This window comes from Bacillus sp. BS98, assembly GCF_008432245.1.
Classification (GTDB): domain Bacteria; phylum Bacillota; class Bacilli; order Bacillales; family Bacillaceae_G; genus Bacillus_A; species Bacillus_A toyonensis.
The window spans coordinates 5,033,542-5,091,212 of the sequence record NZ_CP043830.1 but is presented as its reverse complement, the minus strand read 5'-3'; the positions used below and the strand labels follow the sequence as shown (position 1 = coordinate 5,091,212).

The window sequence follows — 57,671 nt, the reverse complement described above, 5'->3', positions numbered from 1 at the left end:
CCTTTTTAGCAGTATCAGGAGCAATTATGCAAGGTATGACGCGAAATCCACTTGCATCACCATCGTTAATGGGGATTACAGATGGCGCTGTATTCGGGATTGCAATTATGTATGCATTCTTCCCTAATTCACCTTATTTAATGTTTGTTATCGCATCTTTTATTGGAGCTGCGTTTGGCGCAAGTATTGTATATGGAATTGGGTCTTCTTCACCAGGTGGATTAACACCTGTGAAATTAGCTTTAGCAGGTGCAGCAATTAGTGCTTTATTAGGGGCAATTTCATCTGGAATTGCGCTGTATTTCAATCTTGCCCAAGAGGTGAGTATGTGGAATGCAGGCGGAGTTGCTGGAGTGAAATGGCAAAGTATTAATATGTTAGTGCCAATTGGTCTAGTTTGTCTCTTTATTGCAATTATGATGTCGAGGTATATTACAATCTTGAGCTTCGGTGAAGAAATTGCGATTGGACTTGGTCAAAATACGACATTAATTAAATTTATCGGAACAGTACTTGTTCTTGTGTTAACAGGTTCTGCAGTTTCTATGGCAGGGTCAGTTGGGTTTGTTGGTCTTGTAATTCCACATATGACTCGTTTCCTAGTAGGCTCAGACTATAGATGGGTTATTCCATGTTCTGCAGTCTTAGGTGGATTGTTAATTGAGTGTGCAGATATGTTATCTCGCGTTATTAATCCACCATTTGAAACGCCAATTGGAGCAATTACAGCGCTAATTGGGGTTCCATTCTTCCTCTACTTAGCACGTAACGAAGGGAGAGGAAAAATGTGAGGACGAGCATTTTAACAAAAAAGAACGTTTCTGTTTTAACAATTTTAGTAGGATTAATCATTTCTATATTTCTTATTAGTTTAAATACAGGAACTTTTAAAATACCACCAATGGATGTATTAAAGTCATTGGTTGGACTCGGGGCTGAAGATCAGTCAGTTATTTTATTTGAATTTCGTATGCCGCGTATGGTTATCGCTATATTAGTAGGATCTGCGTTAGCCATGTCAGGTGCAATTCTGCAAGGACTATCAAGAAATCCACTTGCTGATCCAGGTATTATAGGTATTAACGCTGGAGCGGGATTAACGGTTGTTATATTCGTCTACTTTTTCTTTGGAAAAGTTGGGACAGGTACATTTTTATCTGTATTTATCCTTCCATTTTTCGCCCTAGTTGGTGCGATATTAGCGGCAGTTATTATTTACTTATTAGCATGGAAAGACGGCGTTTCATCGACTCGATTAATACTTGTTGGTATTGCCGTTGCGGCTGGATTTGGTGCCGTTAGTTTAATTTTCTCTATGAAGATGACATCTAACGATTTTCGTTTTGCTACGATTTGGTTAGCAGGAAGTCTCTGGGGTACAGATTGGAAATTCGTATTAAGTGTACTTCCATGGATGATTATTTTCTTACCGCTTGCTATTAGTAAAGCACACATATTAAATGTAATGAATTTAGGCGACTCTACAGCTGTTGGCCTTGGTGTAAACGTAGAAAAAGAAAGACGTAAATTATTATTTATTGCAGTTTGTTTAGCTGGTGCATCTGTTGCGGTGGCGGGCGGAATAGGTTTTATCGGTTTAATGGCTCCTCATTTAGCGAGACGCCTTGTTGGTGGTAAACATCAAATCATGTTACCAACTGCAGCATTAATAGGAACGTTCTTGCTTTTATTTGCAGATGTAATTTCAAGAAGTGTGTTGCCAACTTCAGAAATACCGGTCGGTCTTGTTATTTCTGTAATTGGTGCACCATATTTCATATATTTACTTATGAGGACAAAATAAAGGGAGGCTTTTTGTATGGCAACTTTAGCAGTTGATTCGGTATCTGTTGGCTATAATGAAGGATTAATTATTGATGGATTAACAGTTGAAATTCCGGAAGGAAAAATTACAACGATTATTGGACCAAATGGTTGTGGGAAATCCACATTATTAAAAACGGCTTCTCGTATTTTGAAGGCGAAAAAAGGTACTGTTTATCTTGATGGAAAAGCAATTGAGAAGCAGCCAACGAAAGAAATCGCAAAGAAAATGGCGATCTTACCACAAACTGCAGAAGTGCCAACAGGCCTTACTGTGTTTGAACTTGTTTCATATGGACGTTTTCCTCATCAAAAAGGATTTGGAACATTGAAAGAAGAAGACTATCGCTACATTCATTGGGCACTTGAAGTGACGGGAATGACAGAGTTCGCAAATCGTTCAGCAGAAGCTTTATCAGGTGGTCAACGTCAAAGGGTATGGATTGCGATGGCTCTTGCACAAGGAACAGATTTACTTGTATTAGATGAACCAACGACATATTTAGATATGGCACATCAACTTGAAGTATTAAACTTACTGAAGAAATTGAACCAAGAAGAAGGTAGGACAATTGTGATGGTTATTCACGATTTAAATCATGCTTCTCGTTTCTCTGATCATATGATTGCATTAAAAGCAGGTAAGTTAATGAAACAAGGAACGCCAGATGAGGTTATGACAAGTGAAACACTTCGTAACGTGTTTGAGATTGAAGCGCAAATCGTTCCATGTCCAGTAAACTGTAAACCGATTTGTTTAACATATGATTTAGCGATGATTAGTAATCAATTGCGTAAAAAAGCATAAAGTAGAACCCCCTCGTAAAGAGGGGGACTTCTAATGGACGTTGAGCTTCTTACTTATAAATGGGAAGTTGAACGCCCGTTAGAATGGGTCATTAACAACGGTTAATAAATATATATTGATTAATTGTTATTTTTGTTTCTTATAGTTCATCCTAAATTATAAGATAAATACAGCCAGAAGGAGTGGGAACATGAAGAATTTTAAAATGGCACTATTAGCAATGGTACTAGTGGTTACTTCTGTACTATTTGCAGCTTGTTCTAACAAAGAAGAAGAAAAGAAAGCAGATGCGAAGACTGAAGAGCGCACTGTAAAACATGCAAAAGGGGAAATTAAAATCCCTGCAAATCCAAAGAAAATTGCTGACCTTAGTGGTTCAACAGAAGAATTATTAATCTTTGGTATGAAACCAATTATTACAGCTAATACATCTCAAGAAAAAATTGATGCACATATTGCAAATAAATTAAAAGACGTTAAACCAGTTGGTTCTGCTTGGGGCGATAAAATTAACATCGAAGCAGTAGCTGCTGCAAAACCAGACTTAATTCTTGTAAATAATCGTCAAGAAAAGATTTACGATCAATTATCTAAAATTGCACCAACAGTTATGTTAAACACTCCATTAGATCAATGGCGTCCAAAATTTGAAGAAGTAGGCCAAATTCTTGGTAAAGAGAAAGAAACAAAAGAATGGTTTAAAAAGTATGATGAAAAAGCAAGCAAATTACATGATAAAATTATCGCTAAAACTGGTGATGCAACATTCATGAAAATGGCTGCATATCCAAATGCATTCCGTGTATATGGTGACTACGGTTACGGTAGCGTAATCTTTAATGATTTAAAATTACCAGCAGTTAAAGGTACACCAACTGATAAACCATTAGTACAAGTACAAAAAGAAGCTTTAATCGATTACAACCCAGATTACTTATTTGTATTTACAACGGGTGACGGTTCTCAGCGTCTAAAAGAATTCCAAGAAGAATCAATTTGGAAAAACATGAATGCTGTTAAAAATAACCACGTATTTACAATTAAAAATGAAGATCTAAACAAAGGTTACTTCCCACTAGGAAAAGAAATGATCTTAGATGAAGTTGCTGAGTTCGTTTTAGGAAAATAATGCATAAAAAGAAATCACTTTTACTTCGGTAAAGGTGATTTTTTCTTTATATAAGGGCAATTAATACAGTCTTTCATTTCTTTCTGTTTCCTATTTCGTTTATAATATATAGTAAGAATGCAGTAAAGAAAGGGGGATGTCGAAAAGTGGTATATTTAAACGACAAACTCAGCGAAACAAAAGTGTTTAAAGACCCAGTACATAAATATGTGCACGTGCGTGATCGTGTTATTTGGGATTTAATCGGAACGAAAGAATTTCAACGCTTGCGCCGTATTAAGCAGCTTGGAACGACATTTTTTACATTTCACGGTGCAGAGCATAGTCGCTTTACTCATTCGTTAGGTGTATACGAAATTATTCGTCGTATGATTGATGATGTGTTTGATGGCAGACCAAATTGGAATGCTGAAGATAGATTGTTATGTTTATGTGCGGCACTACTTCATGATGTCGGCCACGGCCCATTTTCTCACTCGTTTGAAAAAGTATTTTCATTAGATCATGAGAAATTTACGCAAAAGATTATCGTTGGCGATACGGAGATTAATGATATATTAAGTCGTGTTGATAAGGAGTTTCCACAAAAGGTAGCAGATGTCATTGCAAAAACGTCTACTAATAAATTAGCAATTAGTATGATTTCGAGCCAAATTGATGCGGATCGTATGGATTATTTATTAAGAGATGCTTATTTTACAGGCGTAAAGTACGGAAACTTCGATATGGAACGTATATTGCGTGTCATGCGTCCGTATGGGAATCAAGTAGTTATTAAAAATAGTGGTATGCATGCTGTTGAGCATTATATTATGAGCCGTTATCAAATGTATTGGCAAGTATATTTCCATCCGGTAACGCGCAGTGCAGAAGTAATTTTAACGAAGATTTTACACCGTGCTAAATCATTGCATGAGAAGTATTATGCGTTTAAAAATCATCCTGTTCATTTCTATTCTTTGTTTGAAGAAGAAGTGACAGTAGAGGATTATTTAAAGCTAGACGAGAACGTAATGTATTATTACTTCCAAGTATGGCAAGACGAAGAAGATCCAATTTTAAGTGACTTATGCCGTCGTTTTATGAATCGAAATCTATTTAAATATGTAGAGTTTACAGATAAGCACGGTTTAGATAATTGGATGGAGCTAAGCAGCTTATTTAAAAAGATTGGACTAGATCCAGAGTATTATTTAGTAGTTGATTCAACATCGGATTTACCATATGACTTTTATCGCGCAGGAGAAGAGGAAGAGCGTCTGCCAATCTTACTCCTTATGCCGAACGGGGAACTTAGAGAGCTTTCACGTGAATCGGATATTGTTGAGGCGATTACGGGGAAGAAGAGAACGGACCAAAAGTTATTCTATCCGCATGATTTAATCTATGAAGATGGAAGAAAAGGAAAATATAAAGAGAGAATTATCGAGTTGTTAGAAGGCAAGAAATAAGAAGCAGCTAATGGCTGCTTCTTATGAAAGAACTTGAAATTATTTGTCGCTTAAGCGTTTTCCGCCAACTGCATAATGGTTTTTAGACATTTCTTCGATGAAAACAACGATGTTTTCTTCAGGAGCACCAGTTGTTTCGCTTACTGCTGCTGTTACTTTCTCAGCAAGAGCTTTCTTTTGTTCCTCTGTGCGTCCTTCTAGCATTTTCACTGTTACGTATGGCATGTACAATCGCTCCTTTTATGTAAGTTACACTCTTATTATAGCGGATTATGGGGAAGAACAATCGGAAAAAAATAATTTCTTTTTTGACATATTGAAGAGGAGATGAAGTATGGATCAGTTATTTAGATATCCATTGCACGAAATTCCGTTAGTAGCAATGGCGATTATTATTGCACTATCCGTTCATGAATTTGCACATGCATATGTGGCATATAAATTTGGGGACGATACAGCGAAAAAACAAGGGCGTTTAACGTTATCACCGATGGCCCATTTAGATCCTATCGGGATGATTGCAGTATTAATTCTTGGATTCGGTTGGGCAAGACCGGTGCCTGTTAACCCGTATAACTTTAAAAGACCACGTCTTGCAGGGATATTAGTTTCTATTGCAGGACCGATTAGTAACTTAATTTTAAGTGCGATTGGTTTAATTATTTGGTATAGCTTATTAACATTTGGCGTACTAGACTCAATTCCATTTGCAGTAGCAGATACATTAGGTCGATTCTTCCAAATTTTTATTATGCTTAATATCGTTTTACTTGTATTTAACTTATTACCGATTCCGCCACTTGATGGATATCGCGTTGTGGAAGATTTAGCACCAGCAAATATTCGTGCGAAAATGACACAGTATGAAAAATATGGAGCAATTGCGTTATTAATTCTTGTTATTACACCGCTTAGCAATTACACAATTCAACCTATTTTCAATGTTGTCATTCCGTATGTATTTGTATTTTTACAAAGTATCATTGCGCCTATTTTTGGGCTTTTATAATTTTTAAGTGAGGAGGAAGTTACATATGACAGAGAAAAAGAAGAAAATCGGTTTTAATATCGTGAAAAATGATTCAACAGATGGACATGGTGGATTTGGTGTTGGGGCATTAAGCTTAGAAAACATTTCACCTGTATTTGTTGATGTACTAGAGAAAACTGCATTCGTTGATATCGGTGCGATGCATGCGCGTAGTACAGTAGAAAAAGGAATTAAGTTTTTAACAAATAAAGATGACGTTCCAAACGGAAAACCATTTTGGCTTGTTTGGGTAACAATTGAAAGAACACCGAACGGTGCTTATTACGCAGGGGTAACAGCTTGTGAAATGACAGTAGACCGTGAAATTCGCCGCGGATATAAATCACTTCCAGAGCATGTAAACAAAATGGATAAATCATTGAAGCGTCACATTATGGTTGAACATATGGATGAATCTTCTAAAAAAGTACTTGGTACGTTCTTGAAAGAACATAATGAAGCGATTTGGAACGAGTCTAGTGAAGAATTGCGTCATGCATTATTAAGTGAATAAAAAAATAGCTGACGGATGTCCGTCAGCTATTTTTTTTACCAAGGAAGATATTTTTTCCACCAACTTGTTTTTTTCTTTTCTTCACTTGTTTTTTCAAATTCCTCTTTATCATCGACATGATCCATACAATATTCAGTAGGCTCGGTGCCTTTGGCGAAATACATTTTAACTGAAATTGGACAGTTCTTTGTAGCGATCTTGCCGTTTTCTGGGTTAATATTAACGGCTACGACATCACTCGGTTGTTTAAAATCCTTTTTAGGCTGTCCATCTAAGCCTTTCTCCATCGTATCGGTCCATATTTTTTTCGCATATCCTTGTTCTGCTACGTTTGAAATAGATTTAGGTTGATCGTATCCAACCCATACACCAGTTACAATTTGCGGAGTGAATCCAATCATCCAACTATCGGTTTCAGTAGAACCAGACTTTCCGGCATATGTTCTTGATAGTTTTGATAACATAGATTGACCAGTTACAGCGGCATAACTGCTTAGTTTTTTATTAAACATACCAGTCATCATTTCTTCCATCACAAACGCTTTGCTCTTATCGAGAACTTGTTTGCTCTCCAAATGAGCATCGTATAACATGTTCCCTTCATGATCCATAATACGGCGAATAAAGATAGGTTTTACTTCTTTTCCACCGTTTGCGAACATACTATAAGCATTCACCATTTCAATTGGTTTTACAGGAGACGTACCGAGAGCTAGGGAAGGCACATCTTTTAATGCACTCTTAATTCCGAATTGCTTCGCTGTTTTTGCGAGCGTGTCATCACCTAAAAATAAATTTGTTTTCACAGCGTATATGTTATCAGAGACTGCGAGAGCTTGTGCCATCGTTACGAAATCATCTGCGTAATAATCTTTATAGTTTTTCGGTTTATACTTTGAAACACCGTCACCTAAAGTGAATACAGTGTATTCGCTTTTTAAGCGCGTAGCAGGGGTGAATCCTCGTTCCAAAGCTGCGTAATATAGAAAGGGTTTAAATGTAGATCCAGGCTGACGGACGGCTTGTGTAGCCCTGTTAAATTGACTCGTATTATAATCAGTTCCTCCAACAAGAGCAGCCACTTCACCTGTTTTTGGATTCATAGAGACGAGGGCAGTTTGTATGTTTGCTGTTTCAGGTATATGATCTTTGACAGCTTGTTCTGCTACAGATTGTAACTTAGGATCTAACGTTGTATAAATACGTAAGCCACCTCGTTGTAAGGCTTGCTCATCCAGTCCGATATCTCGAAGAAGAGAAGCTTGTACAGCATCTTGGAAATAAGGCGCAACCTCTGCTACTTTTTTCGTATCAAGTGAGGCAAAAGTTAGCGGTTCCTTTTTTGCAGAAGCTGCTTGCTGCTTCGTAATATAACCTTGTTCTACCATTTCATCTAATATGAGAGATTGACGTCCTTTAGCACGTTCTTCTTTTAAAAAGGGAGAGTAGACACTAGGTCCTTTCGGGATTCCTGCAAGCATACTGGCTTCTGCTAATGTTAATTCTTTTGCTGTTTTATCGAAATATAGACGAGACGCAGCTTCGATGCCATAAGCACCATGTCCGTAATAAATTGTATTTAAATAACCTTCTAAAATATGATTTTTATTATAATTCACTTCAAGGCGGACAGTATACATTGCCTCTAATAGTTTCCGTTTCCACGTTTTATCATGATCTAAATATAGATTACGTGCGTATTGTTGTGTAATCGTACTAGCACCTTGCACTTTTGCCATCGCTTTTAAATCAGCAACAATTGCACCTGCAATACGTTTCATATCGAAGCCATGATGCTTATAAAATCTTTGGTCTTCAATAGAAAGTGTCGCTTCTTTTACATAGGGGGAAATTTCATTAAGAGAGACATTGTAACGCTTTTGTATTTCGTTACTTTGTCCAATAACTGTATCATCATTCGCGTAAAAGACGCTTGTTTGCGGGACTGCGACAGGAGGTGGTCCCATAATTTTCGCAACTATAATAATAACAAAAAAGGAAAAAACGAAAAAAAGAACACAAGAAAACATTACGGTGAAGAAAAGACGTTTATATTTTTTAAGTTTTGGATTCATAGTTTGATTCATCTTTTTCAGCCCCTCATTAATACAAACATTATTGTATTAGTATTGAGGATTTTCATTTATTTTAAACAATGAAATTTTGAAAACAAAAAAGCCCCTTCAATTAAGAAAGGAGCTCAAAGGCACGTGCTGGCCAATCGGTGATGATGACATCTACACCATAATCAATTATCGTTTGTAAATCTTTGTATTCGTTAATTGTATAAGGGCGGAAAACGTACCCTTGTTTTTGTGCTAACTGTACGAATTCTTTAGTTAGTAGCTGAAAGTTTGGATGTAAACCAGTTGCTTCTCTAATTTTTGCTTCAGCAATAGGATCAGCAAGTGGCGTATCATATAAAATTGCCCTTGGGATTTCAGGAGCTATTTCTGCTAATAATGAAACAGAGTCATGGTTAAATGATGAGAATACAATTTGATTAGAAAGATGATATTCACGAACAAGTGCAACAACTTTCTCTTCAATATTTGGGTAGTGAATCACATCTGTTTTTAATTCGATATTTAGTTGTAAGTTCGTTGTGGAAAGCCAGATGAAAACTTCGCGTAACGTTGGGATTTTTGCTTCATGGAAAGAAGGATCTTTATGGCTACCAGCGTCCAATGATTGTAGTTCCTCTACCGTTTTTTCAGAAACAATCCCTGCGCCATTTGTTGTGCGATCCACTGTTTCATCGTGGATTACGACAAGTTCGCCATCTTTTGATAGATGAACATCAAGTTCAATCCCATGAGCGCCAATGCGTTCAGCTTCTTGGAAGGCGATCATCGTATTTTCTGGATGTGTTCCTTTTACCCCGCGGTGAGCGAAAATAAGTGGTTTATTCATGTGAAAATCTCCTTATCATCTCTTTTCCTTCATTATGAAACCGCTATGAGAAAAATACAATTTATATGAAAAAATTTACAAAAGTCTAACAGTTGCACAAAAGTTAACGTTAACGTAAAATGTAATAATTGAGTGAAGGGAGGAATAAACATGTATAAAATTGATGAAGTAACAAAGCAAGTTGGTTTAACAAAGCGTACACTTCGTTATTATGAGGAAATTGGTTTAATTCATCCCCCGGAGCGTAGTGAGGGGAACATTCGGCTTTATACGGATGAGGATATTGCAAGAATTAAAAGGATCGTGGAAGCGAAAGAAGTATTAGGAATCACGCTTCAAGAAATGCAACATTTCTTATCGTTAAAAGAAAGAATGGAACAAAGAAGAAATAGCGAGAATCCTCGCGACCGCGAAGTGATTCAAGAAATTAAAGATATGCTTGAGAAACAAGTGCAAACGTTGGATGAAAAAATGGAGCAAATGCAGCGTGTAAAGGCAGAACTTGAAGATAGTTTACATCGTGCAGTGACATTTTTAGAGAGCATAAAAGGAGAATGATTGAAATGGAGAGCAAACAAAAACTAGGGAGATTGATTACAGTGGTGGCTACTTTCCTTGCCTTTTCTGGTATAGGGGTAGTCGATCCAATCTTGCCAATTATTGCTGAGAAAATTGGTGCAACGCATTGGCAAGTTGAAATGTTATTTACCGCATATATTTTAACGATGGCAATTATGATGTTACCAGCTGGTATATTCGCATCAAGATTTGGTGATAAGCGCATGATGACAATCGGTCTTGCAATTGTAACTGTATTTGCGTTTATATGCGGTATATCGCAAACGATTGCTCAATTATCTCTTTTCCGTGCTGGATGGGGATTAGGAAATGCGATGTTTTTTGCTACAGCAATGACACTTTTAATAGCATTAAGTAAGGAGGTTCATGAAGCAGTAGGATTATATGAAGCAGCTATCGGTTTAGGAATGGCAGGTGGCCCATTGTTAGGTGGTATATTAGGTGGACATTCTTGGCGTTACCCATTTTTCGCAACGAGTATTTTAATTTTCTTAGCATTTATTTTAGTATTCTTTTTTGTAAAAGAACCGGAGCGAAAAGTGAAGCGTAAAGCAGCGGGCGTAGGTGAATTACTTAACTTGGTGAAATATAAACCGTTTATGCAAGGTGCGATTTCAGGGATGTTATACTACTACGGATTTTTCGTCGTGCTAGCATATTCACCACTTATTATGCATTTATCAGCTATTCAATTAGGTTTTGTATTTTGTGGATGGGGATTAGCGTTAGCTTACGGTTCCGCAATTTTAGCACATAGGCTAGAAGGAAAATATGAACCGAAAACATTGTTAAAAGGTAGTTTACTCGTATTTGCGATTTTCTTAATTGCATTATTCTTTGTGAAAATTATGTGGTTACAAATCGTATTAATTGTCCTATCAGGATTAGCATCTGGTTTAAATAATGCATTATATACAAGCTATGTAATGGATATTTCACCTTATGAAAGATCTGTTACTTCAGGTGTTTATAACTTCGTTCGTTGGTTAGGAGGAGCGATTGCTCCCATTTTATCAGGAGTTATCGGACACACTGTTTCACCACAAAGTCCATTTTTAGTCGGTGGAGTTGTTGTATTAGTTGGTTGCGTTATGATCTTAATTCCGATTCGTAAACCGGTAGAAATAGAGACAAAAGCCCTTTCTTAAGAAAGGGTTTTCTTTCCTATTACAAGGCAAACCCTTTCCACATATATGTTAGAACCCTCTGACTAAAATATATTTTCGGTATTTTTGTACTTTTAACTATACATTTTGGATGTTTTGTTTTATTTTTGTTAGGGGACATTAATGATGTCCCTATTATAAATTTGCATTGAAAGGCGTGATTGTACGATGGAACTATGGTTCACTGAAAAACAAACAAAACATTTTGGGATTACGGCACGTATTAACCGCACATTACATACGGAGCAAACAGAATTCCAAAAACTTGATATGGTTGAAACGGAAGAGTTCGGAAACATGCTTATTTTAGATGGCATGGTCATGACAACAGAAAAAGATGAGTTCGTTTATCATGAAATGGTAGCGCACGTACCTTTATTTACACATCCAAACCCTGAAAACGTATTAGTTGTCGGTGGTGGTGATGGCGGTGTTATTCGTGAAGTGTTAAAACACCCAAGCGTAAAAAAAGCAACTCTTGTTGAAATTGATGGAAAAGTAATTGAGTACTCTAAACAGTACTTACCATCAATTGCAGGCGCATTAGATGATGAGCGTGTAGAGGTGAAAGTAGGAGACGGTTTCCTACACATCGCAGAAAGCGAAAATGAATATGACGTAATTATGGTAGATTCTACTGAGCCGGTAGGACCAGCAGTAAACTTATTTACGAAAGGTTTCTACGCTGGAATCTCTAAAGCGTTAAAAGAAGATGGTATTTTCGTTGCACAAACGGACAACCCTTGGTTCACACCAGAACTAATTACAACTGTGTTCAAAGACGTAAAAGAGATCTTCCCAATTACTCGTTTATACACAGCAAACATTCCAACGTATCCAAGTGGACTTTGGACATTCACAATCGGATCTAAAAAACATGATCCACTAGAAGTAAGTGAAGAGCGTTTCCACGAAATCGAAACGAAATACTACACAAAAGAATTACACAATGCAGCATTCGCATTACCGAAATTTGTTGGCGATTTAATTAAGTAAGAGCGTTAAATTGAAATAAATAAAGTGTAAGTAACTCATTTAAGGTGTTTGTCTAGAAGGCTTGAACATGCTAGTTACTTACACTGCTACAAATGAAGTAGTCTTCTTGTGATAACAAGAAGGCCCAGGTAAATCGAGAAAGAGGAGCAGTACGCTCCAAATTTGAGAAATAATGAAAGGTTGGGATACCTTAAGTTCCACATAAGGAGGAAAAGAATATGCGTTTTGATGAAGCTTATTCAGGTAAAGTATTTATTAAAAGTCATCCAAGTTTTGAAGAGTCAAAGGCGGTTATTTATGGGATGCCTATGGATTGGACAGTAAGTTTCCGTCCAGGATCTCGCTTTGGCCCTGCACGTATTCGTGAAGTATCAATCGGTCTTGAAGAATATAGTCCGTATTTAGATCGTGAACTAGAAGAGGTAAAATATTTTGATGCGGGTGATATCCCATTACCATTCGGAAATGCACAACGCAGCTTAGACATGATTGAAGAGTATGTATCAAAACTTTTAGATGCCGGTAAGTTTCCACTAGGTCTCGGCGGTGAGCACTTAGTGTCTTGGCCAATTTTTAAGGCAATGGCAAAAAAATATCCGGATTTAGCAATCATCCACATGGATGCTCATACTGATTTACGTGAATCGTATGAAGGGGAGCCTTTATCCCACTCTACACCAATTCGTAAAGTGTGTGATTTAATTGGTCCGGAAAACGTATATTCTTTCGGAATTCGTTCTGGAATGAAGGAAGAATTTGAATGGGCGAAAGAAGTAGGTATGAACTTATACAAATTTGACGTATTAGAGCCGTTAAAAGAAGTATTACCGAAACTTGCAGGACGTCCAGTCTATGTCACAATCGACATTGATGTATTAGACCCAGCTCATGCTCCTGGAACAGGAACGTTAGAGGCTGGAGGTATCACATCTAAAGAACTATTAGATTCCATCATGGCAATTGCAAATTCAAATATAAATGTAGTTGGAGCAGACTTAGTAGAAGTAGCTCCTGTCTACGACCATAGTGATCAAACACCAGTCGCAGCAAGCAAATTCGTGCGGGAAATGCTGCTCGGTTGGGTAAAGTAAAAGTGAAGCCGACTGTTTAGACCCGGTGACTAAGGTTCTTTCCTGCAAAAGGTGCTTTTTATCTTTTGGCAGGGAAGGTTCTTAGACGCAAGGGGCTAGGAGGCGTAACTGGATAGAAATAAAAGCGGAAGCGGCTCGCTCAGAATGTGAGGAGGATGGAGCTTCAGACGTAGAGGCGCTTTTTGCCTCGAAGGAAGAAGCGAAGTCACCGACCATTCTAGCCGCTGTAGCTGGATAAAGTAAGAGTCCCCTATGAATAGGCGCTTTTATTTTATCCGTTATGTGTCGGTAAGTCGATATATTAAAAAAATCGTCGATATAATCCCATTTACCATAGCAAGACATGAAAAAAAGAGTTATTCTCAAAAGGTGAGAATAACTCTTTTTCTTATGCAACCTTTTCTTCTGAAGCAATGCCGCGAATTTCATCAGCAGAGCGGATCGGATATTTGCGGAACACAATAGATCCGATGTATCCGACAATAGTGGTAACGATTCCACATAGTACAGCAGCGATCGTTACTTTTATAACGTCATTAAATCCAAACAAGACGAGAAGCCCTGGAATTGGTGATGCTGTTCCTGGCGCATTATTAACGAGCTGGAATAGCGATGTAATAATACCGGCAAGCGCGCCGCCAACGAAGTTTGTCATATAGATAGGAATTGGATTTGCTGAGACAACATCGGCTTGTGTTAAAGGCTCGATTGCTACAGCAATTGTATCTTTCTTTGAACAAATTTTTAGTCGTTTAAAGAAAATAAAGTTCATCGGGGCTGAGGCCGCAACGGCAAGACTGCCAATTGCCATTGGTAAACCTGTTAATCCAAGCATTGCAGTTAATGCCATAGAACTTAATGGAGAGGTAGAAATAACTGTTATTAATCCACCAAGCATAATACCCATAATGATAGGACTTTCTGTAGTTGCAACTGAAATCATAGAACCGATTTTACCAAGTGTTGCGTTAACGAGTGGATCCATAAGCATGGCCATTCCACGTGAGATTGGTGCAGCAATAAATAGGATTGCTAAAAACTCTACACCAGCTGGTAATTTCTTTTCGAGAAATTTCACGACGAAGGCACAAACGTATCCAGCAAAAAATCCTGGTAAAATACCGAATCCACTAGTAGCGATACCGATTAAAACAGCGTATACGGGTGAAACGCCGATTGCTAATGCTACTAAAATTGCTGCTGCAACACCGCTCATACTACCAGAAGCTTCTCCTACTGATTGTAAAAAGTCATTATGAAACATTTCTCCACCTATATAACGGTGAAATGCTTCAATAAGAAAACTTGCGATTGCTGCATTAGCTAAAGCACCCATCGCCTTCATTCCGTAAGGCGCACGGTAACTGAAAAGTGTAAATAGACAAAGTACAACAAGTAATAGTGCTAAACCTTGCAAGATAGCCATTTGAAAACTGTCTCCTTTGATTTTTGTAATAAAAATTTGTATCATTCAATAATAATATAAAAGTTTGTGAAACGGAAAAATTTTTTATTGGGAAATTGCTGTAAGGTGAAAAATCCTTACAATAATGTAAGGAAAGTGTAAGGCATTTCGATAGAGTATAGTATGCTTTTTTTCGTATAATACAGGTATAGACATACGGTTAGTGAGAAAGTAGTGCAAACAGGAGGCGCATTTATGAAATTGGTAATTAAAGTTTTAGCTGTGTTCGCCATTATTTTAGGAGGAACAGCATATTATTTAAACACGAAAACAGAAGGTGTGCATGCTTTTGTAGACAACTTCTTTTCAAATAAAGAAATACAAGATTATTATGCTGTTATAGATAAAAGCGAGAAAAAAGACGATGAATATTTGTATACATTTAAAGGATATACAGAAGATGGAAATTTACAAGTTATTAAAAGAATGGTGAACCGTGAATTGCATACGGGTGCTTTTATAAAAATTTATGCAAAAGGTATGCAGGGAAAAGGATGGGCTGAAATCCCGAAAGAATCAATCCCACAAAAAGCGTTGCAAAAAATAGAAAAACCATAAAAGGAGCGAATCGTTCGCTCCTTTTTTAGTGCGTTAAAATGGTGATAGCTGAACTTTCTTTATTAGAAATGATTTTTGCACGTCCGCCAATTGGGAAAGTAAAGATCGGAGTTGTATGTCCGAAACTTGCATTCGCAATAATAGGGATATGTACAAGTTCAGGCTTTGAAGTAATCATTTCTTGAATGTCCTCTATCATACATTCTGCTCCTTTTTGCATTCTCCCTATAACGATACCTTTTACGTATTCAAAATCAGTTTGCTGCATAAGAGAATGTAAGTATCGATCGAAAGTTTTAAGTGTAGCTTTTCCCGTTAAACTATCTTCTTCAAGAAATAAAATTTTATCTCGTAAACTTGGCATATACGGAGTACCTTGTAGTAAATGTAAAGTGCTCATATTTCCGCCAATAATATCCCCTGTAGCTTCTCCTTCTTGAATCGAAATATATCCTTCATTTTTAATAAATTCTCGATTTTCCTGATCTATATACCAAGAATCATCACTCCACGTTTCGGATGGTAGGATTTCAATAGAATCATTAGAAGTTAAGCATTTAAAAAAGTAATCGGTTGTATACGCGAGACCTTTCTCCATTCCAAATGAAGAGAAGTGAGGACCTGAATATGTAACAAGACCTGTTTTTGTATAAAGTGCGTTATGTAAAGCAGTAATGTCAGAATAGCCGCAGAAAAACTTTGGATTTTCGCGAATTAAATCGTAATCGAGATGTTTCAATAAGCCGTTAGAGTTATATCCGCCAAGTGTCGTCAAAATTGCTTTTACATTAGGGTCTCTAAATGCTTCGTGGAGGTCTTGAACACGTGAAGAAATAGAAGAGGAAGCGAATCGATCTATCTCATCAGCATATTTTGAGAATGTAACTTGAAAGCCCATGTCGGTTAATCTTTTTATAGCAAGGTTTCTGTTTTCATTTGAGACAATACTTAAACTACAAGATGGTGAAATAACTCTTATTTCATCCCCTTTTTTTAATTTTGTTGGTATCACAAAATTCCCCCCTTTAATTAAAAGAATATTTAGATTTAAAAAATATTTTATCATATGAAATAAAGTGAGGGTGAATTATTTTTTGAAAAGGAGTTTTCCTGATTTTTCAGCAGACAGACAGCATCTTTTTTTGATATGATAGGAAAAGTGATTTATTATAAGTAGTATTTAATATCTATAACATTTGAAAGGTGTGCAAGACGTGAAGAAACAACTTGCAGGCTTGCCGGTACACGTTCATTTCGTAACAGAAATCCGTGAAGGGGCGAGGAAGGAAACCGTTGCTTTTGAAGCAAATGGTCAATACTATGTAAAAGGTCAAGGTACATACGTAACATTCCAAGAGCCGAACGAACAAGGCGAAGTGAAGACAATTATAAAAATTCAAGATGAACAAGTTCTCATTATGCGTTCAGGTGCTATTTCTATGCGTCAGACGCATGTGAAAGGTGAATGGACAACTGGTACGTACACGAGTGAACTTGGTACGTTTGCACTGCAAACGAAAACTGATAACGTTCTTTTTAAATGGTCGGATGAAAAGAAAAAAGGACAGCTCTTCTTAACGTACGCATTGCTTCTAAGTGAACAAGAAGCTGGCAGATATACAATTACAATTAACTTGAAGGAGGCAAAATAATGAATTCTTTAGAACAGGTAAAAGGATTGATTAAAGAAGAAATTCAAGCTGCTGTATTAAAGGCAGAATTAGCAACAGAAGAACAAATTCCAAACGTTGTATTAGAATCTCCAAAAGATAAAACAAATGGTGATTTCTCTACAAATATGGCAATGCAACTTGCACGTGTTGCGAAAAAAGCACCTCGTATGATTGCAGAAGAATTAGTTGCAAACTTCGATAAAGCAAAAGCTTCTATTGAAAAAATTGAAATCGCTGGTCCTGGTTTTATTAACTTCTATATGGATAATAGTTACTTAACAGACTTAATCCCAACAATTGTTAATGCTGGTGAAGCTTACGGTGAAACGAACACTGGTAAAGGTGAAAAAGTACAAATTGAGTTCGTATCTGCAAATCCAACAGGTGACCTTCACTTAGGACATGCACGCGGTGCTGCGGTAGGTGACACTTTATGTAACGTATTAGCAAAAGCAGGATACGATGTATCTCGTGAGTACTACATTAATGACGCGGGTAACCAAATTCATAATTTAGCTCTTTCTGTTGAAGCTCGTTACATGCAAGCGTTAGGTTTAGATAAAGAAATGCCAGAAGACGGTTACCACGGTGCAGATATTATCGGTATCGGTAAACGTTTAGCTGAAGAGTTTGGCGATCGTTATGCGAAAGCTGATGCAGAAGAAAGCTATGAGTTCTATCGTTCATACGGTTTGAAATATGAGTTAGCAAAACTTCAAAAAGACTTAGAGAGCTTCCGTGTTAAATTCGATGTATGGTTCTCAGAAACATCATTATACAAAAACGGAAAGATTGATCAGGCTCTTGCTGTATTAAAAGAGCGTGACGAAATCTTTGAAGAAGGCGGCGCAACTTGGTTCCGTTCAATGACTTACGGTGACGACAAAAACCGTGTATTAATTAAAAACGACGGTTCTTACACATACTTAACGCCAGATATCGCTTACCATCGCGACAAATTAGAGCGTGGTTTCGATAAATTAATCAACATTTGGGGTGCTGACCACCACGGTTACATTCCTCGTATGAAAGCTGCGATTCAAGCACTTGGTTACGATAAAGACACATTAGAAGTAGAAATCATCCAAATGGTACAACTATACCAAAACGGTGAAAAAATGAAGATGAGTAAGCGTACGGGTAAAGCAGTTACACTTCGTGAGCTTATGGAAGAAGTAGGCGTAGACGCAATGCGTTACTTCTTTGCAATGCGTAGCGGTGATTCTCATTTAGACTTCGATATGGACTTAGCTGTATCAAAATCTAATGAAAATCCAGTATACTATGCGCAATATGCACATGCTCGTGTATGCAGTATCCTTCGTCAAGGTGAAGAGTTAGGATTAGCTACAGGCGGAGACGTGAACTATAAACTTGTTACTTCTGAGAAAGAAGTAGAATTACTGAAAAAACTTGGTGAATTCCCAGCTGTAGTTGCGGATGCAGCGCAAAAACGTCTGCCACACCGCATTACAAACTATGCATTTGAATTAGCTGCAGCACTACACAGCTTCTACAATGCAGAGAAAGTATTAAACCAAGATAACTTAGAGTTAAGTAAAGCTCGTTACGAATTAATGAAAGCAGTACGAACTACACTTCAAAATGCACTAGCAATCGTAGGAGTATCTGCACCAGAAAAAATGTAATAGACAAAAGAAAAGATGCTTATTTTTGTTTAGAAGTGATATACGAGTTGACATAAAAACATCTATTCAATGTATAGACTGATTAGATGTCAAAGAAGACCAATGAAAAGCTGTATGGCTTGATAAGGGGAAGTTGAAACAGAAAAAGAGATGGCAAAGCTATCTCTTTTTCTGTGCCCAATTTTCTAATCTAAATATATGTGATAGTGATGAAGTGAAAATAGAAAAATACCAATTAACTATTGATTTTTAGGAACGATTCTAGAATAATAGACTGTTGGGGGTAAGATTATCAAAATCCATATATGTATTATTAGTTGTTGGAATGTTACTAGGAAATGGTGTGATTGTTTTGAAAGATATTGTTACAGCTATGCCAAATACTAAAATAACAATGCATCTAACCAAGTATCTAAACAATTAGTAATCAATCTTGAAAACTTCCAACTTAGTCAAGAAACTAGGGGTGGTATGTTTAAAATAGTACATATAGTACAATTAAAGTTTTCATGATTTGATAAAAAATAATGAAAGGATATAAATCTCTCGGTTTTGATAGTATCATCACATATAAGCTCATTTTAATTCTTCGACATAGCCATGGAACCCATTAGGCAAAGTGTTTTTTCTCGACACTCATTTATATACTCCAAAAATGAAAAGGCTGAATTTCGTATTTCTATATGATTTATATGAAATCAGTTGACAATCATACCCTTTTTTAGTTACCCCCAAATTCGTTCCACTGTATTCAAATTTGGAGAATATGACTTTCATCTTGCATAGGCAACCAATACTTCATCCAGAACGTTTTTAATTATATAATGCTTCTTGTTCTATTTGTTTCGGTGTGTAGGTTGGTTGTGTAACTAAACACAAAACGTTTTAACATATGCCCAATTTCACCTCAACTCATAATGACAGAAAACGCACCTTCAATGACATCTTTTAGAATACGAGTATCCTAGCATGTTTCACAGTCTTAACTTTCTTCGGCGGATATGCTAAATTCGATTATAGATTGTACTTCTTGGTATTCTTTAGGAGGATAAGTAAGGAAGTTGTCCAAATGCATATTTACTGTGAAATAGCTCTTCCATACTTGTCGGCAATAAATTTTTGTATTTATAAAGCAAGCGTTTGCGTTGGTGATGATAATAGCTATCAAACATATTTTAGTAGAGTGGCTTAATGACATTGATATAGTGGAATCTTTGTCATAGTATATTTGTTCTAGAATCTAGAAACATTTTATAGGGAGGATAACAGAAAGCATGTATTTAAAAAGGATAACTTCAATTTTTTCGATTATAATGATTTTCATGTTTACTATAGGTCAGAGTCTTTTACCTATAGTAGCAAACGCACAAGAATTAAATACATTAGGACTTGTGGATAGTTTTAAAATTGATAAAACAGATCTTTCTATCGGACAACGGACTAAAGTAACTATAAACTTCAGTGAAAAAGATAGTCTTAAGATGAAGCCTGGAGACACACTAACATTAACACTGCCTCCAGAATTAAAAGGATTAAATACAGAGTTTCTATTAGATGATTATGGTACTTGTAAAGTCACTGCAGGTACTGTGGTATGTACATTTAATGATAAAGTGAGTACACATCAAAATATTAAAGGGTATTTAAACTTTTTTGTGGAAGCTGCTAATGTAGGAACGGATGAAAAGAAAGAGATTGAAACCAATTTCGGTACAAATGTAGATAAGCAATCTGTAACAATTACCGGCCCAAGCAGTGGTGGGGGTACAGATCCTGGAAAGCCACCATTTTTTTATAAAACTGGTGATATGAACTCAGGTAAGAGCGATGAAGTACGTTGGTTCTTGAATATAAACTTGGCTAAAGAAGAGTTAAGTCGTGATATTGTTGTGACTGATAATTTACAGGAAGGTCAAACACTTAATAAGGATAGTTTCTATATAATTGTAGATGATTATATAGGTCGTCGATCTTTAACGCTACAAGAGCTTGAAAAGCAAGGTTACGGAACGATTACCTTTACTGGAGACAAATCATTTAAAGTTGTGCTTAATAAGGGTAAAGCGCGTCTTGCCTCCTTTTCGATTGGTTATACATCTACTATAACGGAAGCTGGGAAGAAGCAAGAGTTTTTTAAGAATGATTATACGATTGATTACCAAGTTCTAAACAAGGAACCAGTTACCGAATCGGGTACTCATCCAGTCGAAAATATGATAGCTGGCGGTGGTGCTGAAGGTAATGTGACTCCAAAAGGAACACTAAAAATTGTGAAGCATATTGAAGGGGATGAAGAAAAAGTAATCCCAAATGTTTCGTTTAAGTTGTATAAAGAGTCTGATGAACAAGTTGGAGATGTATATAAAACAGATGAAAAAGGGATAATTGAAATCCCTAATTTACAACCAGGTAAATATTATGTGAAAGAAGTTTCAGCTCCAGACTATGTTGATTTCGATCCTCAAGCAAAAGTAATTTTTGAAGTTAAATCAGATGCTGTAAATGGAGTTAAGTTGCCAATTCCGAATAAGTTGAAAACTACATCTATTGCAGGGACGAAGACGTGGAAAGGCGATAACGAGAAAGATCGTCCAAGTTCAATCAAAGTAGACTTACTACAAAATGAGGAAGTAGTAAACACGAAAGAAGTAACAGCGGCAGATGGTTGGAAATACAAATTTGACAACCTAGCAACGTATGATGCAAATGGAGTAGCGTACAAGTATGAAGTAAAAGAACAACCGATAGATGGATACACAACAGAAATAAACGGTTATGATATTACAAATACAAAAGTGGTACAAAAAACCAAAGTAGAAGGAACGAAAACATGGAAGGACGGAAATGCGGAAGGTCGTCCAACGATGATTAAAGTAGACTTACTACAAAGCGGTACAGTGATTGCGACGCAAGAAGTAAGCGAAGCAACAGGCTGGAAATATGAATTTAAAGATTTGGCGATAAACGATGCAGACGGAAAAGCATATAAGTATGAAGTGAAAGAACAAGCAGTAGCCGGATACGAATCCAAAGTCAATGGTTATGACATCACGAATACAAAAGTAGGCAAGACATCAGTTGCAGGAACGAAGACGTGGAAAGGTGGCACAGAGGAAGAGCATAAAGCCATCAAAGTAGACTTACTACAAAATGATACAGTGATTGCGACACAAGAAGTAAGCAAAGAAACAGGTTGGAAGTATGAATTTAAAGATTTAGTAGCATTCGATGCAAATGGAAAAGCATACAAGTATGAAGTGAAAGAACGGCCAGTAGCCGGATACCAATCTGACGTACACGGTTATGACATCACAAATACAAAAGTAGGCGAAACAAAAGTAGAAGGAACGAAAACATGGAACGATAACAATGCAACAGATCGTCCAAGCTCGATTAAGGTAGACTTACTACAAAACGGTAAAGTAGTAGACACAAAAGAAGTAACAGCGGAAACAAACTGGAAGTATACGTTTGAAAAACTGCAAGCATACGATGCAAACGGAGTAGCGTACAAGTATGAAGTGAAAGAACAACAGGTAGCCGGATACAAGTCTGAATTAAAAGGTTATGACATCACAAATACAAAAGTAGGCGAAACAAAAGTAGAAGGAACGAAAACATGGAAAGACGATAACGCGAAAGATCGTCCGGAAATGATCAAAGTAGATCTTTTACAAAACGGTAAAGTAGTAGATACAAAAGAAGTAACAGCGGCAACAAATTGGAAGTACACATTTGAAAAACTTCAGGCATACGATGCAAATGGAGCAGCGTACAAGTATGAAGTGAAAGAACAAGCAGTACCAGGATATGAATCCAAAGTAAGTGGTACTGATATCACAAATACAAAAGTAGGCAAAACAAAAGTAGAAGGAACGAAGACATGGAACGACGGAAATGCAACAGACCGTCCGACAATGATCAAAGTAGACTTACTACAAAACGGGAATGTGATTCAAACACACGACGTACTAGCAGTATTGGGTTGGAAATATATATTCTCAGATCTAGAAGCATACGATGCGGAAGGAAAAGCTTACGAGTATACAGTGAAAGAACAGCCAGTACCAGGATATGAATCCAAAGTAAGTGGTACTGATATCACAAATACAAAAGTAGGTCAAACAAAAGTAGAAGGAACGAAGACATGGAACGACGATAACGCAACAGATCGTCCAGAAATGATTCAAGTAGACCTCTTACAAAATGGTACAGTGATTGCGACGCAAGAAGTAAGCAAAGTAACAGATTGGAAATATGAATTCAAAGATTTAGTAGCGTATGATGCAAATGGAGTAGCGTACAAGTATAAAGTGAAGGAACAACCGATAGCTGGATATGAATCCAAAGTCAACGGTTATGACATCACAAATACAAAAGTAGGCGAAACAAAAGTAGAAGGAACGAAAACATGGAAAGACGATAACGCGAAAGATCGTCCGGAAATGATCAAGGTGGATCTTTTACAAAACGGTAAAGTAGTAGATACAAAGGAAGTAACAGCGGCAACAAATTGGAAGTACACGTTTGAAAAACTGCAAGCATACGATGCAAACGGAGTAGCGTACAAGTATGAAGTGAAAGAACAAGCAGTAGCCGGATATGAATCCAAAGTAAATGGTACTGATATCACAAATACAAAAGTAGGCAAAACAAAAGTAGAAGGAACGAAAACATGGAAAGACGATAACGCGAAAGATCGTCCGGAAATGATCAAAGTAGACCTTTTACAAAATGGTACAGTGATTGCGACGCAAGAAGTAAGCAAAGCAACAGGCTGGAAATACGAATTCAAAGATTTAGCAGCGTATGATGCAAATGGAGTAGCGTACAAGTATGAAGTGAAAGAACAACCGGTAGCCGGATATGAATCCAAAGTAAGTGGTACTGACATCACAAATACAAAAGTAGGCGAAACAAAAGTAGAAGGAACGAAAACATGGAAAGACGATAACGCGAAAGATCGTCCGGAAATGATCAAGGTGGATCTTTTACAAAACGGTAAAGTAGTAGATACAAAGGAAGTAACAGCGGCAACAAATTGGAAGTACACGTTTGAAAAACTACAGGCATACGATGCAAACGGAGTAGCGTACAAGTATGAAGTGAAGGAACAGCCAGTAGCCGGATATGAATCCCAAGTAAGTGGTACTGACATCACAAATACAAAAGTAGCGAAATTGACAGTAGAAGGAACAAAAACATGGAACGATAACAACGCAACAGATCGTCCAAGCACAATCAAAGTAGACTTACTACAAAACGGTAAAGTAGTAGATACAAAAGAAGTAACAGCGGAAACAAACTGGAAATATGCATTTGCAGATGTAGAAGCATATGACGCAAATGGAGTAGCGTACAAGTATGAAGTGAAGGAACAGCCAGTAGCCGGATATCAATCTGACGTACACGGTTATGACATCACGAATACAAAAGTGGGCGAAACGAAAGTAGAAGGAACAAAGACGTGGAACGATAACAACGCAACAGATCGTCCAAGCACAATCAAAATAAACTTACTACAAAACGGTAAAGTAGTAGATACAAAAGAAGTAACAGTAGCAAGTGAATGGAAGTACACGTTTGAAAAACTGCAAGCATACGATGCAAACGGAGTAGCGTACAAGTATGAAGTGAAGGAACAACCGGTAGATGGATACGAATCCAAAGTCAATGGTTATGACATCACGAATACAAAAGTAGGCGAAACAAAAGTAGAAGGAACGAAAACATGGAAAGACGATAACGCGAAAGATCGTCCGGAAATGATCAAAGTAGATCTTTTACAAAACGGTAAAGTAGTAGATACAAAAGAAGTAACAGTAGCAAGTGAATGGAAGTACACGTTTGAAAAACTGCAAGCATACGATGCAAACGGAGTAGCGTACAAGTATGAAGTGAAGGAACAACCGGTAGATGGATACGAATCCAAAGTCAATGGTTATGACATCACGAATACAAAAGTAGGCGAAACAAAAGTAGAAGGAACGAAAACATGGAAAGACGATAACGCGAAAGATCGTCCGGAAATGATCAAAGTAGATCTTTTACAAAACGGTAAAGTAGTAGATACAAAGGAAGTAACAGCGGCAACAAATTGGAAGTACACGTTTGAAAAACTGCAAGCATACGATGCAAACGGAGTAGCGTACAAGTATGAAGTGAAAGAACAACCAGTAGCTGGATACCAATCTGACGTACATGGTTATGACATCACAAATACAAAAGTAGGTGAAACAAAAGTAGAAGGAACGAAAACATGGAAAGACGATAACGCGAAAGATCGTCCGAAAATGATTAAAGTAGACCTTCTACAAAATGGTACAGTGATTGCGACGCAAGAAGTAAGCGAAGCAACAGGCTGGAAATACGAATTCAAAGATTTAGCAGCATACGATGCAAACGGAGTAGCGTACAAGTATGAAGTGAAAGAACAGCCAGTAGCCGGATACGAATCCAAAGTCAATGGTTATGACATCACGAATACAAAAGTAGGCGAAACAAAAGTAGAAGGAACGAAAACATGGAAAGACGATAACGCGAAAGATCGTCCGAAAATGATTAAAGTAGACCTTCTACAAAATGGTACAGTGATTGCGACGCAAGAAGTAAGCGAAGCAACAGGCTGGAAATACGAATTCAAAGATTTAGCAGCATACGATGCAAACGGAGTAGCGTACAAGTATGAAGTGAAAGAACAGCCAGTAGCCGGATACGAATCCAAAGTCAATGGTTATGACATCACGAATACAAAAGTAGGCGAAACAAAAGTAGAAGGAACGAAAACATGGAAAGACGATAACGCGAAAGATCGTCCGAAAATGATTAAAGTAGACCTTCTACAAAATGGTACAGTGATTGCGACGCAAGAAGTAAGCGAAGCAACAGGCTGGAAATACGAATTCAAAGATTTAGCAGCATACGATGCAAACGGAGTAGCGTACAAGTATGGAGTGAAAGAACAACCAGTAGCTGGATACCAATCTGACGTACATGGTTATGACATCACAAATACAAAAGTAGGTGAAACAAAAGTAGAAGGAACGAAAACATGGAAAGACGATAACGCGAAAGATCGTCCGAAAATGATTAAAGTAGACCTTCTACAAAATGGTACAGTGATTGCGACGCAAGAAGTAAGCGAAGCAACAGGCTGGAAATACGAATTCAAAGATTTAGCAGCATACGATGCAAACGGAGTAGCGTACAAGTATGAAGTGAAGGAACAACCGGTAGATGGATACGAATCCAAAGTCAATGGTTATGACATCACGAATACAAAAGTAGGCGAAACAAAAGTAGAAGGAACGAAAACATGGAAAGACGATAACGCGAAAGATCGTCCGAAAATGATTAAAGTAGACCTTCTACAAAATGGTACAGTGATTGCCACGCAAGAAGTAAGCGAAGCAACAGGCTGGAAATACGAATTTAAAGATTTAGCAGCATACGATGCAAACGGAGTAGCGTACAAGTATGAAGTGAAAGAACAGCCAGTAGCCGGATACCAATCTGACGTACATGGTTATGACATCACAAATACAAAAATCAAGGACGAACCAAATGTAGATCCAAAAGATCCAAGCACAGATCCGAAAGATCCAAGCACAGATCCGAAAGATCCAAGCACAGATCCGAAAGATCCAAGCACAGATCCGAAAGATCCAAGCACAAATCCAAAAGATCCAAGCACAGATCCGAAAGATCCAAACACAAATGCAGACGAAAATAGCGATTCAAAAGTTCCACCTACTACAGAAAATGATAAGCCAACATTACTTCCCAACACAGGAGGAACATCAGCAGAAATGAGTTCAATTCTTGGAGGTATGGTATTGTTCCTTTTAGGTGGAATCCTACTCGCTCGTCAGCGAATAAAATAATAAAAAAGCTTTAGATTATTGATTACACTGTAATCTGAGTAGCTGACAAATTAAAAAATTACTATTGATATTGCTCCCTTTGGGTAAGTATTCAAAAACACTTCACGATAAAGTGAAGGGAAGAATACAGCCTGAAGGGTTTTTTTATAGAAAAAAGAGAGCAATTTCAAGGTGGACTCAATCAGCGGCCCTAAAGTAATAACAAAACCGTCTTTAAAAAGCCTATTATCCATTGGGCCATAAGCTTAGAGCGTGGTATCGCATGTAATGTAAGGTCAATACTATACAATAAATGTGTTTTTATTTATATATTACGATTTTAATTATACACGATAATACCATGTAATAAATATGCTTTTATGCATATTTGTTTTTTTTTCTTTTTCAATAAATAGCCACCGATTAATCGGTGGCTTGAAATAGTATTAAGCGGCTTTTTGTTCTGTTTTCAAGGTAGATTGAAGGCTGTTATAGACGCCTGTACCAATGACCTCTAATGCCATTTTCATACGTTCTAGCGAAATATTTTCTAATACGTTATCTTGGGGTGTGTGATATACCCTTTCAATATGATAGATTAATGGATTCCAACTATCGACGCCCATCCAAATAAATAGTGCAGAAGGAATACCGACTTCAGCAAACGGTACATGATCACTAGAGCCAAATTTCCCTTGTTGTACGAGATCATTATTTAACTGTTTACCTGCTTGCAAGGCTGCGTCTGTTACAAGGTTTGGAGAACCGTTAGGCGTCATAGCATATAAATTTTTTGCCTTATCGTAATTTGTTGCAACCATGTCTGCGTTAAAGACACCTAAAATTCGATCACGTTCTTTTTGGGATAGACTATTAACGTAATAATCGGAGCCGAGTAAGCCAGTCTCTTCAGAACCAAAAGCAATAAAACGAATTTCTTTATCAGTTTCTACATTTTGAAAAGCACGAGCTAACTCTAATACTAATCCTGTACCAGAAGCATTATCGTTTGCTCCAGGTGCTCCAATGACACTATCATAGTGCGAACTTACAACGACAGCTTTTTCATTACCTGTACTGTTTTTTGGTTTCTTTTTAGCGATGACGTTTAAGGATTTTAAATTAGATTCATGTCTCGCTTTTAGGGAAAGAATTGTTGACCCTTTTTTAGCGATTTCTTCTTTAAATGCATTTCCTTGCGCATAAGCAAGACCGAAGACAGGGACAGACTGCTTTTTCGTTAGGCGAGGATTGAAAGTTTGTCCGTAGTTTCCACGACCGCCAATTAAACTGTATAAAAGAACACCTTTTGCTCCTTTACTAACAGCGTTTTCAACTTGTTTATTGTAGTCTGCAACTGTTGTTCCTCTTTCAAATAGAACAATCTTTCCATTTACTTCATTTGGAATATCCTCTAATTTTGTCCCACCTTGAACAAAGATAAGAGGAGCTGTAACAGTTTCTGTAGAAATTAGTGCGTTAGGAGCAGCGCCAGCTTGCCAATTACGCTTTGTGGATAATGGGGATTCAATAAAGCCAACGTATTGATCCGGCACTTGAAATGGCTGATATTCTACTTCATAACCCATTGATTTAAGTTGCATACCAACGTAGCGAGAACCCCATTCTTCTGATTTTGTTCCACCAGGGCGAGGACCAATTGTTTCGGATAAGAAACGGATGTGTTCGATGGCGCGACTTGCATCAACTTGTTTTGTGATAGGTGAAGTCTGTGTGATTTCTGACGTGGAATCAGCTTTGACTTGTCCAATTGGAGCCAAGCTAACAGCGAGTGATACAGCAAGTAAAGAGCTTACTATTTTTTGTTTTAAAGATTTTTTCATTTTTTCCTCTCCTATTCTTCTATTCTCTCTGACTGACAAAAGAAGACGGATAACGACTTTATTTTACCTTTATATTTTTTATTTTTCAATATTCTGACATTGATAAATAAAAAATACTATATGCATATTTGCATATTTTTGATGGAGATATGTATGCTATCATTTTAAATGAAGGTTCGCTTTCTGCTTGGAAAGCTCCTAAATTGCATGAATCTAGTGTACCCAAACTTTAGATTATGTAGAGAAAAGAATCCACTGTAGGGTTTCTTTTCTCATGTTTGAATCATGTGATGATAAATATGTTTCCGCATTTCATAATTATCATCAGTGATATATGTAAGGCATCCATATGAAAATACGAGGCTGTTCAAAGGTTTTCCGTACTTTTGGGCAGCCTCACCCCGTTAAAAAGGTGATGCTTTGATGCATCACCTTTTATTTATATAAATTTTTGCATACCTAAAAGTAATAAAAAATAGCCGTTTGGTAGGTTTCTGCTACCAAACGGCTATTTTTTATATTTCTGTTAAAATTATCGGCTCACCACGTGTTACGACAACTGTATGCTCACATTGTGCAACAAGGCTTTTGTCAGGAGTAACGAATGTCCAACCGTCATCACCGCGCTCGATAATATGATCAGCTTTCATAGAGATAAATGGCTCTACAGCGATAACAAGACCGTCTTTTAGAAGTGCACTATCTATTGGATCATAATAGCTTAAAATGTGGTTTGGTGCTTCATGTAAACTAAGACCGATACCATGACCAGTTAAGTTTTGAATAACATTGTATCCACTTTTATGTGCGAAGTTTGAAACCGCACGACCAATTTGATTTTGTTTTGAACCAGCTTTAACTTTTTTCATTGCTGCCCAAAATGCGTCAACAGCTGCTTGGCAAAGTTTTTCTTTTTCTTCGTCTTTCCCAAGTACAAATGAGATACCCGTATCTGCATAATAACCATCAAGTGCGGCAGATACGTCGACGTTTACTAAGTCGCCTTCTTTTAATACACGATCTCCTGGAATGCCGTGAGCAACTTCTTCATTTACACTAATGCAAGTTACACCAGGGAAATCATATTCTTTTTCAGGTGCAGAAATAGCACCATGCTCATCTAATACTTTTTTACCGATCAAATCAAGCTCTTTCGTTGTCATACCTGGCTTCGCTTCTTTTTTCATTTCTTCACGTGCAAGCGCAACGATGCGGCCGATTTTTCGTAAGCTTTCTAAATCCTGTTCATTACGAATAATCATGAAAACCACTGTCCTTCCTCGAATATATATCTTACCCGATTGTATCATGTTTATTTTCGTCCTGCTACTCGCTTGCGGTATGCGGGTTGATTACTCACACAAAGAATACATGACAATTGTCATATCGATGTCATGACGCATCATACTGTTTCCTAACTTTTCCAAGGAATACAATGTAAATATAAGAAACAGCGGGGGTGGAGAGATGGAAAAGGTTATTGAGATAAATGGTGTTACTAAAACATTTAAACATAAAAACGCAGTAAGTAACGTTTCATTTCACGTGGATAAAGGGGAAATAGTAGCATTACTTGGACCAAATGGTGCGGGGAAGACGACGATGATTTCGATGATGCTTGGATTAAAAGATCCTACAGAAGGGACAGTTTCTATATTTGGAAAGAGTCCAAAGCATAGAGGCGTTCGTAATAGCCTTGGGGCAATGTTACAAGAAGTAAGTGTGATTGATAGCATTACAGTGGAAGAGGCAATTGAGCTATTCCGCAGTTATTATACAAACCCGGTAGCGAAAGAAACATTACTACAGTTATCAAATTTGGAATCAGAGCGAAAGCAAAGATGTGAAAAGTTATCAGGTGGGCAAAAAAGAAGATTAAATTTTGCACTCGCACTTGCTGGAAATCCAGATTTGTTATTTTTAGATGAGCCGACAGTTGGAATGGATATTACGTCTCGAAGAACGTTTTGGGAAACGATTAAAACGTTAGCAAGTGAAGGGAAAACGATTATTTTAACAACACATTATTTAGAGGAAGCAGATGCGTTGGCGAATCGTATTTTATTGTTTGCGAACGGAAATATTATCGCAGATGGCACACCAGATGAAATGAAAGCGACGATTTCTCGAAAAACGATCTCGTTTTATTCGAAAGAAAAAATCCCTAAGAGTTTACTAAAGGAATTACCGCATGTAACAGAAGTACAGTCAAATGAAGGGCGCTTCACTTTAACGACGGAAGATACAGATGCCACTCTACAAGCAATTTATCAGAAGAATCTACCTGTAACAAATGTTTCAGTTGAACGTGGAAGTCTCGATGAAGCATTTGAACAGTTTGTCGCAAATCAAAAGGGGGAAATTGCATGAAAGCTTTATGGATGCAATGCAAAATAGAAATTTTACGTACGTTCCGTAATAAATTATTTATCTTTTTCTCATTATTAATGCCAGTTATGTTTTACTACATTTTCACAAATGTTGTGCAAGTGCCACAAAACGGAGATGCGTGGAAAGCACATTATTTAATTTCTATGGCGACTTTTAGTATTGTAGGGACTGCACTTTTTAGTTTTGGTGTGAGACTTTCTCAGGAAAGAGGGCAAGGTTGGACACATCTTCTAAAAATTACACCGCTTCCTGAAGGGGCGTATTTAACAGCAAAAATTATCGCTCAAACAGTAGTAAATGCTTTTTCAATCTTAGTTATTTTTATGGCAGGGATATTAATTAATCATGTTGAGTTAACGGTAGGACAATGGATTGGTGCTGGATTATGGTTATTGTTAGGTGTGACACCATTTTTAGCACTCGGAACAGTAATAGGTTCCATTAAGAAGGCGGATGCAGCTGCTGGCCTAGCAAATATTTTAAATATGAGTTTAGCTGTAATTGGCGGGTTATGGATGCCGATTGAAGTATTCCCGAAAATATTAAGAACGATTGGTGAATGGACACCGACATATCATTTTGGAAGCGGTGCGTGGGATATTGTAGCTGGAAAATCAATTGGATGGGAAAATATCGCGGTATTAGGAGGTTATTTCCTTATATTTGTTGTAGTATCAATATATATAAGAAAAAGACAGGAAGCGGTATAAATGATAGAGAAGAGGATGGAAATTTTTCCGAAACATATGGGTTTTTTTCCGTATATGTGGCTCGTATATTTGTTATTTCCAATTTATAATTTAACACAAGTATCAGGATGGAAACTTGTAATGGGGATCGGTATGTTGATAGTCTTCATTATCACATACCGTCAACTTTATTTTGTTCAGAAGACGTTCGTTTTGTGGGCGTTTATTCAAATGATATTAACCTTTTTATTTGCCATATTTTATAATCCTTTCATGATATTCTTTGGCTTTTTCACGGCAAGTGCGATGGGCTTTGCGCCAAGTAAGAAAGTATTTCGAGTGCTACTATGTCTGTTAGTTGTAATGCTCGGAGCATTTGTATTTGTAAATATGAATCAACTAACACCGGCAAATTTAGTAAATATCGTTCCGATGTTTATTTTAATGCTTCTTACGCCATTTGGTATGCGTAATTTTAATCAGAAAAAGATGTTAAAGAACCAATTAAACGAAGCGAATGAGCAAATTAAAGATTTAGTAAAACGTGAAGAACGGCAGCGAATTGCACGGGATCTTCATGACACGTTAGGTCATACGTTATCTCTTATTACGTTAAAAAGCCAGCTTGTTGAGAAGTTAATCGTAAAAAATCCAGAGCGTGCAAGTGTGGAAGCAAAGGAAATTACACAAACATCTCGTACCGCTTTAAAACAGCTGAGGGAATTAATTTCTGATATGCGCATGATTACAGTAGAAGAAGAGCTTGAGCAAATAAAAGTGATCTTACAAGCTGCTAACATTGAGTTAGAAATAGAACAAGAAGCGAGTGCAAGTTCGTTATCACCGATTGAACAAAATATTTTAGGCATGTGTTTACGTGAGGCTGTGACGAATGTTGTAAAACATAGTAAGGCGACGCAGTGTACAGTTTCTGTATTAGAATCACAAGGTGAACTGATTTTGAAAGTAGAAGATAACGGAATTGGTTTAGAGGATCAAAACAATGATGGAAATGGTATTCGCGGCATGAAAGAACGAATTGCTCTTATTGATGGATTTGTTGAACTAAATACGATACATTCAGGGACGCTATTAACAGTAAAAGTACCAGTGGTCATTAGAACAGGAAAAGATGAGGTGAGGGTATGATTCGAATTATTATTGCGGAAGATCAACGGATGCTTCGTGGTGCATTAGGAGCCCTACTTGATTTAGAAGATGATATGGAAGTGATTGGGCAAGCTGCGAACGGAGAAGAGGCGTTAAAATTAATTGAATCGTTAAAGCCAGATGTAAGTATTATGGATATTGAAATGCCGATTCAAAGTGGATTGGATGTCGCTGAGACTTTAAAGAAAGAAAAATCATCATGCAAAGTAATGATTTTAACAACATTTGCAAGACCTGGTTATTTTGAACGAGCAATGAAAGCTGGTGTGCACGGATATTTGTTAAAAGATAGCCCAAGTGAAGATTTAGCCGCAGCGATTCGTAATGTAATGAAGGGAAAACGAGAGGTTTCTCAAGATTTAATGTTTGGTTTATGGCAGGAGCAAAATCCGTTGTCAGATCGTGAAAAAGAAGTATTGTTACTTGCTAAAGAAGGAAAGACTGCAAATGAAATTGCGAAAACACTTTATCTTTCACCGGGCACAGTACGTAATTATATTTCTGAAGTGTTAACGAAGCTCGATGCGAAAAATAGAATTGAGGCAATTACAATTGCGGAAGACAAGGGATGGATATGAAAAGAAGTTTACCTACGAACGGTAAACTTCTTTTTTATTATTATACTTCTATTACTCTATTTATTTTTTGTAATGGTTTATAACCATGTGCTTCAAATGCTTTTGCAAATTCATTTGATACGGCATTTCCGTATAAATCTTTTGCAGCTTGTACGATGTGGGATTGGAGTGATTCAAAATCTTCAGCTGAAGTTGCGTAATTTTGCAATGTGCGCATAACAACTTTACTTACTTTTTCGTTGCCTTGTTTTTGAACAGCAACATTGTTATATGTTTTACCTTCAGCTAATTGATATAATACGTGGCTGATGATACCAGAATTTACGTGAGACTCTTGATTATTTCCATCGTTATAAAAATCTTGTAAGTTTGTATATAATTTATGACCACCGTCACCAATTTCTCCCGGGATGTCACGGATTGTTAGGCCACCTAGTGTATCGCCCATAATCCAGTTTCCCTTATCTTTCTTTACATAATATTCGATTTGTGTGCCCCAGAAATCTGCTAGTCCCTCGTTTAACGCAGATGTTTCAGCGCTTGGATATCTCACAATTTTATTCTTTGTCGTACCGCTGAATACAGCATGTCCAAATTCATGGGCTGTTACATCAAGGGCTGAAGTGAGCTTTCCGTTTAAACCATCACCAAATACCATTTGATTCCAAGCAGGGTGCCAAAATGCATTTACATAATCTTCTTTTACACCATCACTAACTTCAGTAGAATCAAAACCGTGTACACTAGCAACAACTTTTGAATCTTTATTATCGTAACTTTTTAGATTATGTTCTTTTTTGAAGTAGTCATAAATATCACTCATATTCTTCATAGCACCCGCTGCTTCTTTATCTGCAAAGTTAGGAGTGCTACTTGAAACTAGTGTCCCTGGATAACCAGCTTGACTATATCCGCCGAGAGAGTCCGCATAGTTTGCATTATAAATATATATGCCAGTTCCGCGTGATAAATCAGCTAAATAAAATTTTCCGTCAGTCCCTTTGGCGATATTGAAAGAGATGTTTTCTTGAAGTGCATTTTTCCCAGTTCCTTGCTCACTTGCGAGGGATAGTCTAGGTGATGTTACTTGATTTATAGTTTTATTCTCTTTATTTTTAATGAATTTTTCTTGGAAAAGTACCTCGCCAGTTTTTAAATCAAGGATTGCATTACCGTTTATAATTTGTTCATTGTTTTCGTAAGTAAAGGTAATAACAGTTGCAAATGTGTAATATCCATCTTTTTTCTTATAAACAACGGTTTCGTTGGTGAATTCTGTCTCAGTCGCATCGCTTGGAATTTGAAGTATATCGCGTAATTTAGATTTTACTTCATTTTTCGACAAAAAATTTGTTATAGTAAGATTAGGTTGTTGGTCTAAATTTTGGACAACTTTACCACTAACAGTTGTAATTACTCCATTTTTATCTACGTTTACAATAAGATCTTGACCATATACTTTATAGTTTTTGTAAGTTTGTGCAAGGCGAACTTCGGTTTGATTTTCTTTTGTTTCTTTATTTGTAGGTTGAAAATCAACATTTTTTTCAGTTGTAACTTGCTCTTGTTGAGCTTTAGCCCCGTTTACCTCACCTTTTAAATATTTTTTAGCAATATTCTCTTTCGTATCATTTTGAGGTTCTGTTAATTTTCCGATTGTTAAACCAGGCTGAGCAATTTCAACTTTCACTTCATTTTTGTTTAATTCTTGGGCATGAATAGCTTCTGTGGATAAAGGACAAAGGAGACCGAATGTAACGAATGCACTAGCAAGTTTTCTATAATTCATCTATAACACTCCTAATCTATTGTATGTGAGATGAATTGTATGAAACATTTGCCAGATTTTATATATATTATGCATTATTTCATATCAAAAATTGTCGAATTCACATTATTGTAGTGGTATGACAACTCAAAAAATTAGATTGTTATAATGGGATGGTGAGTAAGTATGCACGCAGAAAAATTAGGAATTGAAATTAAGAAAATTAGGGTGATGAGAGGATTAACACAAAAACAGTTATCCGAGAACATATGTCATCAATCAGAAGTGAGTAGAATTGAATCGGGTGCGGTATACCCAAGTATGGATATATTGCAAGGTATAGCAGCAAAATTACAAGTTCCCATTATTCATTTTTATGAGGTACTCATTTATTCTGATATTGAGAGGAATAAGCAGTTAAAAGATCGAATTATTATGCTTTGTAAGCAAAAAAAATATAAAGAAATTTATAATAGGGTATGGAATGAACTGAAAAAGGAAGAATATCATCCCGAGCTTCAGCAATTTCTTCAATGGCAATATCATGTAGCAGCTTACGTATTGAAAAAAATTGATTACGAATATTGTATTTTAGAATTAAAGAAATTGCTCAATCAACAATTGGCAGGAATAGATGTATATCAGAATCTTTATATTGAAAACGCAATTGCAAACATTTATGCTGAAAATGGCTATTTGAAGAAGGCTATTGAGTTATTTGAAAATATATTAAAACAGTTAGAGACATTGCATGATAATAAAGAATTTGATGTAAAGGTGAGACATAATCATGCAAAAGCATTATACTCAGATAATCAATACGAAGAAGCGCTTTGCCACGCAAATAAAGCTATTGAACTATCGTGTCAAATTAATAGTATGACATTGATTGGACAGCTATACTTTCGAAAAGGTGAATGCCTAGCAAAGCTAGGGTCTGATAGAGCAGAAATTGAAGATGCTTACGAAAAAGCATGCTTCTTTTTTGATATGTTAGGAAACCACGCATTAAAAGAATCACTTATGAAAAAAATGAAAAAATAAAAAAGACCTAAAAAACAAATATGCATAATTGCATAAAATGTGGATAAATTTTCATGGTATATTTAAAGAAAAAATGCAGGTGATGGAATATGAAGAAACTGCTTATTGGTAGTCTATTAACGTTAGCGATGGCATGGGGTATTTCATTAGGAGATATAGCATTAGAGAAAAGCCAAATAATTTCTCATAATGATCAAGAGGTACAATTAGCTCAAGAGGTACCTTATGAGTACTAAAAAACAACCGTCTTACTTAGGCGGTTGTTTTTTTATGGAGTAACATCCAAACGTCTTTACTAGAAACAGGTTTGCTAATAAAGAATCCTTGAATGTGGTCACAGTTTTGTTCATAAAGAAATTTCCATTGTTCTTCTGTTTCTACACCTTCTGCAATAACTTCTAAATTTAATTCTTTTGATAGTGTAATAATGGAAGAGATAATTGCTTCCTCTAAAGGACTTGTTGTAATTCCACAAATAAATTCTCGAGCAATTTTTAATGTGTTGATTGGATATTTTGTTAAATAAGCTAAAGAACTATAACCAGTTCCAAAGTCATCTATTGAAATTTGAATACCGAGATTTTGAAGCTGCTCTAGCTTTGCAACTACAGATTGATTTTGGTTAATAGCGATACTTTCTGTAATTTCAATATCTAGTGCTTCCGGTTTTAGTTCTGTTTCTTTCAACACCTTTGAAATAGTTGGGATTAAATCTGTATGGTTAAATTGAACAACAGATAAATTCACACCAACTTTTAAGTGAGAAAAACCTTGATTATGCCATCTTTTTGCTTCTGAGCAGGCAGTACGTAAAATCCAATTTCCAAGTTCAATAATAAATCCTGTTTCCTCTGCTAGAGGAATAAATTGGGCAGGAGATACGATACCGAGTTTTGGATGTTTCCAACGAATTAACGCTTCAAAACCGATAATTTGTTTTGTTTTTGTGCTTACTTGTGGTTGGTATTCAAGGAAAAATTCATTTTGTTGTAATGCTTTTGAAAGTTCACCTTCTAAGAACTCAATCTCATTTTGTGCAATACTCATTTCTTTCGAGAAGAAAACAAATCTGTTTTTTCCATTTGCTTTCGCACGATACATAGCTAAATCGGCATTTTTCATTAATTCAGTTACATCGGTTCCGTAATCAGGATACATTGCAATGCCGATACTCGGTGTAACAGATAGTTCTTCATCTTTAATGAAGAATGGTTTGTTTAAAATAGTTAAAATCTGTTCAGCTATAAAAGCCGCACTTTTTTCTGAGTACATATCTGGTAATAGAATTGTAAACTCATCTCCGCCTTGGCGGGCAACGATATCTTTTGAACGCAAACATCCGCGTAACCTTTTTGCTACTTCAATTAGTAATAAGTCTCCGACATCATGACCGAGTCGATCGTTAATTTTTTTAAATCGATCTAAATCAAGAAACATGACGGCAACATCATTTGCGCTAGTTTGAGCTGTATTTAAAATAGTTTTTAAATCTTTTTCGAATTTGCGGCGATTTGGTAATCCAGTAAGTGCATCATGAAATGCCAAATGTTCTACTTGTTTTTGTTTTTCATATAAAGTCGTAATATCACGCGCTATCCCAAACATCCCAACAACTTCTTTATTTATAAAAGTAGGTATGAGTGTAATGTGAAGGTAATAGTAATAGCCTTCTTGTTCTTTCGTACGAACCTCTAAAGTTTGTGGTCTACCTTCTTTTGTTATTTGTAATGCTCTTTTTAGTAAGTCATGATCTTTTGGATCAATAAAGTGCAGAAGGGAATAGCTTGCTACTTCACAATAGTAAGCAGTAAATAAGCTTTCACAAGCTGTGTTAGATTGCTGAAAAACACCATGCATATTTAAAGAGAAAACGGCATCAGGATGATCTTCAAATAAAGATTTATAACGTTGTTCACTTTTTGATAACGCAGAAGCACCTTCTTCAACTTCATCTTCTAGTTGTGTAGTCAGCTGTTCATATGTATCAATTAAGACTTTATTATCTTTCCACATGTAAAGTTGTCGCAAGAATAATAAAATAAGTGATAATACAAGACCAATTAACATGAATTTATCATCCCAAGGCTGAATGATAATAAAGGAAAAAGTAATGATTATACTAAAATAAGGCAATATAAAGCGTACATAATCAAATCGATAATATTTCGTTTTTGTTTCATGTTGCATTGGCTTATCTAAAATGTATAGTATGGACGATAAACCAATTAATAAAATCGAAGCAGTATGTATTAAATAAGAGAATTCAGCAGAAGTTTTTATTCCTGTGTTTAACTGGAATAGCTGTATATATCCGTATACAAGAATGATAGTAAAGCCAATAATTAATGAAATTCTACTAGAAGAATATTGTTCTCTTCTATATAGGCTAATAACGGCGTAAATGACTAATGATTGTGCAATAAAATATCCAATTAAAACCCACGTATCCTTTGTTAACGTATGAAAGCTTGAAAGATCTAAAATAAAGGTTAAGGTAAAATAAATATTCATAATAACGATAAAGATACTATCGAATGAAAATTGAGCAAGGCCTCTAATAGAGTAATGTTTTATGAACTTTATAGCAAATCCAGAAAAGAGTAAAATATATTGTATGATGAAAAAAGGTAGTGCCTCATAAGAGAATAGGACTTGATCGCATATAGAAAGTGAATGAAGGAATAAAGTTATCTCCATAGCCAATCCACATAGGCAAGTACATAATAATAACACCCAAAATAATTTATCACCACGCTTCATTTTTTTAATTGCTTTATAGGAACAATAACAAGAAAAGATTGCGGCAAAACAAAATAAGAAAAGGATTCCAATTTCTTTTATGTTCCACTCATTTGGAATAAGGAATATCCAAAGAGAAAATACAATTATATACATCATGACAAATTGTACATATTTTTTTTGATTAATCATATGATGACTCCGTTTCAATAAAGTTGAATCGCAGGATGAAAATGCTAATTTAAATAATATCATATAAAATAGGAACTTTTTTACTATAAGAATTACTTTTTGAAAAAAACAACGCAACATGACAATTTACCATTGTAATGTTGCGCCATTTATTCTTTTGATTCCTTTTATAGAAGAAAGCTCACTTATTAATTGTAACATTGCTAAATCTTTCTGTTTACTTTCAATCATAATATCAAAATTATAATTAATTTTTTTTGCAATGTGTAAAAAGGGCTTAATAAATTCTAAATTAATATAATCTGCATGAGCCCTAAATTCTTTTTCTGATTTAGGAGAGGAAATATGAACTTTAGGTGGGATATTTGTATGTGACCAAGTTTCAAAAATTGCAGGAAGTAATTCTTCTAGTGATTCTTCGCAAAGATTAGCCATGTGATGATGATAATCAAATACGAAAGGGATCTTTTCTTTTTGGCAAATTGATAAAGTTTCAGCAGTTGTATATGTTTTATCATCATTTTCTAGAGTCATTTGTTTTTTTATATGTACAGGAAGTTTTTTTATGTTTTCATGGAAGCGTCCAACTGCTGCTTCTTTATTTCCGTAGGCACCACCTACATGAATGTTAATGTAAGAAGAATCTGCAATTCCTATCGCATGTAATACTTTATAATGATAGGTCATATCCGTAACTGCATTAGTTGTAATATGCGGCTTATCGCTTGTGAATAATGTAAATTGATTTGGGTGAAAACTTACTCGTAAATTGTGCTCTTGAATTAACGACCCTATTTTACGCCAAAGCGGCATGAATGCTCCAATATAATCAAATTCAACTTCAGGGTGTGTTGCAAGTGGAACGATGGAAGAAGAAAGACGATATAATGGGATTTCATGTGCGATATTGTAATGAAGGATACGTATTGTATGTTCTAAATTTTGCCTTGTAACATCGTACAGTTTATCCTCTCGCTCTTGTTTATTGAGTTTTTTAAAAGTTGTAAATGTCATCGTTTTAGCAGGAGAACAGTCCCACAATGCCATTGCATGTGAGACGTATCCAAACCGCATAATCATAAGGAATACACCTCTTTTATTCATCACCTTTCTTATAAGAAGAAAGCAAGTATCGTTCCTATCCATTCCTTTCCTCTATCTATAAGGGAAAGCGGGCTAACATCGTCATAGGAAAGTAATGACGCATTTTTTAAATCTTCATGGAATTTATTTTTTACCACCTGTATGAAGTGCCTATCGTATAAGAGGCAGTTGATTTCATGGTTACTATATAAACTTCTCATATCAAAGTTTGCAGTTCCAACATCGCAAATATCATCGTCCACTATAATAACTTTAGCGTGAAAAAAACCTTGTTGAAATGCGTAAATATTGCAACCAGCCCGTATTAACTTTCGGCAGTACGGGAATTTCGCTTCTCGAACGAGGGCATGATCAGCCTTTTCTGGAACGAGAATTGTTATTTGGACCCCTCTTTCTCGTGCTTTTAATAGAGCGTTCATAATTTTTTTGCCAGGAATGAAATATGGTGTACCGATAAAAAGTTCCTTTTTCGCACTTTTAATTAAATGTAAAAAGGTATGTTGTAAATAGGCACCATCGGTTGGAATGAATTGATGTAGGATGGTACCAGGTTCCTGTTTCGGAAAATAAAGAGGAGCATCCAATAAATTTTGGTTCGTATCATCCAACCAGTCATGTAAAAATTGTTTTTGTAAATCTTGAACGCCTTCTCCTGTAAGACGTAAATGATAGTCTCGCCATAATCCTAATTGCTCATTATGTCCCAAATATTCCTCGCCGATATTAAATCCCCCAATATAACTAATTTTCCCGTCAATCACTGTAATTTTTCTATGATTGCGTTGATTGGCAGAAAAGAAAGGGAAAGGGAATCTGACTTTATGACAAAAAGAAAAAGAGACACCATGTTTTTGTAGGGAACGAATTGCTTCATTTGATAAATAATGGCTACCAAATCGATCAAGTAACAGTCTTACTTCAATGCCTTCTTTTGCCTTATCAATAAGTAACTTTAAAAATTCACGACTGATCTTATCGTTTTTTACAATGAAGAATAAAACGTGAATGTGGTGCTGGGCTTGTTTTATATCAGTAAATAAAGCATCGTATAAATCTTTCCCATATGTATAAAGGTGAAAATCACTTTGACGTAAAGGGAAAGTACGGGAACGCACACGTTTTAAATGAAGAAGTCTCCCATATGAAAGGTCAATTGTGATCCAAAGAGTAACGCATATGAATAAGAGAGAGAAATAGAACATGAGTGAAGTCCCTCCTTTGCATTCTTTTCACCTTCAGTGTGTTACAAATGATATGGGGAGTAAGAATGCTACCAAAAATTTAACTAGAAGATAGCCCGGTTTGTTCATTAAGGTTTCACTTTATCCCGCTTCAACGGGCAGTAAGACAATCGCCTTAAAATCCGCTGAATACGAGGAAGCTCGGTTGAAATCAACTGCCCGTAAAAGCCCGATTGATTTAACTAATAATTAGTGGGGGATGGACAGTCCCCACTGACTAAAGTTTCACTTTATAGTTTCACCCAAATAAACAGGTTTATTAAAAAATATGTTGTTGTATAACAAAAAACTGTTGACTGAATGCTCACTCATTATATAATGAAGGTAGGGGATAAAATTCAGAAAATTATATGTTTTTGAAGATTCTAAAAAAGAAAGAAGGCTTACAAAGAGAGGGGTAGCATAAAAATGAATAGCTTACTGATCATTAATTGGCTGGCTGCCATTGCTGTTATTGCTTATGCGGGATATTTGTTTGTATATCTTATACGAACGAGAATGGCCTACATACAATTAGGAAAAAAGATTGAATTTGACCGTCGCTTCAAAGAACGTTGGGATCTTCTTAAGGTCAATGTTTTCGGTCAGAAAAAGCTGCTGAAAGATAAAAAGAGCGGCATTATTCACGTTATGTTTTTTTACGGATTTATTCTTGTCCAATTTGGAGCAATTGACTTCGTTTGGAAAGGACTCGCACCAGGATCGCATCTTCCACTTGGACCACTATACCCTGCATTTACATTCTTCCAGGAAATTGTCACACTCGTTATATTGATCGCAGTCTTTTGGGCTTTTCATAGACGTTATGTTGAGAAGCTAGTTCGTTTGAAACGTAATTTTAAATCAGGTCTTGTTCTTATCTTTATCGGTGGTTTAATGATTTCTGTACTACTTGGTAATGGGATGGGAATTATATGGCACGGCGAGGAACTTTCATGGAGTGAACCGATCGCTTCTGCAATCGCTTACGTTTTCTCGGGAATAAATGAAACCGTAGCCATTTCAGTGTTCTATTTTTCTTGGTGGGTGCATCTACTAATTTTGTTAACATTTTTAGTCTATGTTCCACAATCAAAACATGCACATTTAATTGCTGGACCAGCTAACGTTTTCTTCGGTCGTCTCTCAAATCCAGGGAAGCTTGAAAAGATTGACTTTGAAGATGAAACGCAAGAAACATTTGGTGTTGGTAAAATTGAAGACTTTAGACAAAATCAGCTTATTGATTTATACGCTTGCGTAGAGTGTGGGCGCTGTACAAATATGTGTCCGGCAACAGGAACAGGAAAAATGTTATCACCGATGGATTTAATTTTAAAACTTCGGGATCATTTAACTGATAAAGGAGCGGCGGTAACATCGAAAGCACCTTGGGTTCCAGTAGTTGCTTTTAATAATACACAAGGAAATCAATTAGCGATGATGGCAGCTGGAAAAGGGCAGCAAGAATCAGCAGCTACAGCGCTAGCTTACGATCCGAGTTTAATCGGAGATGTTATTACAGAAGAAGAGATTTGGGCTTGTACAACGTGCCGTAACTGTGAAGATCAGTGTCCGGTTATGAATGAGCATGTTGACAAAATTATTGATTTACGCCGCTATCTTGTTTTAACAGAAGGAAAGATGGATGCGGAAGCGCAGCGTGCGATGACGAATATCGAGCGTCAAGGGAATCCATGGGGTCTGAACCGTAAAGAGCGTGAAACATGGCGCCAAGGTGATGATGAAGTAACAGTTCCGACTGTAAAAGAAAAATCAAAAGCTGGCGAGGAGTTCGAATATTTATTCTGGGTTGGTTCGATGGGATCATACGACAATCGTAGTCAGAAGATTGCGATATCGTTTGCGAAGTTAATGAACGAAGCAGGCGTCTCATTCGCGATTCTTGGTAATAAAGAAAAGAACTCTGGAGATACACCGCGTCGCCTTGGAAATGAGTTCGTATTCCAAGAGATGGCAACAAAGAATATCGAAGAATTTGAAAAAGCAGGAGTGAAGAAAATCGTTACGATTGATCCTCACGCTTATAATACATTCAAAAATGAGTATCCAGACTTTGGCTTACAAGCAGAAGTCTATCATCATACAGAATTGTTAGCTCAGTGGGTGAAAGAAGGACTCTTAAAACCTGTTCACGCTATTGAGGAGACAGTTACGTACCATGATTCCTGTTATTTAGGACGATACAACGAAGTGTACGAAGCACCGCGCGATATTTTGAAAGCAATTCCTGGTGTGAATCTTGTAGAAATGGCACGTAACCGTGAAACAGGAATGTGCTGTGGCGCAGGTGGTGGCTTAATGTGGATGGAGGAGACAACGGGTTCTCGTATTAACGTTGCTCGTACAGAACAAGCACTAGCTGTGCAACCATCCATTATCGGTACAGGTTGTCCGTATTGCTTAACGATGATTAGTGATGGGACGAAAGCGAAGGAAGTAGAAGAGAAAGTTCAAACACTTGATGTAACAGAGATTTTAGAACGATCTGTTATCGGACAGAAGAAAGAAGCAATGTAGTTTGTAAGCATGTATACAACTTTAGAAAGAGGTGCAATTATTGCACCTCTTCTCAACGCAAGGATACCGAGCGAGCGCTCGGTACTAAAAAAGAAACGGGGGAAAGAAACATGAATAAAACAGTTATTTTAAGTGCTGCAAGAACACCGGTTGGAAAATTTGGAGGATCTTTAAAAGATGTGAAGGCAACAGAACTTGGAGGAATTGTAATTAAAGCAGCGCTTGAAAGAGCAGATGTTTCTGCTAGTGATGTTGAAGAAGTTATATTTGGAACGGTTATTCAAGGTGGACAGGGGCAAATTCCATCTCGTCAAGCTGCGAGAGCTGCTGGAATCCCTTGGGAAGTGCAGACGGAAACAGTAAATAAAGTTTGTGCATCGGGACTTCGTGCGGTTACGTTAGCAGATCAAATTATTCGTACTGGTGATCAATCACTTATTGTAGCTGGTGGAATGGAATCAATGAGTAACAGTCCTTACATTTTACGAGGTGCAAGATGGGGATACAGAATGGGTAACAACGAAGTTATCGATTTAAACGTGGCAGATGGTTTAACATGCGCATTTTCAGGCATACACATGGGCGTTTATGGCGGCGAAGTTGCGAAGGAAGACGGAATCTCTCGCGAAGCCCAAGATGAATGGGCATATCGTAGTCATCAGCGTGCGGTTTCAGCGCATAAAGAAGGGCGTTTTGAAGAGGAAATTGTACCAGTAACAATTCCGCAAAGAAAAGGCGATCCTATCGTCGTTGCTAAAGATGAGGCGCCGCGTGAAGATACAACAATTGAAAAGTTAGCGAAATTAAAACCTGTATTTGATAAGACATCGTCAGTAACAGCTGGTAACGCTCCAGGACTGAATGATGGCGGTGCTGCAATTGTATTAATGAGCGAGGACAGAGCGAAGCAAGAAGGAAGAAAGCCTTTGGCGACGATTTTAGCACATACGGCAATCGCGGTAGAATCAAAAGATTTCCCAAGAACGCCAGGTTATGCAATTAACGAATTATTGAAAAAGACCGGCAAGACAATTGAAGACATCGATTTATTCGAGATTAATGAAGCGTTTGCGGCAGTAGCAATTGCGAGTACAGAGATTGCAGGTATTGACCCAGAAAAATTGAATGTAAATGGCGGCGCGGTTGCAATGGGACACCCAATTGGAGCAAGCGGAGCGCGTATTATCGTTACACTTATCCATGCACTGAAGCAGCGCGGCGGCGGAATTGGAATTGCTTCGATTTGTAGCGGTGGCGGTCAAGGTGATGCAGTTATGATTGAGGTTCATTAATTTACGGCGAGAAAACGATTCATTTATTACAGACTTATATTAAGGGGGAAGAAAGAATGGGTGTACAAAAAATAGTTGTAATTGGTGCGGGACAAATGGGATCGGGAATTGCGCAAGTGTGTGCAATGGCAGGATATGATGTGAAGATTCAAGATTTAAAACAAGAGCAATTAGATAGAGGGTTAGCTATCATTACGAAAAACTTAGTGCGTCAAGTAGAAAAAGGACGCATGAAGGAAGAAGAGAAAGAGGAAACGTTAAATCGTCTTACAGTAACTCTTGATTTAGATTGTGTGAAAGAAGCTGATCTTGTTATTGAAGCAGCTGTTGAGAAAATGGATATTAAAAAGAAAATATTTGCGAATTTAGATGAAATTGCTCCAGATCATACAATTTTAGCAACGAATACGTCATCTCTTCCAATTACTGAAATTGCAGCGGTAACGAAACGCCCAGAAAAAGTAATCGGTATGCACTTTATGAATCCAGTTCCCGTTATGAAGCTTGTTGAAATTATTCGTGGATTGGCTACAGATGATGCGGTATATGAAACGATTGAAGATATTACGAAGAAAATTGGGAAAGTACCAGTTGAAGTAAATGATTTCCCAGGGTTTGTATCGAACCGTATTTTATTACCGATGATTAACGAAGCAATCTATACGTTATATGAAGGTGTAGCGACGAAAGAAGCGATTGATGAAGTAATGAAACTTGGGATGAATCATCCAATGGGGCCTCTGACACTAGCTGATTTTATCGGTTTAGATACGTGTTTATACATTATGGAAGTGTTGCATGAAGGATTAGGAGATAGTAAATATCGCCCATGTCCATTACTACGTAAGTACGTAAATGCAGGATGGTTAGGGCGTAAAACGGGCCGTGGTTTCTACGTTTATGAGTAAATCCCTCCTTGTATAGAGTAGTGGTCTTACCAAATTGTTAAAAGATATATAGCAAATGGAGGCGGAGTATATGAACTTTCGTTTTAATGAAGAGCAACAGATGATGAGGAAAATGGTTAGGGATTTTGCACAGAAGGAAATAGCACCCTTTGTTCCTAGCATGGAACAAGGGGTGTTCCCGACAGAGATTTTGCAAAAGATGGGTGAGCTTGGATTAATGGGTATTCCAGCGCCTGCAAAATACGGCGGCGCAGAAATGGATTTTATTTCTTACATTTTAGCAATTGAGGAAATCTCAAAAGTAAGCGCAACGGTTGGTGTAATTTTAGCTGTACATACGTCAGTTGGAATGAACCCGATTTTATACTTTGGAACAGAAGAGCAGAAGCAGAAATATGTTTCTAAGCTTGCGGCTGGTGAATATTTAGGTGCATTCGCCTTAACTGAGCCAAATGCTGGATCAGATGCAGGGAGTTTGAAATCACGAGCTGTCAAGAAAGGTGATAATTACATCATTAATGGATCGAAAGTATTTATTACAAATGGCGGCGAAGCAAGTACATACATCGTTTTCGCTTCTACAAATCCAGATGCAGGAAAAAGTGGTATTTCTGCATTTATTGTAGAGAAAGATACGCCAGGCTTAATTATCGGAAAAGATGAACATAAGATGGGACTTCTCGGTTCTCGTACAGTTCAACTTACGTTCGAAGATATGATAGTGCCGGCTGAGAATTTACTCGGTGAAGAGGGACAAGGATTCAAGGTAGCGATGGCGAATTTAGATGTTGGACGAATTGGAATCGGGGCGCAGGCGTTAGGGATCGCGGAAGCAGCGCTCGCATGTGCGATAGATTATGCAAAGGAACGAGAGCAATTCGGGAAGCCGATTGCGGCGCAGCAAGGGATTGGCTTCAAACTTGCAGATATGGCGACAAGTGTGGAGGCGGCACGATTACTTGTATATAGGGCTGCATCGCTTAGAGCACAAGGATTACCATGCGGTAAAGAAGCGTCTATTGCGAAGTTATTTGCTTCTAAGACAGCAGTTGAAGTTGCAATTGAAGCGGTACAAGTATTTGGCGGTTACGGTTATACGAAAGATTATCCGGTAGAGAGATTTTTCCGTGATGCGAAGATTACGCAAATTTATGAAGGAACGAGTGAGATACAAAAACTTGTTATTAGCCGTGCTTTATAAAGGGAAGAGGGGGAGACGGAAATGCATTTTAAATTATCAGAAGAACATGAAATGATAAGAAAAATGGTTCGGGATTTTGCTAAGAACGAAGTAGGACCAACGGCAGCTGAGCGTGATGAGGAAGAGAGATTTGACCGCGAGCTATTTGATCATATGGCGGAGCTTGGTTTGACAGGTATTCCATGGCCTGAAGAGTATGGTGGAATTGGAAGCGATTACTTAGCGTACGTAATTGCGATTGAAGAATTATCACGCGTTTGTGCTTCTACAGGTGTAACGCTGTCCGCGCATACTTCACTTGCTGGGTGGCCGATTTTTAAATTCGGAACGGAGGAGCAAAAGCAAAAGTTTTTGCGACCGATGGCTGAAGGGAAGAAAATTGGTGCATACGGTTTAACGGAACCGAGTTCTGGATCAGATGCTGGTGGAATGAAGACAATCGCCAAAAGAGATGGAGACCATTACATATTAAATGGATCGAAAATTTTCATTACAAATGGCGGTATTGCTGACATTTATGTTGTTTTTGCGTTAACAGATCCTGAATCGAAGCAGCGCGGCACGAGCGCATTTATTGTGGAAAGCGACACGCTAGGATTTTCGGTTGGGAAGAAGGAAAGTAAACTAGGGATTCGCTCTTCGCCAACGACTGAAATTATGTTTGAAGATTGCCGTATTCCTGTAGAAAATCTACTAGGAGAAGAAGGGCAAGGATTTAAGATTGCAATGCAAACGTTAGATGGCGGTCGTAACGGTATTGCTGCACAAGCAGTTGGTATTGCACAAGGGGCTTTAGATGCTTCTGTAGAATATGCAAGAGAGCGCCATCAATTTGGAAAGCCGATTGCGGCGCAGCAAGGGATTGGCTTTAAACTTGCGGATATGGCAACGGATGTAGAGGCTGCGCGCCTTTTAACATATCAAGCTGCGTGGCTTGAATCGGAAGGGCTTCCGTATGGGAAAGAATCAGCGATGTCAAAAGTATTTGCAGGTGATACAGCGATGAAGGTGACGACTGAAGCTGTGCAAGTATTTGGTGGTTACGGTTATACGAAAGATTATCCAGTAGAGCGTTATATGCGAGATGCAAAGATTACACAGATTTATGAAGGAACACAAGAAATTCAAAGGCTCGTAATTTCTCGTATGTTAACGAAGTAGGGGCAAAGGCGTAGGTATTTTCCTACGCTTTTTCCTTCCAAAAAATAATAGAGAGAGGTGAAGGGGATGGTTAAACATAATGTGCATGCGTCAGTAAAAGATGAAAAATTAGTTGCGTTAAGGCGTGAACAAATGATTAAAGGTGCGGTGCAACTGTTTAAGCAAAAAGGATTCCCGCGTACAACAACGAGAGAGATTGCAAAAGCGGCTGGATTTAGTATCGGAACACTATATGAATACATTCGTACGAAAGATGACGTGTTATATTTAGTTTGTGATAGTATTTATGAACATGTAAAAGAACGATTAGAGGAAGTAGTATGCACGGAGAAGGGAAGTATAGACAGTTTAAAAATAGCGATAACAAATTACTTTAAAGTGATGGACGAATTGCAAGAAGAAGTATTAATCATGTATCAAGAAGTACGGTTTTTACCGAAAGAATCACTCCCATACGTACTAGAGAAAGAGTTTCAAATGGTAGGAATGTTTGAGAATATTTTAGAACAATGTACAGAAAATGGAACATTTATATTAAATAAAAAAGAAATACAGCTTCTTGCGCATAACATTTTCATACAAGGACAGATGTGGGGATTTAGACGTTGGGCGCTGCAAAAACTGTATACGCTCGAAGAATATACAGAAATGCAAATTAGGTATGTGTTGCAAGGGGCGCATATGCTTCCGAAGTAAGGAATGGACAAATTATAATTTTATTACCATATAAAGTGAGGATGTTCATCCAAAGCCGATTAGTAGCCTTCACAAATCAGGCGTTTACAGGTAGCGGGGCTTCCGCCTAACTTCTTTGCTCCAGCCGAATGTTGAGGCGGGAGTTTTACTGCTCGCAAATAGCGGGATAAAAGTTTCCCGTTTTTTTTGTAGCATATTTGTGCGACTTTTGTTTATAATGAATAGTATGGATTTTTTTAAGCAGACCGTTATATATAAGGTTATATTTGATGAAAGGAAGTGCCGCATAAGTGAATTTTAAGCAATATTCACCAGAAGAGCTAAAAGAATGTTCAATGATTGAAGTTGTACATAGCGTTTTAGGGGATAAAAGACAAGCAACGACATTCAACGAGTTGGTTAAAGAAATCGCTCAAGTGCTGGGACTATCTCAAGAGCAAGTTAATGCGAAACTCGCACAATTTTATACAGATTTAAACATCGATGGACGCTTCATTAATTTAGGAGAAAATCGTTGGGGACTACGTAGCTGGTACCCATATGAGCAAATCGATGAAGAAATTCTGCCTCAGCCAAAACCGAAGAAGAAACGTAAAGTTGAAGAGGACGGTTTTGACGACTACATGGAAGACGAAGATGACTTCGACGATGCAGACGGAAATGTAGAGGAAGAAGAAGAAGTAGAAGATTTGGACAAGGTTCTTGAAGAAGAAGACGGAGATGACGATGATCTTGATGATTTAGATGAAGATGATGAAGATGACTTCGCTGAAGAAGAACTTGAGTATGATGAAACTGAAGAAGAAGAGGAAGAACTGTAGTTCTTGACTTTTCATTATCGTCCATGTAGAATCATTTTTGGGCTCTTTAAAAAAGGACGATAATACTTTTAAAGTGTAAATATAAAAGAAAATTGCTCCCTACTTGTTACTTTTTGTGATGAGGGGAGCAATTTTCTTTTTTGTTTTTTGTTTAGAATACAAAAAGAGTCTAACAATAAGATAGATACAGTGTTATCTACATACGTTGCGCTTTGCAACGGTGATTATATAACAACAAGGTAGAAGGGAGCTTTTTCATGACTAAGTATATTTTTGTAACAGGCGGTGTAGTATCGTCTTTAGGTAAAGGTATTACAGCAGCATCTCTTGGAAGACTTTTAAAAAATCGTGGTTTAAACGTAACGATTCAAAAGTTTGATCCGTACATTAACGTAGACCCAGGGACTATGAGCCCATACCAACACGGTGAGGTATTCGTAACAGATGATGGTGCAGAAACGGACTTAGACCTTGGTCACTATGAACGTTTTATCGACATCAACTTAAACAAATACAGCAACGTAACAACAGGTAAAATTTACTCTTCAGTTCTTCAAAAAGAGCGTCGTGGTGAATATCTAGGAGGAACAGTTCAAGTTATTCCTCACATTACTAACGAAATTAAAGAACGTGTATATCGTTCTGGTCGCGAAACAAATGCGGACGTTGTTATTACAGAAATCGGTGGAACTGTTGGTGATATCGAGTCTCTACCATTCTTAGAAGCAATCCGTCAAATTAAGAGCGACATCGGTCGTGACAATGTAATGTACATTCATTGTACGTTAATCCCGTACTTAAAAGCAGCGGGTGAAATGAAAACAAAACCAACGCAACATAGCGTTAAAGAGCTTCGTAGCTTAGGTATTCAACCAAATATTATCGTTGTTCGTACAGAACTGCCTGTTTCTCAAGATATGAAAGACAAGCTTGCATTATTCTGTGACATCGATACAAAAGCAGTTATCGAAGCACGCGATGCAGATACTTTATACGCGGTTCCATTATCTCTTCAAGAGCAAAACATGGACCAAATCGTTTGCGATCACTTAAAATTAGACAATCCAGCTGCAGATATGACAGAGTGGACTGCGCTAGTTGATAAAGTACGTAACCTTTCTAAGAAAACAAAAATCGCTCTTGTTGGTAAATACGTAGAGCTTCAAGATGCATATATTTCTGTTGTAGAAGCACTTCGTCATGCGGGTTATTCATTCGACACAGATGTAGAAGTGAAATGGGTAAACGCTGAGCACGTAACAGCAGAGAACGTAAAAGAATTAGTTGGTGACACAGATGGTATTCTTGTGCCAGGTGGTTTTGGAGATCGTGGTGTAGAAGGTAAAATCGTTGCAATTCAATATGCTCGTGAAAACAAAGTTCCATTCTTAGGAATTTGCTTAGGTATGCAACTTGCATCAATCGAATTTGCACGTAACGTATTAGGATTAGAAGGAGCTAACTCTTCTGAAATTAATCCTGACACACCTTATGCAATCATCGACTTATTACCAGAGCAAAAAGATGTAGAAGACTTAGGTGGTACACTTCGTCTTGGTCTATACCCATGTAAGCTTTCTGAAGAAACGAATGCTTATAGAGCTTACAGTGAGCCGGTTGTATATGAGCGTCATCGTCATCGTTATGAGTTCAACAATCAATTCCGTCCGGATATGGAAAAAGCAGGATTTGTATTCTCTGGTACAAGCCCAGACGGTCGCCTAGTTGAAATCATTGAATTAAAAGATCATCCTTGGTTCGTGGCAGCACAGTTCCACCCAGAACTTGTATCTCGTCCAAACCGTCCACAACCATTGTTCCATGATTTCGTAAGTGCTTCTATTACGAATAAAGAGAGCAAGTAATAAAAAAGCGCCTGAAATAGGGCGCTTTTTTTAATATTCGTTTAACATTTCATCAATTGTAAATTTCAATCCGTGATAAGCAAATAAGGCTATCATTAAACTTGGGAATCCGTAGCGATTACCTTCATCGTCTGGAATAAGACCTTTTAACAGCTTTGTATCAATATGTACATCTGTATATTGTTCCAGTGATTCAATACCTTCTTGAATAGCAGAGATTCCAACGATAGAGTGGCCTTCTTCTTGAAGTTTTTTTGCAATACTTACCGCTTCTTCATCTGTTGAAAAACGGCTAATAAGAAGTACACGGTCTGCAGAAGTTACTTCTGCTTCTTTATCATTTTCAAATAAACGTTTCGCTTGCTGCATTGGTTCAGCACCGAATAGTGCTTCAGCAACGACACCATCCATTTCATTTGTACCATGTAAATAAATGAAGCCATCGCCAACTAATGCTTGAGCAAGTAGACGAGCGCTATCTTCTATATTCATTTCCTCTTTTTGAGAAACTCTGGAGAAATAACCACTTAATTGAGTCGAAAAAATTTTTAACATAATGTTACTCCCTTCGTACGTGTTCGCCGGCTTTCATTATAGTGTATTTTTTTAGAAAGGTGAAATCGTAGGGTAGCATAACAAAAAAGGAAACGGTAAAATAAGAAAGAATAGGAAGGAATTTGCCAAAGAATAGCGAAAATAAATCGTTAAGATATAAGAAGCTTTAAATCTTGTATTTATACAGAAAGGTTGGGAGTTATGGAAGGGAAAATTTTAATCGTTGATGATCAATATGGCATTCGTGTGTTATTACATGAAGTGTTCCAAAAAGAAGGTTATCAGACGTTCCAAGCAGCGAATGGATTTCAAGCTTTAGATATCGTGAAAAAAGATAATCCAGATTTAGTTGTGTTAGATATGAAAATTCCAGGTATGGATGGTATAGAGATTTTAAAGCATGTAAAAGAAATTGATGAGAGTATTAAAGTAATTTTAATGACTGCTTATGGAGAGCTTGATATGATCCAAGAGGCAAAAGATTTAGGAGCTTTAATGCACTTTGCTAAACCATTTGATATTGATGAAATTCGTCAAGCGGTGAGAAATGAGCTTGCTGTAGAGGCGTAAAAAATGAATTTTTTATAAAAAATATGGAAAAAAGCGTTTACATGGACTATTGAGCAGGTGAATACAGTTGAGTTTTTGAGTACAAGTTGTTATCCTATTGAGTGTAGAAAAAAGTCCGGTATGTAAATATACATATTTTACCTTATTCTGGTCATACTACCAGCGATAAGAATTTATCGGATACAAAAAACGTTTTTTAGGAGGATTCACCATGCCTTTAGTTTCTATGAAAGAAATGCTAAACAAAGCACTAGAAGGAAAATACGCAGTTGGTCAATTCAACATGAACAACTTAGAGTGGACTCAAGCTATCTTAGCTGCTGCGGAAGAAGAAAAATCTCCTGTAATCCTAGGTGTATCTGAGGGTGCAGCTCGTCATATGACTGGTTTCAAAACAGTTGTAGCTATGGTTAAAGCTTTAATCGAAGAAATGAACATTACTGTTCCTGTAGCGATTCACCTTGACCATGGTTCAAGCTTCGAAAAATGTAAAGAAGCAATCGATGCAGGTTTCACATCTGTAATGATTGACGCTTCTCACCACCCATTCGAAGAAAACGTTGAAACTACTAAAAAAGTGGTAGAATACGCACACGCTCGTAACGTATCTGTTGAAGCTGAGCTTGGAACAGTTGGCGGACAAGAAGATGATATCATCGCTGAAGGCGTAATTTACGCTGATCCTGCAGAGTGTAAGCACCTTGTTGAAGCAACTGGCATCGACTGCCTAGCTCCAGCTTTAGGTTCTGTACACGGTCCTTACAAAGGTGAGCCTAACTTAGGATTCGCAGAAATGGAGCAAGTTCGCGACTTCACTGGCGTACCTTTAGTATTACACGGTGGTACTGGTATCCCAACTGCTGATATCGTAAAAGCTATTTCTTTAGGTACTTCAAAAATTAACGTAAACACTGAGAACCAAATTGAGTTTACAAAAGCTGTTCGTGAAGCATTAAACAAAGATCAAGAAGTTTACGATCCTCGTAAATATATTGGACCTGGCCGCGAAGCTATCAAAGCAACTGTTGCTGGTAAAATTCGCGAATTCGGTTCTAACGGTAAAGCGTAAGAATAAAATTCCGTTTTGGAAACCGTCTAGTCTTTTAGACGGTTTCCTTTCGTTGTATAATGAAAGCGTGAACAAGTCTAAAGATTTTTATCATTTCGTTTTTGAAATAGAAAATAATGTGCATAGTCCTATTAATAAATGTGATAACGTATCTAAATTGATAAATTTTGCTCGATGAATAGTTAATCTTTATCTATTCGGAATATAGGAGAAATGGAGATAATGGTTTCCTATTTATTGAGTTTTGGGATGGAAAGAGTGATTGAGATTCTTAAGGGGAATCTTCTAATTCTTTTTATAAAGAATTTAGAAGGTAAATACATTCACAAGAAGGGAGCTCAATATGGAAAAATTGCTAATTGAAGGCGGAAGAGCTTTAAATGGAACAATTCGAGTGAGTGGTGCGAAAAACAGCGCTGTTGCACTAATTCCAGCGACAATTTTAGCAGATACTCCAGTAACCATTGGTGGAGTTCCTAATATTTCGGACGTGAAAATGTTAGGAGACTTACTAGAGGAAATTGGAGGGAAAGTAACATATGGGCAGGAGGAAGAGATGGTAGTCGATCCTTCTAACATGGTTGCGATGCCTTTACCAAATGGAAAAGTGAAAAAGTTGCGTGCTTCTTATTATTTAATGGGTGCGATGCTTGGTCGTTTTAAAAAAGCTGTTATTGGGCTTCCAGGTGGATGTCATTTAGGACCGAGGCCGATTGATCAGCATATTAAAGGGTTTGAAGCGTTAGGTGCACATGTTACGAATGAACAAGGTGCTATCTATTTAAGAGCAGATGAATTGCGCGGGGCGCGTATTTATTTAGACGTTGTTAGTGTAGGGGCTACGATTAATATTATGCTAGCAGCTGTCCGAGCAAAAGGTAGAACTGTTATTGAAAATGCAGCGAAAGAACCCGAGATTATTGATGTAGCTACATTGTTAACAAGCATGGGAGCACGCATTAAAGGTGCTGGTACAGATGTAATCCGAATTGATGGTGTGGACTCACTGCATGGTTGTCACCATACTATCATTCCAGATCGTATTGAGGCTGGTACGTATATGATTTTAGGAGCGGCATCAGGAGGAGAAGTAACAGTTGATAATGTTATTCCTCAGCATTTAGAGTCAGTTACTGCAAAGCTAAGAGAAGCTGGTGTTCAAGTTGAAACGAACGATGATCAAATTACAGTGAACGGTAATAGAAGGTTAAAAGTAGTTGATATAAAAACGCTTGTATATCCAGGTTTCGCAACAGATTTACAACAGCCGTTTACGACGCTTTTAACAAAGGCGCACGGGACGGGAGTTGTAACGGATACAATTTACGGTGCTCGTTTCAAACATATTGATGAATTACGTCGTATGAATGCACAAATTAAAGTAGAAGGTCGTTCGGCAATTGTAACTGGTCCTGTTTTATTACAAGGTGCAAAAGTAAAGGCGAGTGACTTACGAGCTGGGGCTTCGCTTGTTATTGCAGGATTAATGGCGGATGGAATTACAGAAGTAACCGGACTTGAGCATATTGATCGAGGTTATGAAAATATAGTAGACAAGCTTAAAGGGCTTGGTGCAAACATTTGGCGAGAACAAATGACAGAGCAAGAAATTGAAGAGATGAAGAACGCATAAGTGATACTTCCGCAAGTGGGGAGCGAAGTATCACTATTTGCGGAAGTACACTTTATAGAAAAATAAAGTTCACAAAATACGGCAGAAGTATAAAGGCTTAAAGGAGAGGGATTATCGTGGAAAGAAGTTTATCTATGGAGTTAGTACGTGTAACAGAGGCTGCAGCATTATCATCAGCGCGTTGGATGGGACGCGGGAAAAAGGATGAAGCAGACGGTGCAGCAACGTCTGCTATGCGTGATGTATTTGATACAATTCCGATGAAAGGTACAGTTGTAATTGGTGAAGGTGAGATGGATGAAGCGCCAATGCTGTATATCGGAGAGAAATTAGGTACAGGGTATGGCCCGCGCGTAGACGTTGCAGTTGATCCTTTAGAAGGGACAAACATTGTAGCAGCTGGCGGATGGAATGCACTTGCCGTTATTGCAATTGCAGATCATGGTAATTTGTTACATGCTCCTGACATGTACATGGATAAAATCGCGGTTGGTCCAGAAGCAGTTGGAGCCGTTGATATTGATGCACCTATTATTGATAACTTACGTGCAGTTGCGAAAGCAAAAAACAAGGATATTGAAGATGTTGTAGCAACAGTTTTAAACCGTCCACGTCATCAAGCAATTATCGAAGAAATTCGTAAAGCTGGTGCTCGTATTAAATTGATTAACGATGGAGATGTAGCTGGAGCAATCAATACAGCATTTGACCGTACAGGTGTAGATATTTTATTCGGTTCTGGTGGGGCTCCTGAAGGAGTATTAGCAGCTGTCGCATTAAAATGTTTAGGTGGAGAAATCCACGGAAAGCTTCTTCCTCAAAATGAAGCTGAATTAGCTCGTTGTAAAAAAATGGGTATTGAAGATATAAATCGTATCCTTCGTATGGAAGACTTAGTAAAGGGTGACGATGCAATCTTTGCAGCAACAGGTGTAACAGACGGAGAATTGCTACGAGGCGTTCAATTTAAAGGTAGCGTTGGAACAACACAATCTCTTGTTATGCGTGCAAAATCAGGTACAGTACGTTTCGTAGACGGACGCCATAGTTTAAATAAAAAACCGAACTTGGTTATTAAATAAAAAGTGCAAGCGGCTCGTTCAGAATGGAAGAAGCAAAGCTACCGACCATTCTAGTTGTTAAAACTAGATTAAATAATAAGCGAAGACAAATTTTCTTGTCTTCGCTTATTGTATTTGTGTCCCAACGTATTGATTAAAACTAGATAAAAGGGTTACAATAGTGAATATTACCCTACTTGAACTTATTGCCTTTCATTATTAATTATTTGCCTTCCGTATTTTTTCCCTTTACCCATGTGAAAAGAGAATAACGTTAAAGTGTGGTGTCTGAATGAATTTGTCAATTGCAGCATTAGAAAACATGAAATTAAAAGAGTTATACGAGCTTGCGAAAGAATTTAAGATTTCGTATTATAGCAAATTAACGAAAAAAGAATTAATCTTCGCCATTTTAAAAGCTCGAGCAGAAAAAGAAGGTTTCTTTTTCATGGAAGGCGTATTAGAAATTATTCAATCAGAAGGATTTGGATTCCTACGTCCTATCAACTATTCTCCAAGCTCAGAAGATATTTATATCTCAGCTTCGCAAATTCGTCGTTTCGATTTACGTAATGGAGATAAGGTTTCTGGTAAAGTACGACCTCCGAAAGAAAATGAACGCTATTTTGGATTATTACAAGTTGAAGCTGTAAACGGAGATGATCCAGAGTCAGCCAAAGAGCGTGTGCATTTCCCTGCATTAACACCATTATACCCAGATCGCCAAATGAAATTGGAAACGGAACCGAAAAAGTTACCGACACGCATCATGGATTTAATCGCACCAGTTGGATTTGGACAACGTGGTTTAATTGTTGCGCCTCCAAAGGCGGGTAAAACAAGTCTATTAA

45 protein-coding genes and 1 pseudogene (2 of these 46 only partly in view) are annotated in these 57,671 nt (G+C 37.3%); 34 read left to right on the top strand and 12 right to left on the bottom strand.

Going from position 1 to position 57,671, the window contains the following annotated elements:
- From F0362_RS26520 to F0362_RS26500, 5 genes are all read left to right on the top strand, one after another.
- Positions 1-791, top strand: the 3' portion of a protein-coding gene (locus F0362_RS26520) for a FecCD family ABC transporter permease (protein WP_000388290.1). It extends 265 nt beyond the left edge of the window; the window shows 791 of its 1,056 coding nt (coding positions 266-1,056); its start codon lies off the left edge, out of view; its stop codon occupies positions 789-791.
- Positions 788-1,804: a FecCD family ABC transporter permease gene (locus F0362_RS26515; protein WP_001260584.1), complete on the top strand. Its 1,017-nt coding sequence runs from the start codon at positions 788-790 to the stop codon at positions 1,802-1,804. Before F0362_RS26520 ends, F0362_RS26515 begins: the two co-directional genes overlap by 4 nt.
- Positions 1,805-1,819: 15 nt before the next feature.
- Positions 1,820-2,632 (top strand): ABC transporter ATP-binding protein, encoded by an 813-nt coding sequence (locus F0362_RS26510; protein WP_000212075.1) that lies wholly within the window; start codon positions 1,820-1,822, stop codon positions 2,630-2,632.
- A 190-nt stretch (positions 2,633-2,822) separates the two neighbouring features.
- Complete coding sequence (locus F0362_RS26505; protein ID WP_000787722.1) at positions 2,823-3,761, top strand: ABC transporter substrate-binding protein; 939 nt, start codon at positions 2,823-2,825, stop codon at positions 3,759-3,761.
- A 146-nt stretch (positions 3,762-3,907) separates the two neighbouring features.
- Positions 3,908-5,212, top strand: a complete 1,305-nt coding sequence (locus tag F0362_RS26500; protein WP_000262726.1) for an HD domain-containing protein — start codon at positions 3,908-3,910, stop codon at positions 5,210-5,212.
- Positions 5,213-5,251: 39 nt separating this feature from the next.
- On the opposite strand, the gene F0362_RS26495 is transcribed toward F0362_RS26500, so the two are convergent.
- Entirely contained in the window at positions 5,252-5,437 is a 186-nt protein-coding gene (locus F0362_RS26495) for a 2-hydroxymuconate tautomerase (protein WP_001147171.1), read from the bottom strand.
- A 109-nt stretch (positions 5,438-5,546) separates the two neighbouring features.
- Between F0362_RS26495 and F0362_RS26490 the strand changes: the two genes are divergently transcribed.
- Positions 5,547-6,221 (top strand): site-2 protease family protein, encoded by a 675-nt coding sequence (locus tag F0362_RS26490; protein WP_000372440.1) that lies wholly within the window; start codon positions 5,547-5,549, stop codon positions 6,219-6,221.
- 25 nt (positions 6,222-6,246) lie between these two features.
- Positions 6,247-6,756 carry a YwhD family protein gene (locus F0362_RS26485; RefSeq protein WP_000136676.1) on the top strand — a complete coding sequence of 170 codons (510 nt, stop codon included), beginning with the start codon at positions 6,247-6,249 and terminating at the stop codon, positions 6,754-6,756.
- A gap of 35 nt (positions 6,757-6,791) precedes the next feature.
- Here F0362_RS26485 and F0362_RS26480 read toward each other — a convergent pair whose 3' ends face one another.
- Together F0362_RS26480 and F0362_RS26475 are read right to left on the bottom strand one after the other, a co-directional pair.
- Positions 6,792-8,843 carry a transglycosylase domain-containing protein gene (locus F0362_RS26480; protein WP_001077069.1) on the bottom strand — a complete coding sequence of 684 codons (2,052 nt, stop codon included), beginning with the start codon at positions 8,841-8,843 and terminating at the stop codon, positions 6,792-6,794.
- A 100-nt stretch (positions 8,844-8,943) separates the two neighbouring features.
- Positions 8,944-9,669: a glycerophosphodiester phosphodiesterase gene (locus F0362_RS26475; protein ID WP_001039753.1), complete on the bottom strand. Its 726-nt coding sequence runs from the start codon at positions 9,667-9,669 to the stop codon at positions 8,944-8,946.
- Between the two features lie 150 nt (positions 9,670-9,819).
- Here F0362_RS26475 and F0362_RS26470 point away from each other — a divergent pair, with 150 nt between their 5' ends.
- From F0362_RS26470 to speB, 4 genes are all read left to right on the top strand, one after another.
- On the top strand, positions 9,820-10,227 hold the full coding sequence (locus tag F0362_RS26470; RefSeq protein WP_000276559.1) for a MerR family transcriptional regulator: 408 nt from the start codon (positions 9,820-9,822) through the stop codon (positions 10,225-10,227).
- A 5-nt stretch (positions 10,228-10,232) separates the two neighbouring features.
- The gene (locus F0362_RS26465) at positions 10,233-11,396 is read left to right on the top strand and encodes an MFS transporter (RefSeq protein WP_000444237.1); all 1,164 of its coding nucleotides are present in this window, start codon (positions 10,233-10,235) and stop codon (positions 11,394-11,396) included.
- Positions 11,397-11,582: 186 nt separating this feature from the next.
- Complete coding sequence (gene speE / locus F0362_RS26460; protein ID WP_000424693.1) at positions 11,583-12,410, top strand: polyamine aminopropyltransferase; 828 nt, start codon at positions 11,583-11,585, stop codon at positions 12,408-12,410.
- A gap of 218 nt (positions 12,411-12,628) precedes the next feature.
- Positions 12,629-13,501, top strand: coding sequence for an agmatinase (gene speB / locus F0362_RS26455; RefSeq protein ID WP_001209829.1), 873 nt, complete (start codon positions 12,629-12,631; stop codon positions 13,499-13,501).
- Between the two features lie 388 nt (positions 13,502-13,889).
- On the opposite strand, the gene F0362_RS26450 is transcribed toward speB, so the two are convergent.
- Positions 13,890-14,927, bottom strand: coding sequence for a PTS sugar transporter subunit IIC (locus F0362_RS26450; RefSeq protein ID WP_000996326.1), 1,038 nt, complete (start codon positions 14,925-14,927; stop codon positions 13,890-13,892).
- Between the two features lie 234 nt (positions 14,928-15,161).
- Here F0362_RS26450 and F0362_RS26445 point away from each other — a divergent pair, with 234 nt between their 5' ends.
- On the top strand, positions 15,162-15,524 hold the full coding sequence (locus F0362_RS26445) for a YxeA family protein (RefSeq protein WP_000779927.1): 363 nt from the start codon (positions 15,162-15,164) through the stop codon (positions 15,522-15,524).
- A 25-nt stretch (positions 15,525-15,549) separates the two neighbouring features.
- Here the strand turns inward: F0362_RS26445 and F0362_RS26440 are convergent, their stop codons facing one another.
- Positions 15,550-16,590, bottom strand: a complete 1,041-nt coding sequence (locus tag F0362_RS26440; RefSeq protein ID WP_073990688.1) for a S66 family peptidase — start codon at positions 16,588-16,590, stop codon at positions 15,550-15,552.
- A 148-nt stretch (positions 16,591-16,738) separates the two neighbouring features.
- On the opposite strand from F0362_RS26440, the gene F0362_RS26435 reads away from it, so the two are divergent.
- The 3 genes from F0362_RS26435 (at position 16,739) to F0362_RS26425 (ending at position 26,729) form a co-directional block, all read left to right on the top strand.
- Entirely contained in the window at positions 16,739-17,176 is a 438-nt protein-coding gene (locus F0362_RS26435; RefSeq protein WP_000744343.1) for a YwiB family protein, read from the top strand.
- Complete coding sequence (argS, locus tag F0362_RS26430) at positions 17,176-18,846, top strand: arginine--tRNA ligase (RefSeq protein ID WP_001086439.1); 1,671 nt, start codon at positions 17,176-17,178, stop codon at positions 18,844-18,846. The genes F0362_RS26435 and argS overlap by 1 nt, the downstream gene beginning before the upstream one ends.
- 1,274 nt (positions 18,847-20,120) lie before the next feature.
- Positions 20,121-26,729, top strand: a complete 6,609-nt coding sequence (locus F0362_RS26425; protein WP_149890048.1) for a Cna B-type domain-containing protein — start codon at positions 20,121-20,123, stop codon at positions 26,727-26,729.
- A 425-nt stretch (positions 26,730-27,154) separates the two neighbouring features.
- Here F0362_RS26425 and F0362_RS26420 read toward each other — a convergent pair whose 3' ends face one another.
- On the bottom strand, positions 27,155-28,552 hold the full coding sequence (locus F0362_RS26420) for a M28 family metallopeptidase (RefSeq protein WP_000749152.1): 1,398 nt from the start codon (positions 28,550-28,552) through the stop codon (positions 27,155-27,157).
- Between the two features lie 515 nt (positions 28,553-29,067).
- The gene (map, locus tag F0362_RS26415; RefSeq protein WP_002109206.1) at positions 29,068-29,862 is read right to left on the bottom strand and encodes a type I methionyl aminopeptidase; all 795 of its coding nucleotides are present in this window, start codon (positions 29,860-29,862) and stop codon (positions 29,068-29,070) included.
- 157 nt (positions 29,863-30,019) lie between these two features.
- Between map and F0362_RS26410 the strand changes: the two genes are divergently transcribed.
- Genes F0362_RS26410 through F0362_RS26395 form a run of 4 tightly spaced genes read left to right on the top strand, consistent with a single transcriptional unit; the run spans position 30,020 to position 33,380 of the window.
- A complete protein-coding gene (locus F0362_RS26410) occupies positions 30,020-30,922 on the top strand; it encodes an ABC transporter ATP-binding protein (protein ID WP_000416596.1) in 903 nt (300 codons plus the stop codon).
- Positions 30,919-31,653: an ABC transporter permease gene (locus F0362_RS26405; protein ID WP_000646291.1), complete on the top strand. Its 735-nt coding sequence runs from the start codon at positions 30,919-30,921 to the stop codon at positions 31,651-31,653. The genes F0362_RS26410 and F0362_RS26405 overlap by 4 nt, the downstream gene beginning before the upstream one ends.
- Positions 31,654-32,781 carry a sensor histidine kinase gene (locus tag F0362_RS26400; RefSeq protein ID WP_000570780.1) on the top strand — a complete coding sequence of 376 codons (1,128 nt, stop codon included), beginning with the start codon at positions 31,654-31,656 and terminating at the stop codon, positions 32,779-32,781. It begins immediately after the preceding gene.
- Positions 32,778-33,380, top strand: coding sequence for a response regulator transcription factor (locus tag F0362_RS26395; RefSeq protein ID WP_149890047.1), 603 nt, complete (start codon positions 32,778-32,780; stop codon positions 33,378-33,380). Before F0362_RS26400 ends, F0362_RS26395 begins: the two co-directional genes overlap by 4 nt.
- 40 nt (positions 33,381-33,420) lie before the next feature.
- Here the strand turns inward: F0362_RS26395 and F0362_RS26390 are convergent, their stop codons facing one another.
- The gene (locus F0362_RS26390) at positions 33,421-35,169 is read right to left on the bottom strand and encodes a M4 family metallopeptidase (RefSeq protein ID WP_001109521.1); all 1,749 of its coding nucleotides are present in this window, start codon (positions 35,167-35,169) and stop codon (positions 33,421-33,423) included.
- Positions 35,170-35,334: 165 nt separating this feature from the next.
- On the opposite strand from F0362_RS26390, the gene F0362_RS26385 reads away from it, so the two are divergent.
- Entirely contained in the window at positions 35,335-36,192 is an 858-nt protein-coding gene (locus tag F0362_RS26385; protein ID WP_000542898.1) for a helix-turn-helix domain-containing protein, read from the top strand.
- A gap of 89 nt (positions 36,193-36,281) precedes the next feature.
- Positions 36,282-36,428, top strand: a complete 147-nt coding sequence (gene papR / locus F0362_RS26380; protein WP_000734723.1) for a quorum-sensing peptide PapR — start codon at positions 36,282-36,284, stop codon at positions 36,426-36,428.
- Between the two features lie 16 nt (positions 36,429-36,444).
- Here the strand turns inward: papR and F0362_RS26375 are convergent, their stop codons facing one another.
- The 3 genes from F0362_RS26375 to cls form a co-directional block, all read right to left on the bottom strand.
- Positions 36,445-39,123 (bottom strand): DUF4084 domain-containing protein, encoded by a 2,679-nt coding sequence (locus tag F0362_RS26375; protein WP_000609944.1) that lies wholly within the window; start codon positions 39,121-39,123, stop codon positions 36,445-36,447.
- Between the two features lie 126 nt (positions 39,124-39,249).
- A complete protein-coding gene (gene uvsE / locus F0362_RS26370) occupies positions 39,250-40,203 on the bottom strand; it encodes a UV DNA damage repair endonuclease UvsE (protein WP_000605896.1) in 954 nt (317 codons plus the stop codon).
- Between the two features lie 32 nt (positions 40,204-40,235).
- Positions 40,236-41,429 carry a cardiolipin synthase gene (gene cls / locus F0362_RS26365; RefSeq protein ID WP_000499186.1) on the bottom strand — a complete coding sequence of 398 codons (1,194 nt, stop codon included), beginning with the start codon at positions 41,427-41,429 and terminating at the stop codon, positions 40,236-40,238.
- 447 nt (positions 41,430-41,876) lie between these two features.
- Between cls and F0362_RS26355 the strand changes: the two genes are divergently transcribed.
- From F0362_RS26355 to pyrG, 8 genes and pseudogenes are all read left to right on the top strand, one after another.
- Positions 41,877-43,988 (top strand): (Fe-S)-binding protein, encoded by a 2,112-nt coding sequence (locus F0362_RS26355; RefSeq protein ID WP_001086767.1) that lies wholly within the window; start codon positions 41,877-41,879, stop codon positions 43,986-43,988.
- Positions 43,989-43,997: 9 nt separating this feature from the next.
- Positions 43,998-45,280 (top strand): annotated as a pseudogene (locus F0362_RS26350) (acetyl-CoA C-acetyltransferase).
- Between the two features lie 56 nt (positions 45,281-45,336).
- On the top strand, positions 45,337-46,188 hold the full coding sequence (locus F0362_RS26345; protein ID WP_000538854.1) for a 3-hydroxybutyryl-CoA dehydrogenase: 852 nt from the start codon (positions 45,337-45,339) through the stop codon (positions 46,186-46,188).
- A 70-nt stretch (positions 46,189-46,258) separates the two neighbouring features.
- The gene (locus F0362_RS26340; protein ID WP_001011192.1) at positions 46,259-47,389 is read left to right on the top strand and encodes an acyl-CoA dehydrogenase; all 1,131 of its coding nucleotides are present in this window, start codon (positions 46,259-46,261) and stop codon (positions 47,387-47,389) included.
- 21 nt (positions 47,390-47,410) lie between these two features.
- Positions 47,411-48,550 carry an acyl-CoA dehydrogenase AcdA gene (gene acdA / locus F0362_RS26335; RefSeq protein ID WP_000545556.1) on the top strand — a complete coding sequence of 380 codons (1,140 nt, stop codon included), beginning with the start codon at positions 47,411-47,413 and terminating at the stop codon, positions 48,548-48,550.
- A 66-nt stretch (positions 48,551-48,616) separates the two neighbouring features.
- A complete protein-coding gene (locus F0362_RS26330) occupies positions 48,617-49,246 on the top strand; it encodes a TetR/AcrR family transcriptional regulator (protein WP_000238592.1) in 630 nt (209 codons plus the stop codon).
- A 290-nt stretch (positions 49,247-49,536) separates the two neighbouring features.
- Positions 49,537-50,067: a DNA-directed RNA polymerase subunit delta gene (rpoE, locus tag F0362_RS26325; RefSeq protein ID WP_001009769.1), complete on the top strand. Its 531-nt coding sequence runs from the start codon at positions 49,537-49,539 to the stop codon at positions 50,065-50,067.
- A gap of 257 nt (positions 50,068-50,324) precedes the next feature.
- Positions 50,325-51,932 carry a CTP synthase gene (gene pyrG / locus F0362_RS26320; protein ID WP_000170441.1) on the top strand — a complete coding sequence of 536 codons (1,608 nt, stop codon included), beginning with the start codon at positions 50,325-50,327 and terminating at the stop codon, positions 51,930-51,932.
- A 30-nt stretch (positions 51,933-51,962) separates the two neighbouring features.
- On the opposite strand, the gene F0362_RS26315 is transcribed toward pyrG, so the two are convergent.
- Positions 51,963-52,487, bottom strand: a complete 525-nt coding sequence (locus tag F0362_RS26315; RefSeq protein WP_000912396.1) for a DUF2529 domain-containing protein — start codon at positions 52,485-52,487, stop codon at positions 51,963-51,965.
- Positions 52,488-52,688: 201 nt separating this feature from the next.
- Here F0362_RS26315 and spo0F point away from each other — a divergent pair, with 201 nt between their 5' ends.
- The 5 genes from spo0F to rho all read left to right on the top strand — a co-directional run.
- Positions 52,689-53,057, top strand: a complete 369-nt coding sequence (gene spo0F / locus F0362_RS26310; RefSeq protein WP_000398594.1) for a sporulation initiation phosphotransferase Spo0F — start codon at positions 52,689-52,691, stop codon at positions 53,055-53,057.
- 211 nt (positions 53,058-53,268) lie between these two features.
- On the top strand, positions 53,269-54,126 hold the full coding sequence (locus F0362_RS26305) for a class II fructose-bisphosphate aldolase (RefSeq protein ID WP_001131849.1): 858 nt from the start codon (positions 53,269-53,271) through the stop codon (positions 54,124-54,126).
- A gap of 343 nt (positions 54,127-54,469) precedes the next feature.
- Positions 54,470-55,759 (top strand): UDP-N-acetylglucosamine 1-carboxyvinyltransferase, encoded by a 1,290-nt coding sequence (murA, locus tag F0362_RS26295; RefSeq protein ID WP_000413255.1) that lies wholly within the window; start codon positions 54,470-54,472, stop codon positions 55,757-55,759.
- 116 nt (positions 55,760-55,875) lie between these two features.
- Complete coding sequence (gene glpX, locus F0362_RS26290; protein ID WP_000442336.1) at positions 55,876-56,841, top strand: class II fructose-bisphosphatase; 966 nt, start codon at positions 55,876-55,878, stop codon at positions 56,839-56,841.
- Positions 56,842-57,112: 271 nt separating this feature from the next.
- On the top strand, positions 57,113-57,671 hold the 5' end (the start) of the coding sequence (gene rho, locus F0362_RS26285; protein ID WP_001053898.1) for a transcription termination factor Rho. The gene runs 713 nt beyond the window's last position; 559 of the gene's 1,272 nt are visible here — the first part of the coding sequence; the start codon lies at positions 57,113-57,115; its stop codon lies off the right edge, out of view.

Bases quoted from the DNA above. Each gene is read 5' to 3' on its own strand.
- speE (WP_000424693.1), top strand. From the start codon at position 11,583: ATGGAACTATGGTTCACTGAAAAACAAACAAAACATTTTGGGATTACG.
- uvsE (WP_000605896.1), bottom strand. From the start codon at position 40,203: ATGATTATGCGGTTTGGATACGTCTCACATGCAATGGCATTGTGGGAC.
- F0362_RS26385 (WP_000542898.1), top strand. From the start codon at position 35,335: ATGCACGCAGAAAAATTAGGAATTGAAATTAAGAAAATTAGGGTGATG.
- speB (WP_001209829.1), top strand. From the start codon at position 12,629: ATGCGTTTTGATGAAGCTTATTCAGGTAAAGTATTTATTAAAAGTCAT.
- F0362_RS26475 (WP_001039753.1), bottom strand. From the start codon at position 9,669: ATGAATAAACCACTTATTTTCGCTCACCGCGGGGTAAAAGGAACACAT.
- F0362_RS26490 (WP_000372440.1), top strand. From the start codon at position 5,547: ATGGATCAGTTATTTAGATATCCATTGCACGAAATTCCGTTAGTAGCA.
- F0362_RS26505 (WP_000787722.1), top strand. From the start codon at position 2,823: ATGAAGAATTTTAAAATGGCACTATTAGCAATGGTACTAGTGGTTACT.
- F0362_RS26305 (WP_001131849.1), top strand. From the start codon at position 53,269: ATGCCTTTAGTTTCTATGAAAGAAATGCTAAACAAAGCACTAGAAGGA.
- F0362_RS26355 (WP_001086767.1), top strand. From the start codon at position 41,877: ATGAATAGCTTACTGATCATTAATTGGCTGGCTGCCATTGCTGTTATT.
- map (WP_002109206.1), bottom strand. From the start codon at position 29,862: ATGATACAATCGGGTAAGATATATATTCGAGGAAGGACAGTGGTTTTC.
- F0362_RS26440 (WP_073990688.1), bottom strand. From the start codon at position 16,590: ATGATAAAATATTTTTTAAATCTAAATATTCTTTTAATTAAAGGGGGG.
- spo0F (WP_000398594.1), top strand. From the start codon at position 52,689: ATGGAAGGGAAAATTTTAATCGTTGATGATCAATATGGCATTCGTGTG.
- F0362_RS26315 (WP_000912396.1), bottom strand. From the start codon at position 52,487: ATGTTAAAAATTTTTTCGACTCAATTAAGTGGTTATTTCTCCAGAGTT.
- F0362_RS26410 (WP_000416596.1), top strand. From the start codon at position 30,020: ATGGAAAAGGTTATTGAGATAAATGGTGTTACTAAAACATTTAAACAT.
- F0362_RS26395 (WP_149890047.1), top strand. From the start codon at position 32,778: ATGATTCGAATTATTATTGCGGAAGATCAACGGATGCTTCGTGGTGCA.
- F0362_RS26510 (WP_000212075.1), top strand. From the start codon at position 1,820: ATGGCAACTTTAGCAGTTGATTCGGTATCTGTTGGCTATAATGAAGGA.
- F0362_RS26405 (WP_000646291.1), top strand. From the start codon at position 30,919: ATGAAAGCTTTATGGATGCAATGCAAAATAGAAATTTTACGTACGTTC.
- F0362_RS26390 (WP_001109521.1), bottom strand. From the start codon at position 35,169: ATGAATTATAGAAAACTTGCTAGTGCATTCGTTACATTCGGTCTCCTT.
- F0362_RS26420 (WP_000749152.1), bottom strand. From the start codon at position 28,552: ATGAAAAAATCTTTAAAACAAAAAATAGTAAGCTCTTTACTTGCTGTA.
- F0362_RS26330 (WP_000238592.1), top strand. From the start codon at position 48,617: ATGGTTAAACATAATGTGCATGCGTCAGTAAAAGATGAAAAATTAGTT.
- F0362_RS26400 (WP_000570780.1), top strand. From the start codon at position 31,654: ATGATAGAGAAGAGGATGGAAATTTTTCCGAAACATATGGGTTTTTTT.
- F0362_RS26480 (WP_001077069.1), bottom strand. From the start codon at position 8,843: ATGAATCAAACTATGAATCCAAAACTTAAAAAATATAAACGTCTTTTC.
- F0362_RS26485 (WP_000136676.1), top strand. From the start codon at position 6,247: ATGACAGAGAAAAAGAAGAAAATCGGTTTTAATATCGTGAAAAATGAT.
- F0362_RS26465 (WP_000444237.1), top strand. From the start codon at position 10,233: ATGGAGAGCAAACAAAAACTAGGGAGATTGATTACAGTGGTGGCTACT.
- F0362_RS26375 (WP_000609944.1), bottom strand. From the start codon at position 39,123: ATGATTAATCAAAAAAAATATGTACAATTTGTCATGATGTATATAATT.
- F0362_RS26495 (WP_001147171.1), bottom strand. From the start codon at position 5,437: ATGCCATACGTAACAGTGAAAATGCTAGAAGGACGCACAGAGGAACAA.
- acdA (WP_000545556.1), top strand. From the start codon at position 47,411: ATGCATTTTAAATTATCAGAAGAACATGAAATGATAAGAAAAATGGTT.
- F0362_RS26470 (WP_000276559.1), top strand. From the start codon at position 9,820: ATGTATAAAATTGATGAAGTAACAAAGCAAGTTGGTTTAACAAAGCGT.
- cls (WP_000499186.1), bottom strand. From the start codon at position 41,429: ATGTTCTATTTCTCTCTCTTATTCATATGCGTTACTCTTTGGATCACA.
- argS (WP_001086439.1), top strand. From the start codon at position 17,176: ATGAATTCTTTAGAACAGGTAAAAGGATTGATTAAAGAAGAAATTCAA.
- F0362_RS26345 (WP_000538854.1), top strand. From the start codon at position 45,337: ATGGGTGTACAAAAAATAGTTGTAATTGGTGCGGGACAAATGGGATCG.
- F0362_RS26450 (WP_000996326.1), bottom strand. From the start codon at position 14,927: ATGGCTATCTTGCAAGGTTTAGCACTATTACTTGTTGTACTTTGTCTA.
- F0362_RS26445 (WP_000779927.1), top strand. From the start codon at position 15,162: ATGAAATTGGTAATTAAAGTTTTAGCTGTGTTCGCCATTATTTTAGGA.
- murA (WP_000413255.1), top strand. From the start codon at position 54,470: ATGGAAAAATTGCTAATTGAAGGCGGAAGAGCTTTAAATGGAACAATT.
- F0362_RS26425 (WP_149890048.1), top strand. From the start codon at position 20,121: ATGTATTTAAAAAGGATAACTTCAATTTTTTCGATTATAATGATTTTC.
- pyrG (WP_000170441.1), top strand. From the start codon at position 50,325: ATGACTAAGTATATTTTTGTAACAGGCGGTGTAGTATCGTCTTTAGGT.
- papR (WP_000734723.1), top strand. From the start codon at position 36,282: ATGAAGAAACTGCTTATTGGTAGTCTATTAACGTTAGCGATGGCATGG.
- F0362_RS26340 (WP_001011192.1), top strand. From the start codon at position 46,259: ATGAACTTTCGTTTTAATGAAGAGCAACAGATGATGAGGAAAATGGTT.